This is a genomic window from Pseudoalteromonas sp. DY56-GL79, from assembly GCF_041414765.1.
Lineage (GTDB): Bacteria > Pseudomonadota > Gammaproteobacteria > Enterobacterales > Alteromonadaceae > Pseudoalteromonas > Pseudoalteromonas piscicida.
The window spans coordinates 1-57,671 of sequence record NZ_JANHZS010000007.1 but is presented as its reverse complement, the minus strand read 5'-3'; the positions used below and the strand labels follow the sequence as shown (position 1 = coordinate 57,671).

Here is a 57,671-nt window from a genome sequence, read left to right as displayed (position 1 = left end):
TCATGCCACGCTTGCCGCGGCGTATGTGCTTTTTAATCACAAGGGAAAGTCAGGAGAGATAAAATTTCAAACCCAAGAAGTTGGGACACTCACTGTTAAGCAAGTGGTTGATGGTCGCATTGTGATGGAATTTCCGAACTTAGCCCCTGAGTTAACTGAAGCCCCCGATGCACTGCTGGAAGGGCTTAACGTAATACCGACGCGGGTACTTAAAAATCGCCAAGCGTACTTTGTGATTGTTGAGACCGAGCAGCAAGTACGCAGCTGTGAGTACGACAGCGATAAACTGAAAACCCTTGCGCCTTTTGATGTTGTGGTAACAGCAAAAGGCGATGACGTTGATTTTGTGTCGCGTTACTTTTGGCCTGCAAATGGGGGGGATGAAGATCCGGTTACCGGTTCAATTCATGCCGGGTTAGCGCCATACTGGGCAAAGGCGCTCAACAAACAGAAACTTCATGCACATCAGGCTTCAAAGCGTGGCGGTGAGCTATTTTGCGAAGTGAATGATACAAATGTCATCGTATCTGGGTTTGGTGTACTTTACGCAAAAGGGATGTTCGAAATTGAGGACGAATAAGATTCGCTTCATACAGGCAAAAGAAAGTGACTTTGATTACCTATTGGCACTGCGTAAAGCGACCATGGTGCCACACTTAGAAAATGCGGGACTGTTTTTGACTGAGGCTGAGCATAAAGCCCGAGTATTATACGAATACCCAAGCTCACATTTGGTTTATATAAATGAAAAGTGTGTTGGCTTGGCTAAGTTTAAGCAACGCGAATATGACTATTACCTCTTTCAGCTGCAAATAGAGCCCCTGCAACAAGGAAAGGGGCTCGGTGCACAAGTCATTAAAAGCTTGATAGAAACCAACTCAACGTTGCCTTGGGTATTGACGGTGCTTAAAGCGAACCCCGCGAAGCGCTTATACGAAAAGTTGGGATTTGTGCAGTTTGCTGACGATGAACACGAGTTTCATTTTAGGCGTGAACCTAATCCCTAAATTTAGTATTCTCTAGCCAATTTAAATTTAAAAGAGTTGTTATGGCAAAACAAATATGGGTAGATGCCGATGCCTGTCCCGTGGTGATAAAAGAAATGCTGTTTCGCGCTGCAGCGCGTACTTCTACCACGGTTACATTGGTTGCAAATCAATATCTAAAAACGCCTCCGTCTCCTTTTATTCAAAAGCTTCAAGTCCCAAAGGGATTTGATATTGCGGATAACGAAATCGTGAAGCGCGTTAATGAGGGTGATTTGGTTATTACCGGCGATATTCCACTGGCAGACGAAGTCATTGAGAAAAAGTGCACTGCACTTAATACGCGCGGTGAATTACTGACGAAAGAAAACATAAAATCTCGCTTAAATATTCGTGACTTTATGGACACGATGCGTGCCAGCGGCGTACAAACTCAAGGGCCACCACCTTTGTCTCAAGCTGATAAACAAAATTTCGCCAATCAATTGGATACTTGGATCACCAGAAACACAAAGGGGTAAGTATGGCTTACAAGGCGAGTTGTTTGTGTAAAGCGGTTCGAGTTGAGATCCGTGGACCAATCGGCGATATCATTCACTGCCATTGCTCTTTGTGTCGCAAGTCTACAGGCACGGCTTATGCGACCAATGGCTTTGTGCTGTGGAGTGATTTTGTGATTCTAAGTGGCGAAGAGGCACTGAACATCTTCGAGTTTAAACCTGGAAGAAAGCGTCATTTTTGCAAACATTGTGCAAGTCCAATTTTTAGTTCGAATGAAAGCGATCCAAAGCGGGTGAGGTTAAGACTTGGCATTTTGGACTCGGATATCAAAGAGCGGCCAATATCACATAATTTTGTCTCTTCAAAAGCCAATTGGGACGACTTAGATGCGCCGCTTCCTCGTTACGATGCATTTGAGCCTAGCCGCGACTTATCAACTACATCGGGAGGTAATTTGTGACGGGTATTAGCGATTTATCGCAGTTATTAAAAGACATTTCGCCGACGCTTGATGTAACACCTTATGTATTTTGTACAGTGCAAAAAAGCCTTGCTGAGTGCGTAATTTTCAATCCAATTGCGACCTTTATGGAGCGCGAAGGGTTAACGCTGGTAGTCACCAAGCAAATAGCAGACGAACATGGATTGGATTACAGCTGTGTGATGAATAAAATTACCTTGCAAGTGCATTCGAGCTTAGAAGCCGTGGGGTTAACTGCTGCATTTTCTAATGCACTGAAAAATGTTGATATTAGCGCGAATGTAATTGCAGGCTTCTATCATGATCATATTTTCGTACCCGTAAATGATGCTAAGCGGGCGGTACACGCGATACAAACGTTGGCAAAATGACATTGATAAATCTCGAAGATTGTTAGGAAGCATGAAAGTTTACTTTAAAAGAATGGCCTCCAAAGGTGTGTGTCCTCCGAGAAAACCGCTTAAGAAAATCCTTTGGTCATGGGTTGGTGCAATGGTGGGGATCTTGTTGATTACGGTGATTTCTAACCTCGCTTTACCATATGGTGTTGGCAGCGCATTGCTCATTGGCTCTTTTGGTGCAACTGCCGTTTTACTCTATGGCGCTCCTATGGCAGAGTTCTCTCAACCGAGGAATTTACTGGGCGGGCATTTCTTTTCAGCTTTACTCGGCGTCAGCATTTTTATTTTGCTTGGAGAAGAGAGTCTGTTTGCAGCACCGCTTGCGGTATCGCTCTCAATTGTTTTGATGCACTTTACTCGAACCTTGCATCCACCCGGTGGAGCGACCGCGTTAATCGCCATTATTGGTGGTGAGTCTGTTCATAACTTGGGATATATGTATGCATTTTATCCCGTGTTGGTGGGGGCTCTGCTGATGCTATTGGTCGCGCTGTCTGTGAACAATATGTCGCGCAACCCCAAACGGCATTACCCAGTTTATTGGTTCTAACTATTTTATATAAAAATTTAAAAGGACAGGCATGTCAAAAATTGAATTCGTCCCTTACCAATTAGTCCCAGCTAGCTTTAATCCATGGCGTGAAATATTTGTTGAAGTGGCAGAAGAAGTGATGGTGGCATTAGCACACCCTGAACTTGAATTTCTACACTTTGGTTCAAGCTCTTTTAAGGTTGCTGGCAAAGGGATTATAGATATCTCTGTGTTATACAAACCCGGGAAATTAACACAAGCCGTTGAACATCTTAAAAATTTAGGCTTTAAAGATCAGCACAGCGATAATCCATTTCCTGATACTCGTCCGAGAAAAGACATCGCGGTGATGTATCAAGGTGAGCTTTTTCAAGTGCATGCTCATGCCATTGAAAAAGGGAGTGAAGAACATATAAAGCAAGAAAAGTTTAAAGCTTATATGCTCAGTAATCCTGACGCGCGTGCGGAGTATGAAACTCAGAAGCAATTAGTAATAGCGCAAGGTATAGCTTCTCAAGATGAGTATGGAAAAGCTAAAGCACCATTTGTAAAACGCACTTTGAAGGACATCCACTTTAGTTAACTTATGTTCGCATAAATCAGATCTTTATAGCTGTTAGTGTGAGGACAATGGATATGACCTAACACTAACAGCTCTACTTTATTTGGCTTTTCAGACTTCCAATTAATTGTTTCTACAAATTGATTATTTTAACCAGCCTAATCGGTTCACCATCAACGTCAAACTCACCCGTGATCTCAAGTAATCCATTTTTCAATCCTTGTAACTTATCTACTTCAATTACTTGTGTTTGATAAGGTAAGAAAGTAACAGGCTGCTGCCAAAGTGAACCTTCATTTTGAAATGATTGAAATGGAGTAAAATCGACGCGTAATATACCACTCGATGCACCTGAATAGGGACCGGTTAGCGTGATGGTAATATTGTCACGAACAGTGACTTCCATTTTTACCCCATCAAAAGGTTTCTCTGACGTTAGAAGAGGCTTTTGTTGTGTTAGTCCGTTCCAACTAATCACCAAGTTCTGAAAAGTATGTTTTGGCAATAGAACACGGTGTTCACCTGAAGCTAGAATTTTTTTGTAGTTACCGTAACTTAGCGCAACAGCATGCTTACCGGGGTTGTTGACGTAAAGATAGTGCATTCCATCAGAAAAATAGCTTTGGGTGTTGATACCACTTAGCGTAAAGAGCGCATTGTCGCCAAGTGTTGATTGCCAACTTTGCATCAAGTGATTGAGGATTTTATTCTCAGTTTCAGTGACTGTCCTTGATTTCTGTTTGCTAAATATTTCGCGAAGTGAGGTCATACAGTCACTTAACTGAGCACTATATTCCACACAGGTGTTAAAGGCTCTGCGAAGTAATGATGCACCTTTAAAGTGCCAGGGATTAGTGGTTTGTTCATTCGTGATCAAGTAATCATGCGCGGCAAAGTAGGGCGCTATTCTGTGATTATTATTTCGGCCAAGAAGACTGATTTTTTGCAAGCTAAGCGCTGAAATGTCGATTTGGTTCAATTGTAATCTAGCCAGTTGCTCATGCTGTTGTGTTTTCATTTTAATAACTAGCACATCGTCCTGCTTTGAAAGCGTGAGCGCAAGTTGATGATACTGCTTGATATCCATGCGTAATTGCGGCAGCAGTGCGATAGACTTTGCGGGGAACAAAGCTTGATTGCTTGAGACCGTTAACTTTACTCCTTCTTGAAGGGTAAATTGCAGCAAGTTGTCTTTACTAAAGTCAACTTCTTCAACTTTAGCGCGTCCAAGACGCGCATCTAAGCTTTGACTTGTTAAATCAGCGATTAACGCAAAGCCAATTTCCCCACGTTTAATCTGCTCCGGCTCGAAGTCGATTAGTGCTGCAACACTATTCTCATCAAGTGAGTTGATTAGAGGTGTTTTATCTGATGCGGGAAAATCCATCACGGCATGTGTAGAAGAAAAGTTTGGATGAATGTCGAGACGCTTAAGTGCTTTGCTTTCGGTATTTCTGAGCCAATATGTGGCACCGTTTTGCTCCCAAGGCCCATAGACAATATAAAAACTTGGCGTGGCAGAGCGCACAAACGCTGCAAACTGCTGTTCAAGCTGAGGCCAATTGGGAAAGGTCTGTTTTAAGAGTGCATTGGCAGTTGGCAAGGTGTTTTCAGAGTGAGGGTTTGCGTCCATTAATTTGCCGATAAAGCGTTTAAAATATTGATATCGCTCAGGATCGCTCAATAAAAAATGCACGATAAAAAAGTTGAGTCCGCGTTTGAGTGATGGATCATCGTTGATTGCTTCGAAAGATGGCTTTCCATTTTGGTGATACTGCTGTAAACCCAAGTGCAGATAGTTCATTGGAGCACGGTCGAAAACCATCACAGTTAACTGCTTTTTATTTGGATCATATACGTGGCTTGCAATGGCATCTGCCATCCCCTCAGTGATCCAATTAGGTGCCCAAGTTGAGTGACCGTTCAGAGCCATATGAAACGCATGCATGGTTTCATGGATCACGATGTAGCGCTGGTGATGCTGGCGATGACTCGGAAAGTTGTACCCTGCACGGTTATAAAACATGGTTTCGCCGCCAGCCGTTTTATGTACGCCTCGCAAAAAGCCATCGTCCAGCATGGCTTCTTTTGTGCGTTGGCGTGAACTGCCATAAACGACAGCAATTCTCTTTTTATCAATCGCAGCGGGCGCCATACCAAACAATTCAACATAGTGAGGATAAGACATTTCTAGTAATTCTAAATAGAGTTTTACTTTGTCCTCAGGCAAGTCACTTTTTAACGCGAAATGTTTACTCACCCACCAGTCATATCCCCTCGAGTTAGCTATTTTTCCATCGCTATAAGTGAGCGGAATTTGTTTACCAATATGTTGGATATCGATGTGTTTCAACGTGCTGACTCGGCCATTAACGCTTACTTCCGAGCGCATATCAGCGGGGCTTGGTATAGCGATAATATCGCTTCGCGTAGTTTTACATCCGCTGAGTAACGCAAGTATTGCAATTAGAGGAGCAAATACTAGCCGGGGCTTTTGGATAGAGGGTATTCGCCAATAAAAGGTATGGAATAGATAAAATAATGACATGATACTTTTCTCTCGTTGTTATTTGTGTATATTGTATGCAATATAAAATAACAAAGATAACAGGTATTGTCATTATGCAAAATCAGCAGCAGTGGGGTGAACCAGATCTCAATGAGGCAAATTGGTCAAAGTCGTCTTCTGGGTTTGGTCGAACTTTTTACATTGCGAATATCATGGAAATATTTGAGCGGCTCGCTTGGTATGGCTTCTTCGCAGTATCATCAATTTATATGACAACACCGAAGTCGCAAGGCGGTATTGGCTTTACTGATATAGAGCGTGGCGCGGTACAGGGGATTATTCCCTTCTTTTTATATCTTTTGCCTGTTGTAACTGGTGCGCTAGGAGATCGCGTTGGGTATAAAAAGATGTTCTTTTTTGCATTTTTGATCATGACGCCAAGCTATTATTTATTGGGACAGGCACAGAGTTTTTGGCCGTTTTTTGCTGCGCTGAGCTTTGTTGCCCTGGGTGCCGCTTGCTTTAAACCTGTGGTCGTTGGCACCGTAAGCCACAGTACAAACGATGGTAATCGTGGCCTTGGATTTGGGATCTTTTATACCATGGTGAATATTGGTGGGTTTTTAGGCCCATTGGTTGCGGGATATATGCGCGCCATAAGCTGGGATGCGGTATTTATGATGTCGGCGATTTGGATTGCCATAAACTTTATTCCCTTGATGTTATTTTACAAAGATCCGCAAACATTACCTAAAACCAAGCAATCTTTTACTCAAGTATTAAAAACCGCGCAGTCGGTGCTGGGTAATACACGTTTAGCACTTACGCTGTTTGTCGCACTGGCGCTATTGATGTCAGCAGGAGTCGGGTTTGCTAACTACAGTCAAGCGTTTACTTGGATTGCAATATGGCTAGTGGCTAACTGGGTGTGGGACAGAGTGCTTACAAATCGAGCGCCGACTAAAGCATGGTGGCAACAACCGATGAAGGTGAGCAACCTGCCATTTGCGTTATATTTGCTGATCCTTGCAGGCTTTTGGACTGTTTATAATCAGCTTTTTTATACTTTACCTGTGTATATCCGTGATTACGCAGATACCCGAGATATATTGGCGTGGTTTGGCGATTCTGGCGTCGCGTTTTTAGCGCATGTTGATATTGATAAGTTAACCGCTGCCATTTTTGCGCTGTTCAACGAGCTTAAGGAAAGCGGCGCGGTACCAATTGAAACCATTAGGCTTGAATGGGTTCACCTCAAAGTGAATGTCCCACATGAGCAAATACAGTTGATAATGCAAACGCTAAATGCGCTTCACGATAATGGACAGGCACTTTCACAGCAGCAAGCTCAAGCCCTTGCTGAACAACTCGTACAATATCGTCAAATTAATCCTGAGTATCTTATTAATTTAGACTTTGCAGCGATTGTGATCGCACAAATTTTGGTGAGCTTTCTCTGTCAGCGATTTAGACCATTTTATGTGTTAGTCACAGGCTTACTAGTAATGGCGGTTGCGTATATCGCATTACTTAGCGATAGCGACTGGTTAAGCGGTCAGCTCATTGTCACTGTCATATTGCTTATCGCGCTTGGTGAAATGCTTGCCTCTCCTAAAAGCCAAGAGTATGTTGCGAGTATCGCGCCTCAGTCTCAAGCTGCGTTGTATATGGGATACTACTTTGTTTCTATGGCGCTGGGCTTCTTGTTTGCTGGATTTTTATCTGGTTGGAGCTATAAAGTGTTGGTGCAAGAAATGGCGGCACCAGAGTTAATGTGGGGGCTATTTGCCGCTATCGCACTTATAACCGCCATTGCATTATTCTGGTTTAACAAAGTGATAATAGACAGAAAAACATAGTTTTTTTGAAATAGGAACAGTTATTGGTCGCGATCGGTTTGTTTGCAAGCCATATTCTTTCTAGACTCAAGCAAAAAATGAGGAAGTAACATGAATAAAAAAATATGGATGAGTACGGCACTCTTTGTTTCAAGTAGTGTGTACGCGCAAACGTATGTTTTAAACGCTGACTCTGCGATTGATGTGGTGTCAGGCAAGCTTATCTCACCTGCAACTGTGGTCGTTGAAGATAATAAAATTATCTCAGTCGGAAAATCAAATCGTAAAGCCTATCCAAAAGGTGCAGAGGTGATAGACCTAAGTGGCCACACATTATTACCCGGTCTATTTGATATGCATGTTCACCTAACTTCAGACGCACATGTTCATGGCTACAAAAGGTTGCAACGCACTGCACCTCGTGCGGCAATTACTGGTGTTAGAAACGCTAAGCGCACACTAGATGCGGGCTTTACGTCTGTTCGTAACCTCGGTGCTGCTGGCTATGCTGACATCGCACTGCGCGATGCCATTATTGATGGTGACGTATCAGGCCCACGTGTAAACGCAGCAGGCCCTTCACTTGGGATCACTGGCGGCCATTGTGACAACAACCTCCTAACCCATGAGCATAAAGTATTTTCAGAAGGGGTGGCTGATGGACCTTGGGCAGTAAGGCAAAAGGTACGTGAAAATATTAAATATGGCGCTAACTTAATCAAGTTCTGTGCAACGGGTGGCGTACTGTCTAAAGGCACTAAAGTGGGTGCTCAACAATATTCTCAAGAGGAAATGACGGCGATTGTGACCGAAGCGCACTTACGCGGTTTAACGGTTGCTGCCCACGCGCACGGTACTGATGGTATCAAGTCTGCAATTAAAGCAGGTGTGAATTCAGTAGAGCATGTAAGTTTTGTTGATGATGAAGCCATTCAGCTAGCCAAAGACAAAGGCACGTACTTCTCTATGGACATCTACAATACTGAATATATTCTTGGTGAGGGCGAAAAGGCAGGTATTTTGCCTGAAAGCTTGGATAAAGAACGTAAGGTCGGTGCAACTCAGCGTGCTAGTTTTACAAAAGCGGTAAAAGCAGGCGTGAATATGGTGTTTGGCTCTGATGCTGGCGTTTATCCTCACGGTGACAATGGTAAGCAGTTTAGTCGCATGGTGAAATTTGGCATGACTGAGCTACAAGCCTTACAAGCTGCCACTATTAACTCGGCGACGTTACTCAAGCAAAATACACAATTAGGCTCGCTTGAGGTGGGGAAACTTGCTGATATTATTGCGGTTAAAGGCAACCCACTAAAAGACATTAGTGTGATGGAAAACGTCATCTTTGTGATGAAAGATGGCAAAGTAGAAAAGCAATAGCCAAACGTTCTGCGCAGTTCTTCTGCAAAGAACTGCGCAGCTTTGCAATATATCGTTGTAATCATAATAAAAATAAGTGGACAGGCAACGCTTTGAGACAGACTACACATTTTATCGTGTTAACTGTGGTTGCTTGGTAAATATTGTTCCCAATTCGACACGGAAAATGGATACTCACCCGTTACATCTACTCGACTGCGCCAAAACTGCGTCGCGCCAGTATTAATCCCTTGATAGACAAAAATAACATCTGCAGCAACTCTATCTCCACTGTTGCTAACGTTGACGTCAACATTGATCAGCTGATAACCATTAGGATTAGGACCATCTTGGTTGCTTTGGTAGTAAAGGTGAAATGTCTGTTGGTATATAGTTGGGTTGTTATATAGCACATAGTTTAACGCGCGTGCTGCGTCACTATTACCTCTAGATATATTGAGCGAAGTTATTTCAGTAACAAGGTTTTGAAACTGATCGTTATTTGCCTTGACGCCATGTAACACCTCACCAAATGGCAGTACCATCACTGGAATAATGGCACTAACTAGTACTGTATTTGGCGAGTGCATTTCGCCGATAATTACCACTTGTCCGGTTTCACCATTTATTGTTCGATCCAGTGCGGTAATACATTGAGCCAACAGTTCATCCGTTGGAATGAGTAAAGTATAAAGTTGCTCAATGTAGCGATTGTCCAAGACCCATTTCATGCTGCGCGCTATGTAACGATTTTTACCTAAACTCAAGCCTTTAAACAGCTCCTGATTAAGTTGTTTATTCCTGTTGAGCCTTTGTAGCGCAATGTCGTCATTGACGTTCTCCAACATGGGAAGCTGTGTTTCTTGGTTGCCCATTAAGCTATTTTGATATAGCTCTTTTTCTAGATTAAGGGTCGGGAATTGGGCATTTATCACACCCACGGCATAGACAAAATTTGTGAATACGACTGAAGGTTCAGAGTTTGTTTCATCGTTGGCCAACCTCTGACTAAGTGGCAAATTTTGTTGAGTGGATAATGATTGGTTCATGAAGCCTCCCTAAATACTTTTCGCAAATGGCGCTAGTCTGGATGAAACAAAAGGATAGTGGTTGGTTACGTCGATATTACAGGCATAGCGGCTACGATCTGAACTACACAGAATAAACTCAACAACGTGGCGCATTGGTTCAGAGTGTATCTGTTGCAATTGAATAGCTTGAATATCATCAATCAATAAGTGTTGGCTGCTATCAACGACGATTTGATAGAAGTGACTCAAAAAATAGTTACTGGCTCTGTCTTTTTTAGTTAACCCAATAGTAGGCTTAAGTGCGGGCAGCTCAAGCTGTTGGTTGGCTGGTTTACCATCTTTGAGTATTGGGACTTTGATATCGGTAACGGCAACTAGATGCTTTACCGTGGCGGTTGGCAAAGCAATGTCATCGTAGTGCTGTGCGGCATGTTCGCCTGTTAGCTCGCCAATAACCACATAAGTATTTTGTTGTTCTGTTGTATTGATCAGTGCATTCAGTTGTGTCGGTGTATCTGGCTCAAGGATATAAGTGTCTACCAGGTTTATGGTAAGAACCCATGTTGCTTGTTGCGCTAAATATAAAAATGGCCTGTAACTCAACTGAGGTTGACTGTCCATGGTTACACGATAGTTGAACACTTTATAAAACTCTTCGGGATTGGCCTTTATAGACAACGCAGCAGCTTCATATTGCTTTTCGAGGTTTAAGGTCGGAAAGCTTGGTTGAATAACACCAATTGCATAAATAGATGTATCATGATTGTCATGAGGCGCAAACTGTATTGGCACTGTTTTATCATTGTGTATTGAGGTCTTCATTTATATCCTTCCTTTGCATTAATCCAGTGGTATCGTATTCAGCAGCGGGAGGAATTGTTGTATTTCTGTATTGATAAAAGGATACAAGCCACTCACGTCGATACGACAAAAGTAATAATGATGTTTAGCAGAAGCGTTTTCTTTATAGGTTAGCGTAATATCAACAATCTTATGTTCAGACACTGCGTCAAATTGGGAAAACGTGATGTCGGTTAGAGAAGCACTTGGCACGGTTGCAGACCCAAGACGCATTTTATGGGTTTGTAAGTAGATATCTGGATAGCGAAATGCAACAAAATTCTTAGCTCTATCAAAGTCATCGCGGCCAGCATTTGGTTCGACTTCTAGTGCTTTTATCACATCTTGAATGGCATTGGTTTCCGCACTGGAAATTTTTTGAATTGTATTATGCAGCTCTGACAATGTTTGATGATATACCTGATGACAAACTATCTCAGCTAAATTGGAGTCGTGGTTATTAGAAGAATGGCCAATGACGCAGGTATACACTAGCTCCAGTGTATCTTTAGGTGGCTGTAGCGCTTCAATTAGCGCTTCTAACTCGACTTTTGTCGCGGGAGTTAAGTGGTAACTCAGCTGTTTTTGAATGACTAAAATCCAAGAAACTTGCTCGGCAAGATAAAGATATTTGTCTCTGTTAGGATCGCCAATCGGCAATGATTTATTAGTGAAAACTTCGTAATAGGCTCTTTCATCGACTGCGAGCTCCATTGCGGCTTGTAAAAATTGCTTTTTTATTCCCTCATTAGGAAAGACTATTTCTACTTGCCCCACTGCATAAATGTAGTCAAAAGCAGCGCATTGCACGGAAGTAGGATGCTGAATTTCCTGCGCTTGCATTTGCTCGGATGAGTCAAGGTCTTGCTGGGCGCTCGGTAGCCTAGCATCGTTTGCCTCTACCGGCGCTATGCCAAGAGTGTCTGAGTCACAAGTTTTGCTATCTTGTGTTTCTGTTTCTTTAGAACTGCAAATTGCGGGATCTGCTGAGGTGACCTCAGGGTGTAATTCGCTCATATTATTCTCTTTTTTGATGAAGAAGTGCTGATGGAGCACAGCACTTCACTTTGGTGTTAACTACTTGCAAGGATCTTCTTCGTTGCAATACCTGTAGTTGCTGTGTCTATCGAATAGAGAGTTGTAACACCCATAGTGGTGGCAGCTTGAGCTGTAACAGCCATTTGCTGCTGAGCTGTGGTTGCATTATGAGCTGCGTTTGCAAGCGCTTGTGAAGTTGCTTGGAACAAGTTACCCATTGACATTGCTGGAGCATCACCTAGTACTTTTACGTTTGCTTGGGTGACTGAGTCAGTGATTTGATCGTTTACAGAAGTTGGAAATGCCATGATTTTTTCCTTAATGGTTAGTTGCTTTTTAGCGTTAATAACTAAAGAATAATGTAGCCCTCTCTGTCACAGATGTTTTGGTTTAACTAACTGTTTTTGTGGTAGATTAGACGACTTTCAAGCGCGTAATATTTAACAGTGTTTGGTTGTTTTTACGCATTGCGGCTGTACGATTGAGCTAAGGCTGGTATTGCCGGTGTAAAAATAACCCCACCATGAGAGCTCCATACTTTTCTCGCAATGGGGTTAGTCATTAGCTATGCCTGTCCATCAAACAGGTTTAAATTACAACTCGTTTATCAGCTAAGGAATACTTTATTCGTTGTCAGCTTTTTATTCACAGCGAACTTGCCTCTTAGCTAAGTCACCTGCTGACTAAACCGTATTGATAAAGTGGGCATAAATTGACATTTCCAACTGAGTTGGCATTTTTAACTATATCGCGGGCCGCTTTTACCAACTTGGTAGAAGTTATGATGTTTTCAAATTGTGAGTTCAACCAGTCTAGAAAAAGTAAAAGGTGTGAGTGTGATGAGATCACCACCTAAGTGGAGTTTGGTGGTTAGAAAGTCGACTTATGCCCTCACGTATATCCGTAATGGTTATTTCTGTGCGCGCTTCGCTGAGTAATCTTAATGATACAAATCGTAATACATTGATAATATCAGCTCCACTTAGTGGATATTGCTCTGCAAGTCTGTTTAAGCATACGCTGCTTGACAGGCTAGATTGGTGGCAAAGTCCGCTTTGCCAAATTTCTAGTCGTTGTGCAGCCTTTGGCGCTTGAAACTGGACAATCGATTCAAATCGGCGAAAAAACGCGTCGTCGATATTATCTTTATAGTTTGAAGCTAAGATCACCACACCGCTAAAGCTTTCAATACGCTGCAGCAGATAGGCGACATTTTGATTAGCAAACTGATCGTTAGAAGAACTGGTTTTTAAGCGCTTAGTGAAAAGCGCGTCCGCTTCATCAAAGAAAAGGATCCAGTCACGATGCTCTGCAAGGCTAAACAGCTGTTCAAGGTTTTTCTCTGTTTCTCCAATATACTTTGAGGTGATAAGCGATAAATCGACTTTATAGACTGATTTATCTAGTATTTTTCCAAGTACGCTCGCCGTTAGGGTTTTTCCTGTTCCAGGAGGGCCGTAAAACAGTGCACGGTAACCGGGGCGGAGCTGTTTACCAATTTTCCATTGCGTTTGTAATGTCTTGCCATATTGAACCCAAGTAATAATTTCGTTTAGCTGATGACGAGTGGTATCTGGTAGCTTTACGTCATCCCATTCAAGTGTTGTGTTTACTTGAGTTGCAGGAAATTGATGACTTGTTTCTGGCCGATATGGCTCTGCAGTCGTGAACATTTGTATAAACTCGGGTTTAAGAACCAACGGAACGTTTAATCGTGATATACCCTCAGATTCTCGATGACTATCCACCAGAAGGTTAAGCAATTGGCTGGAGTGGAGCGTTTGAAGGACATCAAACTCCGTGTTGAGATTATTTCCGTTAAGAATGAATGCCGCCGTGATCCCCGTTGTGAATATCTGCCCTTGAGATTCTTGTATACCAAACTCACTGAAAGGGCGGTTTGTTTGTTCGTTGATTGACAGGAAAATGTCGAGTACAGGGGCTTTGATAACCGGGACAAATGCTAAAATAATTAATAATCTTTCAATCAGGTTTGGCTTGCTGCGGGTAATAAAGTCCGCAAATTGAGAGTCTGAGTTATCTAGCGTAGGTGGCAGTGGAAATTCTTGCTCAGTATTGTCAAGTGACTGTCCAAAGTAATGTGACACACGATATTGAATAGTATGCTGCAGCCAGTCGCACTCTTGTTCTACGTCTTTGGCATTTAAAGCCGCTTTGGAAGGAGTTTGAGCTAAAGGCTCAAAGTTAGATTGCCACATTTTACTTCCTTATTTTTTAAATAAGCGTTCCACAGTGTAGTTTGTGCGGCTGCGAATCTGATTGGCAACTTTAGGGATTATGTTGGTATAACAGACTAATTGCTGCAGGTTCTTTTATTTAAGAGGTGGTTGGTTACGTAAAAGAGCAGGCGAATCGGTTATCCTGCTCAGTCTTTACATAAAGATCATTGAAGTGCCCAGTAAATTGGGTAAGTACCTGAGTTTTCGCCAATCATAATTGTGCGTATTGTGGTTCCACTATTTGATTCTTCAAATGGAGTATAAGTTGATTCAAGTACACGGCCGTTAGTTTGCTGCTGTAGCTGCACCTCATCGCCTAAAATACCTATTGAATAACCTGATTGAAATATATAGTGTTCAATTTCTTGTATTTGGTCAGATTTAGCACCATTGTCATTGTCTTTTAGCTGTAGCCAGACTGTCGTACCGATAGGAATAGAGGCGCTATTTAACAGGTCAAGAACGTTGTTAGCTATATCAAGAGGATTGTTATTGGTGTTATTGATAGAAGACACGTTCAGGATAAACATCGGCATCAATGCCAGCGCGTATCCGTGCTTGTCACTGGTGCCCGTAATTCTGTCGGTTTCTTGAGCCGTTAGCGCAACATCCCACTCATTGTCTTGTGTGTTAAGGTTGCGCATACAAAAGCTATAACCTTCGCCTTTATATTTGTCTGCGACACTTGGCTTCATGGTACCGTTATAAATAAAGCCTTTTGCACCTGGGTGGGCAACACTGGAGTAGGCCAGATTGGGATCTGGCATATTCGTTACTCTGACATAACTTGGATCGTCTTTTGAACCTAAAGGTTTTTTGGCGTTCATAATCTAGTCTCACTTAATGCGTTTAATTAATTCAGGGTGAAAGCAACCAAATAGATAAATTGGTTGAATTAACTATAAGAGAGGCTGGTTTTACCAACTTGGTAAAAGTTATTTTTCAGTTGGTATATTTTACTTTATCGCTTTTATTGGGGTGAATGTAGGAAGATAGGCCGACAAAGGCGGCCAAAGAATAGAAGCAATATTCAGTTTTTAAGTGCATTTTTGATGGTTTTAATCCAATCGCCATTTGCGTCACTTGAAAACTGCCAGTTCATAATACCACCCAGTTCAGTGGTGTTTTGAATGGGGTCAATAATCGCTTGAATAATAGTCCCTGCCGGCATGTATCCAGAGCCAGCATCGTGTGCTGTCACTGGGAATCCTGCAATAATTTTCTTCGCAGACATATTCGGTAGCTTGATATAGTCCATATAGGAACTAACGATTTGATCTGGGCATGCGCTCCAAGGTGGATTGTTGTAAAACTGAACGTTTAACCAGTCAATATCCTCTCCAACTTGTTCGACTATTTTAAGATAACCTGCCATGTAACCACCATGCTCTAGGTAAGGAGGTTGCGGGGCGTGGGAAATACAGTAGCGGGGTGAGGGCAGTTGTTTTCTGAGAGCCTGTGTTAATGATACGAGAAACTGTACGCCGTCATAACTTGCATTCGCGATAAATGCAGCACTATCTTCATAATCGATATCAATGCCGTCCAGATGGTTATTTTTAACAAAGTCCGCCAAGGAATCAGCCAGCCTGTCTGGATCTTGAGATAACGAGTAATATACGTTGTGATCCATATCGCCACCACCAAATGAGATCAATACTCTTTGCCCATTTTGCTGCATGGTTTGTATCGATTCTACCGTATGGGCTGTGAAGCTGGTCTCTGTAGCAGCAATTGCACCGCTTAAAATTAGCTTAAACGGATTGTTTGAAGCTGAAGATAAAAACGCCAAGTTTACTACATCGTAAGGAAGCTCACCGGCATTGGCCAAAGGAATAGCACCTGAATTATAGTAGGTAATGGTTTTAGACATCATTGTTCCTTATATATGAGAGTACTAAAATAAGAGAGAAATATTACTGGCAGACTATTATCTTAGTCCAGCTACAGTAATGGATCATATTTGGATGATAAGCCGTTAGACATAGCGTTTTAGAAAACGGTAGGCGAATCGATCTGAGCGTCGAAAAGGTTAACTAGTGTTCGCCAACCTTTTCGACTGTCTGTGATGTTGAAAATGACCTTTTTACTCAATCATTTATTGGACTAAGATCTGATAGGCTCCAAGCCGTTCCGTGGAAGTTTGCAACTTGTACCGGACCGGTGTTATGTGCATGAGTGGCTATAGGCACTGGGAACATTTGACCTATCCATGCAGATACTCGATTTCCTGGTAATTGATAATAGTTAATTGTTACCTTAGCAACATTTGTTACTTGAGAGCGCCTTTCAGCGCCAATGTTTGGCCTATTGGAGGTCACGCCAACTTCGTAGTTACCAGTGATTGGATTCGAGTAGGTAATGAAGAACATTGAGCTGCTAAGACCTGGTATCACAGCACGAAACGGAGGAGGGGTATCATTCCAAACTACATTAAGACCAACTGCATTTGCTGCAGTATTGAATTGTTCTCTAGCTTCATTTCTTACATGAGCTTCCCAGCTAGAGGATGCAAAGCGACTGCTATGTTGCTGTCTTCTAATATTTCCTACGGCACCTGTGAGAGTGTTCATCATTGCACTCATACCTCTGGGGCCTCCGGGATTTGCGTAATGTCTATTTCTGATATTTTGTAGCGAGTTTTGAGCACCATGCACAGAAGTAGAGTGATAAGCTTGATTATTTCGTTCAAAGTTTTCGTTCTTGTTTTGAGCTATCCAATTCAGCGGATTATAACTTGAGCGACGGAGATATAGCCCATCTTTCTCATCTTCAGTTAGATTACCAGTGAGATAATCATAGAGCCCCACTTTTTGGATCACTGCAGCTGCTTTAGCATCTAAATTCTCCTTACTCTTTTTTAACGAACTATTTTCTGTGGCGGTATAATTGCAATCTAATATACCGTTATGCCCTTTTGATTTTTTCAATTGTGCATACATGAGCCTAATTTCTCCGATTCTCATTTGTGATTGTGAGAGGTAATTTTCAATCCAGATAAAAGCTGATTTTCTGAAAATGAGTTTTGCCGAATTACCTATTTTCAGTATGGAATTTAAAATAAACCCACTAATTTAATAAATAGGTTTAGGTCAGTTTTAATCCCTTACTTTAAATTGGGAGTGAAAGGGAGCTGACTTTTATGTTTACCGGAAAATCGTCCCTACATTTTTTCATCTGCTCACCTAAATATAATGCCAATTTTCCCCAGTCCGTTGCTTGCTGCTCCAGAGTTGGGTCGTCATTTACAGCTATGCCATTTACCTCTGTGGTGGGCTTTACTATCCCCAGCGCTTGTTGAACAACATGACCAAGCTCGTGGGGAAGGTGTTTCTCTTGACCTGGGGCCAAGTAAATATCCTTACCCTGAGCATATGCATGAGCTTGTACTTGCGAAGGCTTTGACGAGTTGTAGTGCACTCGCACATTAGCCAAATTAACACCAGATAGTTTTTCCATGCCACGTCTGAGGCGTATTGGTAAAGCGCAGCTCTGAAGAGGAACGTTTTTTGCTCTTCGCTGACGTGCGGGGTTCTGCTTTACCGTTCCGGTAATGTGGCGCTGTTTGGTCGTGAGTTGATAAAATGTCATCGTGTTGTTTCGTGCTTGCTGGATACTTTTACTATAGGCATGGTATAGCGGTAACGATTGGTAAAAAGTCTGGAGTCGTTGGTATTTATTCGTAAGGTTACTGCAAACTGAAAGGAGGTATTCATGAAAAATACCCGACTGAGCCGGGTATTTGTGACATTTATTCGGTAGCTTCAACTGCTCGGGTTGCTTGTTGCTCTGCTTCATCTGGGGTTGAGGTGGCAGGTGCATCAAACGCTTGCTGATAGACACTCTGATCTGCTGCGACGACGGCGTTGTTAGCGACATTTTCAGCCTCAGAAGGCGTTGCCGTAGCATGGCCTGTGGACTGAGCTGCCGTGGCGACCTCAGCTTGTGATACTGCTTGCATTGCTTGTTGTTCTGCACTGAGAACCGATTGTTCATTTTGAGTGGTCATGATGGAATATCCTTACTAATGGTTAAATTATGCACTGTGTAGTGCTTCGAATGGGCCTTCAACCCAAACATCGTTATGAGTAAACAAATTGATGAGCTCTAGCGGCCGCGAGTCAGCTAGTTCAGATAAAGAAGTTTCCCAAATATTGCGTTGGGAGCGCACTTTGATGAGCTTATGCTTGTCCTGTTTCCAGTTTACTGGCAGAAATACACATCTTTCTTTGGCCTTTTGACCGTAGAGTCTATCGTTGGCGGAAAGGAAAACTAAGTTTCGTTTGTGGTTATCCGCAAGGTTAGACTCTTCCACGCAATAGCGTAATGACGCTCGAAACCAGTTTGGAAATGGCAAACTGGATGGCTGGTTTTGAGGAGTCGTGGTATTGTCTGCGGTTGCTTGAGGACTCTGTTGATTATACCAAGTGTGTAGTGCATCTATAGCCAAACTTCGGTATTGCAAAAGCGGGAGTGAGTCAATAAAGGCTGGCAAATCGTCATTTTTACTTAACTTAAAGCGTTCATAAGCAAAATGTAATTGGCCAATTGCGTTCAGACGTGAAATAACCAGCTCTGGGCGGTTTAAACCAAGTATTTCAATCGTAGTTTGACCTTTGGTTAATTGTATTGCGCTATCCTTGTCTAAGGACTGAAGCCATCTCGTAAACGCAGGCGATTCCATCAAGTCGTGTGACTCTTGAAGTAATTCGGGCTGTGACCAAACAAGCTGCTCGGCTTCATTTTGACTGATAGATTTGCTGTCCATCAAAAAAGTAGACAAAACATCAAAGGCATAGGCTCGACCTGATTGAGGGTCAAAGCGGACAAATTGTCTTGGGTCTTCTAGGTAAGGGCAGACTAGTAAGGGCTGCTCTTGGTCGATATTAATCAGTGGCGCACGTTCGCCAACAAGTGGAAATTGACCACCTTTATATTGCTCGTGACAAGCATTACAGACAAAAAGTAGGTTGTTTTGATCATATGCCAATGAAAAGTACGGCGAGCAGGTCGCCACTACGTCTAAATGTGTTGAAACCGGTCTTTCCAGTAACTCAACAGGCCTGAAGTGGCCAACTTCGCCGGAGTTTGTCGCTAATAAATAGCTTTCGCAATAGGCACAGCAGCCATTACTGAGTTGTTGCAAGTGAGCTTTCAAATGATCGGATGCAAATAGCGCTGTATCAAAAGCGGCATAGTTAAACCCCACATTAACCAAGTCTTCTGTTAAGCCTGTCAGCCTGAGCGTGATAAATACTAGGTTATCTACTAAGTCAGGAGCGTAGCCCTCGCTTACTAGCTGCTTTCTATCTTCAATTGTCAGCGTATGATATTTAGGTGCGTCTACCAGGCGCGCCATGAGTGCTTGCATCTGTTTATTTGCTGCTGCAATTTTTACGTCTTCGTCTGGTAACCAGGCTATAGGTTTACAATCTATCTGGATCATTGTGGTCAGGCTCCCTGCAACTTGTTTTATTCGCCTTGCGTGTCAGCACTGCGCTGCATTACATCATGTTGAAAGACTTGATTTTGATGCATTAGCTGCTTTTCCATGTTTTTTAGCGTTTCTTCCATCGCTTGTTGTGCGGCCTCAGCACTTTGGCGAGCTGCGACTTCCTGCTCCGTATATACTTGCTCTATCTGTGCTTGCTGGTCCTCTAATTGTGTTACTTGCGCTTGCAGTAATGTATCTTGGTAGGGCGTTTCGTGAGCGTCAGATTGGTTTATCTGGGTCTCATTCTCGAGCGCATTATGAATGCTGGCGAGGTGTTGACGAGACTGTTCAATTAGCTGTGAAGATTGCTGTAATGACATATCTATTGTGTGTTGTGCGCGGTTAAGCATGGTATCAATGTCGGCTAAAATGCTATTCATTTGTTTCGGCATAACGGCTTGAGAGAGTTCACCAAGCGCTGTAACCTTTTGATTTTTGGTATTCATTGTTCAGTCCTCTTATTATGCAACCAGCGGCCAGTGAGTTTGCACACTCAGGCAGCCTTGGCTATCAACATCAAGCAACGCTTCACTGTGATATAGGTCATATAAATAGTGCCGGCACTGGCCGGCCTGACAGATATAGCTGTCTTTCGCTAATGAGTTGATTAGCGTATGTTGAAGCGTTTCAAGATAGTCATTTGCAGCTTGCACTAAATCGCCCTTACCTAGGTCTATGTTAAGCACGATATTAAGCAAGCCTGCGCTGAAACTGCTAAAGCCCAGATATTTTCCACTTTCATGCCATTGCTTAATCGCATTGTGTAGATCAATAGCTTGAAGTTCGTAGGTGACCACAGGAGAATCTAGGTTGGCATTAACCACCGGAGAGAGGGTAGTAATTGCGTCATTTAGCGCACTAATAGGACTTGGTGAGCGCTTTTTCCACTCAAGGTAAATACATAAATATCGAGCAAATTCACTTAGATTTTGTGCCTGCTGAGTTGCCCATTGGCACGCTGGGATAACGGTTTGATTTGATAGTTCATAGCAACGCTCACAATAACAAATAACATGGTATAAGTTGAGTTGATCCTTAAATGAGGCGCTCCAACCCAGAGCATGGTAACTCAAGTTATAACGTCGATAAAACAGTGCAATTTTGTTCAGAATCGTACTATCTAACAGACGGTATTTGGTTAACAGATCAGCTAAAATTGCTTTGTCTTTTTCAGAGTCTCGATTGCTCAAGGTCGCGAGGTCTCTGAGATCATTAGTAGTCAACTCGAGTAGTTTTTTCACATCGATTGAAATGGGAATATGATGTAAGTAGATCAACGTTGAATTCATCAATCCCAAGTAAAGCTGCTCGATAAATTGCGCTTCTGACGAAAAGCGCATTATCTCGCTCTGTTGTATGAGGGCGTTGACACTCTCTTTTCCCTGATTTAAAAATTGGATCAAGGTTTGCGTTTTGTCGGAAAATTGCGCCAACTGTTCAATTTCTGTGTTATTCACTACGATCGTCATGTTTGCCTCCCGTGCCAGCGTCAGTGACGTGAGCCCCCATTAGCTTCCACCACTTGGAAAATTATTGAGTAGATCACTGGCAGAACTACCGACATCGCCAAAGTTTTTCGTACCGTTTTCAACCATCTTGTTAGCCGCTTCGATGATACTGTTGTATTCTTCGACCTTACCAGTCGCCAGCATTTGTGAAATCGCAACCCCCATTGCGGTAGTCGCCATGGTATTGATATTTCTTAGGTTGTCGGTTGCATCTTGAATTGCAATTGCCGTTGATTGAGAAACTGACTGATAAGCCTTACCGGCACCAGAGAGTTTATTTAGCTCGCCGCTTAAGCTGGCATTTTTGATGATATCAAGCGTCGCTTGTGTTGATGGCCCGACATTTGTTAACTCATTCATATGCTTTGCCTCAGTTAATTTAAGTTATGTTGGGTTTACCTCTAGGTGCTTTTTTTGCTATCAGGGTCGAGGTATTGATGCAGGAGTTTTTGTACTACCTCTTCAATTTTGCTTAGATCCAGTTGTTCTTCAGGCGCTTTGGGCTTTTCTGGTTTAGGCGGTGACTGCTGTAGCATTTTTGCACAGCTCGCTGCCGCAGCAGCAGAGGCCGAAGTTTGCGCGTTTTGCTGTGCTGTGACGGCGTTATACATCGACATCCCCATAGTTTCGGTTGCTGCAATATTGAGCATGCCCATAGATTGCATTGGAGCAGAGCCCGTCAATAGGGTATTAACTTGATTCACTGAATCAGAGATTTGGTCGTTTACTGTACTCATTTTGCTAATTCCTTTCTTATCCTAGTTTAACGGAAGCTACGCCAGAGCTGATAATGAGTGCACAGCACTGTGCTACACTTGCACTGGATATCATCTGACCTCGAGCTTCGTTCTGCACGGCGTTCTCCATCAATAAAGAGATAGAGTTTCCCATCGTGATGGCGGCTACACCGAGTGAAAAAGTGTGTGCTTCGACAAGGGGTAACATGGTATTTCTCCAATTGAGCAGCACTTAAGTCTTTGTGAGTAAAGTCGTACTGATGTTGGATCCATCAGTACGACTTAGCACTTAACGGTAGACTTTAGTGATGCCTTCCGCCGTAGTTGCCGTATTGATACTCATTAGGGTATCTACGCCTTGCACCAATGCGGCTTGAGCTGTCACATTGTTATTTTGCTGTCCAGTTGTTGCATTGTGTGCAGCGTTTGAGAGTGCTTGGCTTGTAGCAATCATAAAGTTACCAGTTGCTACAGCAGGTGCGTCACCGAGTACTTTCGTATTCACTTGTGAGACTGAGTCAGTGATCTGACTGTTTACAGCTGTTGGAAATGCCATAACTATCTTCCTTTTAAAGTATTAAATATCTAGGCGTTAAAGCCCGTTAGTTTGTGACTGAACCGAGTACGTTATGCAAAAATCTTACTTGTCGCGATGCCAGTCGTTGCAGTGTCAATGGAGTAAAGTAAATTTACGCCCATTGTTGTTACTGCTTGCGCAGTAATATTTGCCTGTTGTTGTGCGGCCGTTGCGTTGTGAGCCGCGTTCGCCAATGCCTGAGAAGTTGCCTGAAAGAGGTTTCCCATAGCGATAGAAGGCGCATCGCCTAGCACCTGTACATTGGCTTGTGTAACAGAGTCTGTAATTTGACTATTTACAGCGGTTGGAAAAGCCATAGTGTTATCCTTATTGTCGTTAACAAGTTCAGCCTAAATATCGTTAGCTGTGTTTGTAGGTATCTCACATTCCCAGATAAGCGTCTTCGTTGAGTCGCTGCTGTGCGCGATGTTGAACAAGTATCGGGGAGCCGAGAATTAACCTAATCCAGCAACCGGCTGTTTTTGTGGTTGAAGAATACTTTTTGTTGCAATACCTGTGGTTGCGGTGTCAATAGAATATAAAGTAGTCACCCCCATCGTTGTTGCCGCTTGCGCTGTCATTGCAGCTTGTTGTTGAGCTGATGTCGCATTGTGTGCCGCGTTAGCTAATGCCTGAGAGGTAGCTTGAAATAAGTTACCCATAGACATCGCTGGAGCGTCGCCTAATACCTTTACGTTTGCCTGAGTGACCGAGTCGGTAATTTGATCGTTTACTGCTGTTGGAAATGCCATAATTCCACCTTTTTAGCTTTAAGTTTGACGAATAAAAAAATATGAGTGGTGCTTAGGTCTAACAAGCTAGATGGAGCTCCTAAACACTGAGGTTAGTATAGAAAACGCAGTAGGGTTAGAATTGGCAGTACTTCGCATTATTATTGGTATAACTCAGGAACTACTTGGTAGATTTATCTAAATCACCCGAGCTGAAAGACCAAAAATTAAATCTGTTCGCTAAGAAATATTCTAACCGCTGCTACAGCTAATTAAGTGCTGAACGAGAGAGGTGCATTCAGCACACGGTTGTACCGTTATTCAGTGTTTTGTACGGTGATCTCGGTAGGCACCAGGACTGACGCCAACGACAGACTTAAACTTTCTAACAAAAAAGCTCAGATCGGAGAAGCCGACATCGTCACATACCTCAGTCACTTGACTATAAGGGTCTTCACGCAAAAGCGTCATTGCTGTCTTGATCCTTATCCGTAGCAAAGTTTGTTTAAATGACTGTCCAACATAACGTTTGAATAAGAACGAGAGATGAGAAGGGCTGACGCACGCATAATTGGCAACCTCGCTTAGGCTCAGTGGCTTCTTAAAATTGTCATCAATATATTGCAGCGCTCTTGCTAAAGCAGGATGAGGTTTGTTGACAGGCCTAAGCAGTGATAACGGAGTAAAGTCGACCCCCTCACGACTATCTGAAGGGGTGTAACTGTGCTCATCATCGCAGGATATCAGTGTTTGCATGGCTTGGGTAAAATCGCATTCAGCTTGTTTTAGTGGGATAAGATTACCCTTAGTTGGTGAAGGTTTATTTTCCATAGCGGGGAATAGAGTCAACAGAGTCTGTTTAGTGATTTCTGGTTGCTCACATAAGAACGTCAGTTTGTCTAAACAACGTTTGAGCTGTTTTACGTTATGTGGCCAATCATAACTGGTTAAGACTTCTAGCGCAGGTCCTTGAAATTGCAGTTTGGCGAGATGTTTACAAGTATGTTTGTAGTGGTTTATTAAGGCAATAATGTCTTCTTTACGGTTGTAAAGAGGAGGTATGGGTAGTTCAAGACAATGATAATGTAACCAACTCAGAAAAGAATCGGACTGCATATGTGTGTCTCCAGAGGTTTGCTTTTCCGCGCTAGTTGAGGTGATTAATCGTGGCGCGGGAGACTGCGGGGAAAGGGTGAGCCAGTAGTCTTTGATTGACTCGGCCTGCACTTGGGTCAGTGCGTCGATATTTTTGAGGTAAATGGTACCGCTTTGTGCTCGGTTGACAAGCTCTTCTAATAGGGTTGCTGCGCATTGACCTTGCCAATGGTTTACACACGATACAATCATATTTTCAGAATGCGACTTACTCAGCTCATGAATATGGCAAGCAGCCAAATGCTTCCCTGAACCGGGTTGACCAACAATATGTATGGGTAAATCACATTGTGCTAAATGTTGAATTTGCTGTTTCAGTTTGAAAAGTACATCACTACTGCCAATCCAAGGTTGTGCTGAAGGTGTTAATTTTACGAGTATGGACATGGTGTTTCCTTATTTCTCATATTGCAGAAAACATGCCATTCAAGGTTCATTTGAATGGCATGTTATGGGGTCAAGGAAACGATATGGATATTTTGACTCAGATATTGGCTCAGATACGGGTCACTTGGTTTTGTGTATTAGATTGATGGTGTTTATACCAATCCAGTTCTAAGTCGTTTGCGTGACTTCTCAGAGATTCCCATACGAGAGGGTGCACAAAACTGTAGTGTTCAGCGTCTTGGGTTATCAATCCACTGCTCAACATTTTGTGTAACACACACAAGGGAGCACGGATTTTTTTATGTTCATTAAATTGGTGAAGTTGTTTCGTATCGAAGTGTTGTCCAATTCGCGCTGCAAACTTAAGGGTATTTACAACTTCACATGGCATCGAGTTGAGGTAGTGTTGAGTGAGTTGCTGTAGGGTTTCAGGAAGTTCTGATTGGGGATGGGTGACACAAAGTAGTTGAATTAAAAATAATGGGTTACCACATGCCCGCTTTAAGGCAATAGCGGTTCTATGTTGATGTTTGCACGGAAGCATATCTCGGCTCAATAATGTGTGATGTGCTAATTGCTGCATCGAACTGATATCTAGTGGCTTTAGATAGATAATATGTGCAGAGGAGAGCCATTTGGGAGGATGAGTAAAAGCATTTTTTTTCTGGGCAGACAGGATAAACAAAATACCAAAATGACATTGGACTTGTGTAAGTATGCTCAAAAAATATCTGCTTTGCTCGCTAAGAGTGTGTGCATCGTCTATCAAGATCGCTTGCACTTTTTTGTGATTGAGATATTTCAGTAAATCACTGACTACGGTTCTATCAAGCAACCTTAAGCGCTCGTCTGAAAATTGACGAAGCGCCTGCTTGTGAGCAGAATTTAAAGGCAAGTCCGCCCATTGACGCATACGAATTGCGCTCAGCGGTGTGCTAGAAACGAGTTCTATTTGATGGCCTAACTCTACTTCACTATGTGCCTTAACAAGCAATAATGAGCGAACAAAATTGGCAACAAAAAAGTGAGGGTTGTTGTGATTTAAGCAGGAGTTTGTACTAAATAGGAGGTAGTTTTTCTCCGCTCTCTTTAAGTGGCAAATAAAGGAATTGAGTAGCGCGCTTTTACCTATTCCTGTCATACCCAGTAGTAAGATGGTTTGAGCGCAAGGTAACGCCACCGCTCTACTAAAAATGATATGTAATTGATTAAGCTCCCATTCTCTTCCATATAATGGAGTGGGCTCGTCTTTTAACAAATAGCTATATAGCCATAAAGGAGACTCTGCTTGATCGATTAATGTATCAATACTGACCTGGAAGTACTTTGCTAAATTTTGAATAGTTCTGCAGAGTACTCGATTACCAGATTCCGCTCGTTTTATTGTGGAAACCGATACTGGGAAGCGTTGGTTTGTACAGTTTTCAGCAAGCTTTTCTCTACTTAGGGCTTTTTTTTCTCAGCATTAGTAACGTTGTTTTATTCACCGCAATTCTACCTAGGTTGGGTGTAGTCATTATTCAGATCCTTGTCGTTATGTTATTGATACATCATTATTGTTGCCAGTTGTGTTTGTTGTTAATAATCTATTTATATTATTGCTTCATTTCTATTACAAGGTATTACAGCGTTTAATTTATTGTTTGGTAAATTTTGAGGAGGGGAGTTTTGGGTTTGGTATGTTATGGAAAAAGTGAGGGTTGAGAGTCAACGCTATATAACGAGTAGCACTATGTAGTGACTAAGTCTTACTGACAAACAGACTAAAAAAGCGCATAATTGAAGGCGTTGCCAGACAAGGTATTTCATGATGGATTTGAAATACCTAAGTGCTTTTCTAAGACCCTAGAGTACTTAAGTATTATACTTTTAAGGGCAACATGATGAATACGCAACTTCCTAAAATCGTGATAGTCGGTGGTGGTGCTGGTGGCTTAGAGTTGGCAACACAATTAGGGCATAAACTCGGAAAAAAACGCCAAGCAGAAATCTTATTAATTGATAAAAATCGCAGTCATATTTGGAAACCGCTGCTTCATGAAGTCGCGACAGGGTCTATTGACGCTGACTTAGATGGAGTGGTTTATTCTGCTCATGCAGCAAAGCATTATTATCAGTTTCAGCTCGGCAGTTTTAGCCACGTAGACTCAATCAATAACACCATCACGCTGAGCGAGCTAAAAGACGAACTCGGCCATCGTATTCTCCCAGAGCGACAAGTCAGCTATGACTATTTAGTGCTCGCTATTGGTAGTATTAGCAATGATTTTAATACGCCGGGGGTCAAGGAGCATTGCTTCTTTCTCGATTCAAATCAGCAAGCTGAGCGATTTCAGCATGCACTCCTCGATAACTTTACACGCTTACACCAAGACGATGACCCGAAGCACTCGTTAACCATTGGCATTGTTGGTGGTGGCGCTACTGGCGTTGAGCTTTCTGCTGAGCTGTATCATGTATCAGACATGTTGAAAATGTACGGGCTGAGTAAAATGACAGCCAAACGCCTTCGTATTGATTTAATAGAAGCAGGTCCTCGAATATTACCTGCATTACCAGAGCGTATTGCTAATTCAGCTAAACGGGAGCTTGTGAAGCTAGGTGTCACGGTGCGAGAAGGCACCCAGGTAAAGCAGGCAACTGAAGACAGCTTTATTACTAAAGAAGATGAACAGCTAAAGGCAGACATCAAGGTGTGGGCTGCGGGGGTAAAAGCACCTGACTTTATTAAAGAGATTGGGCTGTTCGAGCTTACTCGCAATAATCAAATTAAGGTAAATCAATACTTACAAAGCAGTGTAGATGAGCATATTTATGTCATCGGTGATTGCTGCGCGTTTACCCAAGCGGATGGCACTCAAGTGCCGCCGCGTGCTCAGTCGGCCCATCAAATGGCGCAATGTGTAGAGAAAAATCTAATCGCGACACTAAAAAATCAACCTTTACACGAGTTTACCTATAGTGACCACGGCTCTTTAGTGAATTTATCTCGTTATAGCACTGTTGGTAGTTTAATGGGGAACCTAACCAGCAATAGCTTTTTTATTGAAGGTAAGATAGCGCGATTCATGTACATCTCATTGTATAGAATGCATCAGCGCGCAATCCATGGTATCGCAAAAACCTTTGCACTATGGATAAGTGAAAAGGTGCTAAGAGTGGTACGGCCAAAAATGAAACTGCACTAAGTTAATCTGAACTTAAGATAATTAATGCCTTTCTAGCAGCTAGTTTTAGCGCTAACCGTAACCTTGCCTACAAAGGGTCTTTGTGGGAGTGGGACGCGAGAGCGTTGCTATCCGTAAAGCCTTTTCTCTAGACAAGGGGGAACATTAATGTAATTTTAAAACAATGTGTTAGCTCACTCTTTTTCCAACCCCGATTGAGTAGCATTTGGTGTATCTAAAACCAAAGACAATTGATTTTTTGCTTTGCTGTTCATATTCCAATTTTCAAAAACTTTTACGTGGCTGTCCACGATATCTATCAATAGTTAAAGTGCCTGTCCATGATAACGGTCTTTCTATTTCGTATGTCACATCAGCGTGATTTTGAAATTTTTATAAAGGCTACCTTACTCGATTTCACAAAAAGACTTCCCACCATTACTCAGCTATACAAAGCTTCTAGAGGTCATGTCTCGTGTGGTTACTTTGCTTTCAAGTTGTTTTAAAACCCTAAAACCTACCGATCGCGACAGTTGCTTCATCGACTTAACGAGCAGCAATGTTTGCCATAATTAGAGGGTACTAAGGACCAAAATGTAATTGTCCCCCTTTGGTTATCCTTATCATATGATTCAAAAAAGTAAAATTGTCTTCAGTATGAATGAATTAACTAACTAACCTGAACTCTTTGTGGATAATAAACTTTTGAAGTTTTCATGAGACTCAATTTTTGAAGATAATATCTTGTCTAATTTAACTCCTAACGAAGCAGTGCTATCATTTTGTTTTAATAGCTTGTATAAAGAGTTAAATGAATAACCACCTGCAGAGTGCGTGAAAAGCTCTTTGAGAAGTTTATATTTATCATCTTTGTCGAACTTAACGCTGAGGACGTCAAAAATCACATGACCACAAGCGTAAGCAGCAAAGACTGAAGGGGTGTTATCAATACTTCCTAAAGCTTCTGTCTCAAGCACGCTAGAACACTTTTCTATGTCACTTTTATAAAAATAATCATGATAATCTTTAGATATCATGCCTAAGGACAGTAACAGTTGGTAGGATAAATATTCAGCACTACCTTCATATAGCCATGTGGGTGAATCTCCCTTATTTGGAAAAAGATAACCATTCCAAAGATGAACAGCTTCGTGCGCGATTATTAGTAAAATTTCACGTTCATATCTCAAAGGGTTTAAAATAAGATCATCTCCACTTAGAGTTAACACAATTTGACCTGGTAAAGCACCACCTTCAAAGCCTAGATAGTCTCTACTTTTATCATAATAAATTAAAACTTCAATGCTGCCAGGGTGGTTGTGATCTAAAGCCTTTCCTAATAGGTTTATAACTTTTATTGTATTCTCAATAACTGAATTAGTTAGTCTAATATCTATCTCTGAGCTGGTTTTGAAATTTACACCCTTAAATTCTTGTGTTTCAATAGGTGCTAAAAAGTAATAACTTTTAAAATCACCACCTCTAATTTTAAGGTGATTTCCACTGGTTGTCTGATTGTTGTCTTTCTCTTTACTTATAATTTCGAATTCTATTTCTTCATTTTTTTCCTTGCCCATCTTTGTGTAATTTATTTCATTAGGTAAGAAATAGTCTAGAAAAATACCAGTCCCACTTTTGAAAAATAGATATGGAGAATAAGCTCGAATTTCAGATGTGTCGAACCCCTTATCTATTGTTATAGATAAACTTTTTTTGGGGGTGGAAAACTCTATTTTTCCATTGGGTGATATAGTGGGTGGGTGGTTATCTTTAAACCTCCAATAATTCATTATGAAGTTTTCAGGTGCGTTTTTTATCGTTATTGATCTTACGCTTTCTCTAAAAACATACTCTATCTCAAAGTTTTTCTTACTTGTTTCTTTTGTTATTTTTATTTCCACATTGCTTGCAGTGCTTAAAAAAGTGGAAAAAAGAATGCTTAAAAAAAATATTGCCTTGTAAATTTTTATTTCTTTCATTGTAAATTTACCGAGTTAATTACTTCCTGACTTTGTATGATAAGAGAGTCACCTAAAAAATCTAAGTTTCTTTCAATTTCAACCACACTAAAGCCACTTGCTATTAAATAGTTCACGATATGAGCGAATAGAGCTCTAAAAGAGTCACATAAAATCGATTTATTCTTAAATTGATGAAGTTTGCTGTGTCGCGTTATGCCTGCACCTAACCCTACGCCTCCTTTGCATAACCCTTTCCATACACACGGGGCACATTCATAAGGCAAAGTCTCAAGTTGTTTTTCAATCTTTACAAACGCCTCTGAACTTATGTATTGGGACAAAGAATGATTTTTTATATTTTGATTATTAGATATTCCATTTAACCCTCTAAGCTCGTCAAAAATAATTTCACCATCAGACGATATCCCTATCATTAAAGAATTATCTAACTTTGAACTCACTTGCTCAAGATGTTTTAGATCTTTAGTTAGAGTGTTAATTATTTCCGAGAAAATACGTATGGTGATATTATTGTTTTCAAACTCCTCTACCCAGGAATCAAATAGGTTTATTAGGTAGTTAGATAGTTTATCTACATCTTTTTTATTATAAGTGTCATGAGTGTCCATAGGCAATAGAAAACTAACGCTATTAGCGGACAACTCTCGAGTAAAAAATTTAAGAATATCACTTGGGCTTTCGTAGGGATCAATCACACATAATAACCCGAAGCTTCTAATTCTTTTCTGCGATTCGGCATCTTTTAACTTTTCAATACCTTTAATTACTTTATCAAAACTTCCTTTTTCATTATGGTCTACTCTATGTTTATCGTTTATTTCTTGAGGTCCATCTAAGCTTACTCCCAGGGCGATGTCGTATTTTTCAAATATAGAGACCCAGCTTTCATCAATAAGAGTTGCATTTGTTTGTAGAGCTAGATTTACTTGAATAGAATTAAAGGATTTTAATTTCTCACAAATTTCGATAAAGTGATTTCTGGGCATTAGTAGAGGTTCGCCACCATGCAAAATGACATCTAAGACTTCAATTCCATAGTCAGAAATAGCTTGCGAAGTGAATGTGACTAAGCTTTCAATTGTATCTAAATTTATTCTAGCACTTCTTTCTTTATAGCTAGAATCATGAAGGTTGAAAACATAGCAATAATCACAGTTGATGTTGCATCTTTCTGTTGTTTTTAAAATTATTTCAAGGTGCTTTATTGATTTCATTTTGTTTTTTAAGATTAATTTTATGATTTCTTAAAAAGAGCACCTAGAAAGGTGCTCTGAAAATTTTTGACTCTATGGTTTTAGAGTTTTTGGAACTTCATCTGGTTTTACGTATTTTGTGTGGTTTTTGTAGAATGCACCACCGCCAGCTGAGCTAGATACTAGCTCTAACAACTCTTTCTTTAACAAGTTGATTTTTTTATTTTTAGAAGGCGAGCTAAATTTTTTGAGCTCAGATTGTAGTTTAGACATTGAAATTTCCTTAATTTTAATTTAAAAGCATGAAATTAAAATTCATGCTTTTAAAACTTAACATATTTTAAGTTTTTGTTCTACTTTTGTTGGTGAATATAATTTAAGGGTTATGGTGAGCATCTTCTGAGGGAGCGGGTTTTACATTATATAATTACGTGTCTAGCTATAGAGGGTTGTACACCAATGGCTTTTTCTTATGCTGACTATGCTATATTATCCATTCAAACAGGTTACTGTCATGATTTGCTGAGCTGCAATTGATATTTCTCGTTCTGTGCCGTTAATTATAGCGAATTTCCCTATTAATAGTTAAGTTAGGTATTTTGTAGTGCGCCAAATGGGCTTTCAACCCAGACATCGCTATAAGGGCAAAGTAAAGTGCCTGTCCACAAAAAGGCCAGATAACCAATGAAAGTTTGATGTAGATTAGTGATTAATCATTTCCTCTTTTTTGATTAACGAAAGCTGTCGTGAAGCTTGCACATTTGTCCTAGTATATTAATCAAGTGATTAATGGAGTTGAAACATGACAAATAAGCTAACGGAAGCCGCTATTACCCCGAGAGAAAAGCTCATCACCGCTGGTAAATGTTTGTTTATTAACCGCGGATATAATCGAGTCACGACCAGAGCAATTGCGGACCTTGCTGAGGTAAACATTGCTTTGATTAAGTACTACTTCGGCGATAAAGCGGGGCTGTTTGAAGCGGTATTTCGCGAAGTTGCAGCACCTCTACTGAGCTTGCTTGAAGGGATTAAAAAATCACAGTTACGCGAACTCTCACCGCTCATTTTAACTCAGTTTATAGAGCGCTACTTTCAGGTGATGAGCCAATACCCAACGCTACCTAAGATCATTTTTATGGCACTACATGATACGCACTCTAAAGAGCATGAAATCATAAAAAAGATTTTCTTTGAGCATGTAGAGAACGGTGTCAGTACTTTAAATTCGACCTTTCAAACGCTTTCGCCTGCAGAGCCCATTCGAGCTGAATGGTTACTTTTAACCTGTCTTGGCTTGTCGGCATTTCCTTTTTTGGTGCCACCTGTGATGCAGCCGCTACTTGGTATCGAAAACTCGGATACTGAGCAGTGGCGCTCCCTTGGCAAACATCAGCAAGCTATTTTTAACGTGTTTCTATCCCAGCATATTGAACGGAAAACATTATGAAAACACCGTTTTACATCATTAGTTTTGTGTTATTGACGCTTTTGGTTGGTTGCTCTAAACCCGAGCGTAAAATCTTCGGCATTATCGAACGACCGCAGGTGCAGATCAGCAGCCCAACCGGAGAGTTATTAGTTGAGTTGCTGGTCGAGCGCGGCGATAAAGTAGTAAAAGGACAGCCACTGGCGAAAATCGATGACGTAGTGCAGCAACAACAGGTTAATGCTATTGAACAGCAAATCTCGCGCTTGCAAGCGCAATATAGATTGTTGCTCTCAGGCGCTCGGGTCGAGCAAGTCAAACAAGCTAAAGCAAGGGTGCATGCAGCACAAGCCGCTTGGGAAGAAGCTCAGCGGCAACTTGTTCGACAGAAGCAGTTAATCAAAGACAAGTTGACCTCTCAAGATAGGGTGGATACCGCCTCTGCCAATGTTGAGTCGACACTTGGTATTTTGCAAGAGGCCCAAGAACGTCTGAATGAGCTTGAAAATGGTACGAGAGAGGAGACAATTGAGCAAGCAAAAATCGCAATTGCAGAAGCACAAACACAGCTAATTATTGCCAACAAACAGCTCGCTGAGCTTACCCTTAAAGCACCCACTTCCGGCATTGTCGAAGATTTACCTTGGCTTGTTGGTGAGCGTCCGGTTAAAGGTGCACCGATTATTTTGCTGGCTGCTGATGACAAAACATTCGCTCGGCTTTATCTACCGCAAACCCAGCTTGCTAAAGTCTCTTTGGGAAGTGTGCTAAACGTGCATTTCGATGGCAGTGATAAAAGTCTACAAGGCACCGTCAGCTACATTAGCCAAAGCGCGAGCTTCACGCCTTATTTTGCACTTTCACAAGAGGAAAGAGCACGTTTGATGTATGTGGTGGAAGTGGTGCTCACTGATAAAGTGACTGTCCCTTCAGGCACGCCGGTATGGGTGGATCTGCAAAATGACTAAGGAAATCGTGATCCAAAGTGAAGGTTTGGGTAAGCAGTTTAACAACTATTGGGCAGTTTCTGACCTAGATCTTACCGTAAAACAGGGGGAAATCTACGGTTTTCTGGGGCCAAATGGCTGCGGAAAATCAACCACAATCCGGATGTTGACTGGACTGTTAACACCAACCACAGGTCATGTCAGTATTATGGGAAAGGATGTCCAGGCACATGGTGAAAGCTTGCGTAATCGATTAGGCTACATGACGCAAAAATTCTCCCTATACGAGTCGCTAAGTGTGCTGGAAAATCTCGAGTTTGTGGCGAAAATTTATGGCTTATCACGCAATGATGTTAAGCATAGAGTGGCTGAGCTGCTACAGGAATACCAATTAGAAGATAAAAAATCGGTGCAGTCCGGTGCGTTGAGTGGTGGACAAAAACAGCGCCTTGCACTTGCTGCCGCAGTTATTCATAAACCAGAGTTGCTCTTTTTAGATGAACCGACGTCAGCGGTTGACCCCGAAAATAGACGCGCATTTTGGGAGCAGTTATTTAGTTTAAGTGCGCAGGGCACGACCATTTTAGTGTCTACCCATTATATGGACGAGGCAGAGCGTTGTCACCGGCTTGCTATCTTAGAGCAAGGTGTAAAGCGTGCGGATGATAGTCCCATCGCGCTGATGGAACAGTTAAAGGTTTCGGTGTGCGAAGTTGTGGGTGACGACGTCGCGGCATTAAAAACACGTTTAGCTTCATTACCGAGTGTGATTTCCGTCTCCCAAATAGGTGCTCGCCTTAGGGTGTTGATAAACAAAAAAGAATCACAACCTCTGGCATTATTGCGAGCTGAATCTGGAGGTGGTTACGAAGTGGATTTCACTCGCGCTAACCTCGAGGATGTGTTTGTAACGAGCACAGGGAGGGGCTATGCTGAGCTTGCGTAGGTTAAATGCCATCGTCAGTAAAGAGTTTATGCAGCTGGCACGCGACCGTATTACCTTTGCGATGATTGTGATGTTGCCATTGGCGCAGCTGTTGCTATTTGGTTATGCAATTAATACTGATGTGAGACATGTTTCCGCAGGTATTGTTGATTTTAGTCAGACTTATCAATCCAGACAGTTGATCCAAACCGCAGCCAATACTCAAGTTGTTGACTTTATCGGGTATTACGATTCAATTGCGGCGGCTGAGCAGGCCATTACCAGAGGAAAGGTGAATACCGTGTTGGTTATTCCTGCTGATTTTGTGCGTCGGCAGCTCAATCGTGATTATCAACTAAGTGGCTATAAAGTGGGTAATAGTACAGCGCAACATAGCGTTGCGCAGTGGTTGATTGATGGTTCCGATCCGTTATTAAGTGGTGCCGTGGCAGGGCTCAGTAAGTTGCCTATTAGCATCAAAAGGTTACCTATGCCTGCACTGCCAGATCCAGCTTTTGCGCTGCAAAATTACTTTAACCCAGAGAAACGTTCGTCGGTTAACATTATTCCCGGTTTGATTGCTATTATATTAACGATGACGATGATCCTATTTACCTCTTCAGCGCTGGTTAGAGAGCGTGAGCAGGGTAATATGGAATTTCTTATCACCACACCGGTTCGGCCAACCGAACTAATGTTAGGTAAAATTCTACCTTACATTCTTGTTGGCTTTATTCAAATGGCGATAATACTATTTTTAGGACATTGGCTATTTGATGTACCGCTCAATTTTGATATGCCAAGTCTACTTATCGTGACGTTGTTGTTTATCACCGCGAGCCTTACCTTGGGACTGCTGATCTCCACTAAAGCCAAAAACCAATTGCAAGCAATGCAAATGACGGTCTTTGTGTTACTGCCTGCAATATTGCTATCTGGGTTTATGTTCCCATTTGCCGCGATGCCAAGAGCGGCGCAATACCTTGCAGAGATCTTACCTGCCACACATTATGTAAGGTCGATCCGAGCTGTAGTTCTTCGAGGCGCGCACTTTAGCGATTTGTATTTTGATTTACTCTGTTTGGTCGCCTTTAGTGTGATTGGCTTTATGATTGCGACGATGCGCTTTAAAAAGCGATTAGATTAGGGCCTGTTGATCTTTCAAGTTTGTTTTTGCAGCAGTTTGATTGGTATTTATACAAGGCAGGGCCTGCGTAGCATAGTTATTCTATGTAAGTTAGGCGATAACACAGTAGAAATGCCAATCAAGCGCTGCCCTTTGGGTTCCCCTGAGTGCGCTTTGTTCATTGTTGCTCAACTTTTGCTTAGATTACTAGGCGGCAAGTCGAGCGTCGCGATCAAAACACACTCAGGAGAACAAAAATCAAACAGCAAAGGTCAACAGGCCCTAGTTGTGTAAATATTGAATCGCAAAGGATGGGTATTAGTCTTTATTATGTTTACGCTTTTTAGTGGGTAAGCAAATGATACCTTCGGCGCGTTGGGCAATTTAATTCTGGTGTTATGGCTTGCGATACTCAACATTTCGGTGCATTTGGTGTGGATTAAAGCTGGTGATTTGTTGGCGCGAGTGTCGAATGACCCAAATTATAATAAATGGTTGAATCGGTTTTACGGCGGCTGTTTGTATCTGGTCGCGGCTTGGTTAATTTTCGATAATGAAATTTGGCGCGAAGGTTTGATCTGAGCAAAAATAAAGGCAGGCTTCTAGATAGAAGCCTGCCTTTATTTGTATACAAGTAATAGGGTGATTACATCACTCGCATGCCAGGCTGTGAGCCCTCGTCTGGATTTAAGATGTAAATTTCTTTACCACCTGGGCCTGCAGCCAACACCATGCCTTCTGACATACCAAAACGCATCTTGCGAGGTTTTAGGTTTGCAACCATTACTGTTAACTTGCCGATAAGATCTTCAGGTGCATAAGCTGACTTAATGCCTGCAAACACTTGGCGCGTTTCACCACCTAAATCAAGCGTAAGTTTAAGCAGTTTGTCTGCACCTTCAACATGCTCTGCGTTGGCAATTTTTGCGACACGCAGATCAACTTTGGCAAAATCATCGAATTCGATTTCCGCAGCGATTGGCTCTTTGGCAAGCGGGCTATTCGGATCTGCTGCTACAGATTGACCACCCACTTTCTTTTCAAGACTTTCTTTCGAAGACTCGATCATCGCATTCACTTTATCAAGTTCAACACGCTGCATTAGTGCCTTAAACTTATTGATTTCATGATTAACAAGGGCGTTGTCAACGCTTTCCCAAGTAAGCTCGGTATTTAAGAAAGCTTCAACATTTTTCGCCATACCTGGAAGGATTGGCTTTAAATAAGTCAGTAATACGCGGAATAGGTTAAGACCCATAGAGCACACTTGATGTGCACGCTCAAGCGTCTCTTCATTCTTTGCAAGCACCCAAGGCGCTTCGGCATCAATAAACTGGTTTGCTTTGTCAGCAAGGGTCATGATCTCACGCACTGCGCGGCTGTATTCGCGGTTTTCAAAATGTGTCGCGATTGAATCCTTTGCAGCAACAAAGCTAGTTAGTAGCGCTTCGTCCATGACGGAGCCGCTTAGCTTGCCGTCAAATTTCTTAGTAATAAAGCCTGCGCAGCGACTCGCGATGTTTACCACTTTACCTACTAAATCTGAGTTTACGCGTGCTGCAAAATCTTCTAGGTTGAGGTCTAAATCCGTAACGCCGCTGTTTAGTTTAGCTGCGTAGTAATAACGTAGATACTCAGGATCTAAATGCTCAAGATAGGTACGAGCCTTTACAAAAGTGCCTTTTGACTTAGACATCTTAGCGCCATTCACGGTGACAAAGCCGTGAGCGAATACGTTATTTGGTTTGCGGAAGTTAGCGCCATCTAGCATTGCAGGCCAAAACAGGCTGTGGAAGTAGATGATGTCTTTACCGATAAAGTGGTAAAGCTCGGTGTCGGAGCCTTCACCCCAAAACTCGTCAAAGTTTAGGCCTTGTTTCTCGCAAAGGTTTTTGAAGCTTGCCATGTAACCGATTGGTGCATCCAACCAAACATAGAAATACTTGCCAGGCGCGCCTGGGATTTCAAAACCAAAATAGGGGGCGTCGCGGCTGATATCCCACTGCTGTAAGCCGTCTGCAAACCATTCGTCTAACTTGTTCGCCATTTCAGATTGCAGACTACCTGAGCGTAGCCATGTTTTTAGCATGTCTTCGAATGCCGGTAAGTCAAAGAAGTAATGCTCTGAATCTTTCAAGATGGGTGTCGCACCAGACATCACTGATTTTGGCTCAATCAATTCTGTTGGGCTGTAGGTTGCACCGCAAGCATCACAGCTGTCGCCATTTTGATCTTCAGACTTACAAGTCGGGCAAGTGCCAGTAACAAAACGATCTGGTAGGAAAATGCCTTTCTCTGGATCAAATAACTGTGAAATCGTGCGCTTTTTGATATGGCCTTTTTCGTCTAAACGAGTGTAGATTAGCTCGCTTAGTTCACGGTTTTCGTCACTGTGTGTGCTGTGATAGTTATCAAACTCGATATTGAAGTCTGCAAAGTCACGCTGACGCTCAATACCCACCTGCTTAACCATTTCTTCAGGCGTGATACCTTGCTTTTGTGCATTTAGCATGATTGGCGTGCCGTGCGCATCGTCTGCACATACATAATAGGCTTCATGGCCTTGTAACTTTTGGAAGCGAGCCCAAATATCGGTTTGAATATATTCCAGCAAGTGGCCTAAGTGTGTGGGGCCATTTGCGTATGGTAATGCACTGGTAATGAGAATTTTTCTCTTCGTCATAACGATTCCATGAATTTAGCGCGATCTTTCTAAGTGATGGTGTTGAATTGGTTGATTATTCACCGAGTTAACACTTGAATGGACAAGTGTGCTTAGTGACTCACCTTCGTTCAGACCATGAACCGCGAATTGACTGGTTTTAATGAGTTGAATGTTACATAATTCCGTGGCTATTTTCATCACCCAGAGGAGTTTAATTTGTATGTTTGGACTGGAAAAATGGTTTGCCAAGGGAAAAAACACCAAACAGGCAATCATTGAGCTTTTAAATGGCTATCGTAGTGCTGCATTACCAGTGGGCATTGATGCAAATTGGGTGATCAAAACACAAGAATCAAAGGCGCAAATTCAAGTACAAATTAATTTTCCATTTGCCATCCAATGCGACCAAGATGTTGCTAATTATCTACAGCAACACTTAGGCAAGGCCGTTGAGGTGACATCGAAAGTCGTCGTTGTCGGCAGACCAAAATTTAAAGCCATTAAACATATTATTCTTGTTGCCTCAGGTAAGGGCGGGGTGGGTAAGTCTACCACTGCGATTAACTTGGCGTATGCGCTACGTGCTCAAGGTGCGAAAGTTGGTGTGCTAGATGCTGATATTTATGGCCCTTCACTACCGAGTTTATTGGCTCTTGAGGATGAAAAGCCTCAGGCGAAAGATGATAAAACCTTACTACCAATTGAAAAGTCGGGCATTAAAGCCATGTCTATTGGCTTTTTGGTCCCAGCAGAGGGCGCCACTGTTTGGCGAGGACCAATGGCTTCTCAAGCGCTTACTCAATTGTTAAATGAAACGGATTGGGGTGAGCTGGATTATCTGATTGTTGATATGCCACCAGGCACAGGAGATATCCAACTTACCATGACGCAAAAAGTGCCTGCCAGTGGTGCGGTGATTGTCACCACACCGCAGACCTTGGCGCTTGCAGATGCACAGAAGGGCATCGCGATGTTTGAAAAAGTGCAGCTCCCCATTTTAGGTTTGGTCGAAAATATGAGTTACTTCAATTGTGAGCAATGCGGTAGCCGCAACCATATTTTTGGTCACTCTGGTGGCACCACGTTGGGGAGTCGCTATGGTGTGCCTTTGCTTGCGGAAGTACCGCTCAACGAACAGATCAGAACAGCAACGGAGCAGGGCGAAGATATCATTGCCACAGTCCGTGAGCCTAATTCAGAAAGTAAGACTGACAATCATGGTATAGCAGATCACTATGTTGATTGTGCCCAACTGGTTGCCAGTATGTTATATTACCAATCAGACTCAACATCGGGTGTTGAGATTGTGATGACGGAAGATTAAGAATGAGATTATCGGATACCCATATTCGAGAAGCGATTGAACAACAACGCATAATCATCGAACCTACACCTAAGCCAGATATGATTTCGGGCGTTACCGTGGATTTAAGACTGGGTAACAAGTTTAGAGTGTTTCAGGACCATGCCGCGCCTTACGTTGATCTCAGTGGTCCTAAAGATCAGATCAATGCCGCGATGGAATCCATCATGAGTGACGAAATCGTGCTAGAAGATGGGCAAGCATTTTTCTTGCACCCTGGTGAGCTTGCGTTGGCAATGACGTATGAAAAGGTAACGCTACCTGCCGATCTTGTTGGGTGGTTAGATGGCCGCTCGTCGCTGGCAAGGCTAGGTTTAATGGTTCACGTTACCGCGCATCGTATTGACCCCGGTTGGTCTGGAAACATCGTATTAGAGTTTTATAACTCAGGGAAGTTGCCTTTGGCACTTAGGCCAAACATGAAAATAGGTGCAATGAGTTTTGAAACGATGACAAGTGCTGCGCAATTCCCTTATAACGAGCGTAAAGACGCCAAATATAAGGATCAAAATAGTGCGGTTGCTTCGCGTATTAGTGACGACAGTTAATTGAATAGATAGGCGAGAGGATTTGTGTAGCAAATCTGACGCTGACCTTGGGAATAACAACGACTAGAAAACAAGTTGTTATTCCGAGTTTAGACTAGTCCCTCAGCTTATCTAAACGGCATGCCATCTTTACATTTTTGATTTCCCATCAAATAGCCATAACGATTTAAATTCAATAATATTTTTGCATTTGCTTTGATCCAAACCATACTTATCGTAATGCGTTTTTTATGTTGTCGGCGAAAGCGTCATGCAAATGACTGCAGTAGACAAAGTGAAATAGGTATTATACCAATTGAATTAAGTCTCTAATCAATTTGAAAGGTGAAATAGCATATTAGCTTCGTTAAAAATTTCTCATTTAGAACAACTAAATAGCAAAATTTTTGCCTTGCTACTAAAACTATTTTCCCGCTTCAAAGTAGATCATTTACTTAATACAACAGGTATTAGTGCGCGAATGACGTTGCTTCCTGATTTGCAAAGAGAAGCTCATAGCCAATGTATTCGAGTTGGTGTTTTTCTTGAACGTTAACGCTTGGCTTTTTGCATAACGAATAGGCTGATAAATCACCGTCAAAGTGACTCAAGGAGAATGGGTATGTGGCTTAGCGCTGCTAGGTATGCCACACTGATGTTTACAATAATTGTGTGTTGCATCTTTGCGATGTTGGCTACTGCTGAAACGCAGCTGGCCGCAGAAACTATAGAGGCAAGACCTTTAATTTCAGTAGGCTATGGTGACTTTTCCGAGGCCCAGTTTAGTGTATCGCAAGAAACGGTAATTATTCCAAAGGGCGTTGCGGTTTGGCTTCGAATCACAAACCTTGTACGCGATGAGGCGTCAGACCAAGTGCTAACAGTTGCACGTCCATCCATGGGTAGTGTTGAGTTTTTTACCACGGACCCTATTGGAAAACTAACTCAAATCCCTGAAAGTAACAATCATACATCGTTATCCCATTTTTCGCCCCATTTGGTGATTGATGCTAATAGCTATATTGAGCCGATCATTGTAAAGGTTCAATCACCCTATGTTTCCTTGTCTAGAGTAAGTATTGAACCTTATGAAGTTTATATAGAAGATACTAATGCTCATCTATTTTTAACCGGGTTGTTTCTAGGGGTAATGTTTTTATTGAGCATTTTTATGCTCAGTACCGGTATTATTTCGAAACGCGCAAGTCTGCTTTCGGTTGGTGGCTATTTGCTGTCATTAGCCTGCCTTTACGTCACCCATAAAGGACTCGCTGATATCTTTTTCAGCTACCAAAATAGCATTCATTTTTTACATTACAGTGGCAGCTTTGTGTGTTTTGCACTCGGCTTCAGCCTTTTGTTTTTTCATCATTTCCTTACTAAAAATAGGCTTGATAGAAAGATTAAGCTAACCATCAAGACGACTGCTTATATCTATTTACTCAGCGGTGTCGTTGTGGCATTTGCGAAAGTGAATTTACCGTTTGCACTTCAGTCCATAATGGTTATTGGTGCAATTGTATTAAGTACGATGATTTTGGTCAGCCAAGATAAAGACAGTCGTAAAGAAGTTTATTTTTGCTGCGCAATTTGGTCTCCCATGGTGGCGGTATTAATTGGTTTTGCTGGAAGTCAATTAATCCAACCAAGTGAGCAAATATCAATCGTAAACCATGTGTTGATCGGTCTACATTTAATGTTCTTACTACTATTTGTGGTTTGGCATGATGCGGAAAAGCGGCGTATGTATATTCATTATGCTGAGTTTGATAAAGAGACGGCGCTGCCCAATAAATTTGCCCTGTTTGGTTCGCTCGCTAAGCTTGAGGAGCAAAATAAAGCGCATACATTGCTGCTCTTTAAACCACTGATCCTGCCATCAATAAGACTGAGTTTTGGCTTAACCTTTGCAAATCAGCACATCAATAAGTTATTCAAAGAGGTCTCTGAGCAGATCAATACTTACGGTAGCGCTGCCGTTGCAAATAAAGGAAACACACCTATTTATCGCCTAGAAGAGCAAGTGTTTGCCATCGTACTTGATGGTAAAATTGAGGTCAGTCAAGTTGAGCAATATGTATGTATTTTATCTGCTGTATTCGAAGAAGGGGTTGGGTACAAAGATACGCAGATTGTAGATAGTTTAGAGGTTGGGGTAGCGAATTATCCAATGCATGCAAAATCCACTGAAAAGCTTATCCAGCGTGCGCTGCAGGCTCTTAATACTAAGTCATACAATGGTCAACGTTGGCATCTATTTGATGTTGAAAGCTCTATTTCGACTGAGCGACAATTAAAGCTCACCTCGTTTCTTAAAAGTGCGATAGAACATGAACAGTTCAGTTTATTCTTTCAGCCGCAGGTAGATCTCAGGACTGGCAGGGTATTCGGCTCTGAAGTGCTACTGCGCTGGCTTCACCCTGAGCTTGGTTACATACCACCTGACGAATTTATTCCGATTGCGGAGTCTTCAGGGCAAATTTACGAGATCACCGAGTGGGTGATTGAGCATGCGCTTCATTATCAAGCCGAGATAACTAAGTTATTGCCTGAGCACGTTATTTCAATCAACGTATCTGGTCGTGACTTGAGTAGAAGAGAGTTGTCGGTACAGCTTATTACGCTTATCAATGAATTATCACTCGCACCTTCTCAAATAATGATAGAGATCACGGAATCTGTAACAATAGGAAAAGAAGCTGAACTTAAAGGGGTGTTAGATGATTATCGTTCAATCGGCGTAAAAGTGGCGATAGACGATTTTGGTACTGGATATTCGTCACTTGCATATTTGAGTAAACTTGGATTTGATGAACTTAAAATTGATAAAAGTTTTGTGATGGATATTGAGACATCTAAGAGCAATCAAACAATATGTAAAGCGACGTGTGATATGGCGCACAGTTTAGGCTCAAGGGTGGTGGCAGAAGGGGTTGAGGATATCAATAGCTACATTCGTTTGCAGGCCTATGGCTGCGACTTTGCACAGGGCTATTTTATTTCACGTCCGTTGCCGTTTACTGAATTTAAGAGTTGGCTTGGTAAAGTCACCTATGCTGGTGATATAAAATCTTTCCTAGTTCGCTGAAGTAGTGAAAAATGGGCTCAGCGCATCGTTTTCTATGTTCATGTTCTGGGTAAATCCCCAGTTTTTCTTGTTCTGAACCCTTAATTCCCGCGGCCAAAAATGAATTTGATATATCGCTGTGGTAGGCAATAATGGCCTCGAACATCCGAGCTGTTAGTTCCTCGGGTAGTGCGTAATAAATCTGTTTGTTCGCGCTATCAGCAATCTTAGCGGTATGAAAATACCGATTTGGTTTTTGATGTTGTTCATCTAAAAAGATAAGCGCAAAAAACGTTGCTAAAGCATTGTTCAGTGGGTGTAATACTGTTTCGGTAGAAAGTAACCAAGCTGATGATGCAAAAGGCTTTTTTGGCTGTGTTATTAAATGCTGGCAAATATAGTGATCAAATGCATGCCACCATTCGTGGGCAAGTGCGCCACCACCGGCATTTTTTGCTAGGGCGAGTGTTCTCGTATTTGCTGCGTAATGTGCTTGAACACCTTGTTGACCGCCTGTACCAAAAGCAAAATTAAGTGTTCCCCGAAGGCCAATGACCTGTGGCGGTACTTGTAATATTTGGGCAAGATCTGCGAGGGCATCATAAATTAAATTGGCGGATAAACGGGCTTCTTCGGGCGTAACCCAATGACCAATGGTCATGGTTTTAAAGCCAAAGGTCTGTTTGATTTCACTGAAATCAACTTGATCGCCGAATCGATAATCGGGTCCTCGGCGAGTGTATCCGCGCTGTAGTCTCGAGCTTGGCATTTTCTTCCTTTAATACCGAGCTTTAACATCTTCAGGCATTCGCGTCATCTGTTCTTTCACCATGCCTGCTTGAAGTTTGTAGAGATCCGAAGTTTCGCATTGATCTACAATCTCGAGAAATTGAGCTGCCGCTTCAAGTGTTGATAAACTGTATTCATGTTTAGATTTACGAATAGTATATTCACTTTCATTTATCGAATCGAACTGAAAACTGGGCAACTGGCTTAGCCACGGATTGAGGTTATAAAGCTTAGTGGCTTTCTTCCAAGTCCCGTCCAATAAGATGATGGCATCAAGCTTTTGAGCGTGATTGTGTTCTGTAGTTAAGGTCTTAGCGTGGCTGTTTGGGTAGAGCAATGCAACATGGTTTACGTTGCAGAAGTTAATCAACTCTTCAAAGTCACTGGTATTTTCTCCAACATACAGCGCAAAACTGCCTAACTGCAAGGCGAGGAGCTTTGCGGTGTTTTTGGCGACTTTTACTTCACTCGGGTGCTGCATGATAATAACTTGAGTTGCATTTGGTATCACGTTACCAATATAGGAGCAAACGCAAGTTTTTGTGGGAAACTGACAGACTGGACAGGTATTACGTTTCATGTTTGATGAGGTGTTTCTTAATATAAGTCATATTTTATCATATCTTGCCCGCATTTACTTTGCACAAGAAACCAGATTTGGCTAGCATAAGTAATAGAATATTAAATTTAAGGAAAATTATGAGCATCGTAATAGATGAAGGTGCCCTAGAAAACATGCAAATGTTGCTGGGCGAGCAATTCGAAGATACGGTTCATTTTTGTTGTTCTGAATTCGAGCGGTTAGAATCGGAGTTGATGCTGAATTTGAATCAGGATCAAGAAGCTGCCATTCGTCATGCTCACAGTTTGAAATCTAACGCTGCTCAGTTTGGGGCCGCTAGTTTGAGCGATTTAGCAAAGACGATAGAACATGCCCTTATTCAAGAGGAGAAGGATATTGTTGATGACTCTATTGAGAAGCTTGCGGCACAAGTTGCAGGTTCAAAAGCGAAACTGCAGCAGTGGGTGAGAGCACAGTCTTAAATCCAGCACAAGCCAAAGAGCGGAAATAAGGTCGTTTATACGGCCTTTTTTATTGATATTGCTCTTATTCATCCCACTCCAACCACTTCACTTTGTAAGTTGCTTTTTTGAAGCATAAAAAGTTATCACAAGCATAGAATTTAGACGGCATTGTGATATATGCTTGAGCAAAATGAGGGGGTTATAGATGCTACAAATAACAAAAAGTAATAAGCTCAATGGTGTGAGTTACGATATTCGTGGTCCAGTATTGGATCAAGCAAGAAAAATGGAAGACGAGGGCATGAAAGTCCTCAAATTAAATATTGGTAATCCGGCGGCATTTGGCTTTGATATGCCAGAAGATATGCACCGAGACATCATAAAAAATTTATATTCTGCACAGGGGTATTGTGACTCAAAAGGATTGTATTCTGCCCGAGTCGCCGTGTATCAATATTATCAGCAAAAAAGCTTTCCCAATATTAGTGTCGATAACATCTTCATTGGCAATGGCGTTAGTGAATTGATCCAAATGACCGCGCAAGCCTTACTCAATGATGGTGACGAAGTGTTGATCCCCGCACCGGATTATCCGTTATGGACTGCCGCAGTTAAATTATCAGGCGGTAATCCAGTGCATTACCTTTGTGATGAAGAGCAAGACTGGTTTCCAGATATCGAAGATATCAAGCGTAAAATCACGAGTCGTACAAAGGCATTGGTGCTGATCAACCCAAATAATCCGACCGGTGCTGTATATGACAAAGCATTGCTTGAGGCATTAATCGACGTTGCCAGAGAACACAAGCTGTTAATACTGAGTGATGAGATCTACGAAAAGATTTTATATGATGATGCAGAGCATTTTTCAATTGCGAGTCTTTGTGATGATATCCCAGTTATCACGTTTAACGGCTTAGCAAAAACCTATCGTGCAGCCGGGATCCGCATGGGCTGGATGGTGATCAGTGGTAAGCATTCAGTGATGCGGGATTTGATCACAGGCTTGGAAATGCTTGCGTCTATGCGATTATGCGCTAATGTTCCTGCACAGTTTGCCATTCAACAAGCGCTCGGAGGCATACAATCCATCGACCAACTCATTGAACCGGGTGGGCGTTTGTATGAGCAGCGTGATATTGCGTTTAAAGGTTTAAACGATATCGAAGGGATAAGCTGTGTAAAGCCAAAGGGCGCGCTTTATGCGTTTCCAAAAGTGGATGTAAAGCGGTTTAATATTAAGAATGATGAGCGCATGGTGCTGGACTTGCTCAAAGAAGAAAAAATTCTACTTGTCCACGGACGCGCTTTTAACTGGCCCAGTGCGGATCATTTTAGATTAGTGTTTTTACCACATAAAGATGATTTACAGCCTGCAATGGATAGAGTAAAGCGCTTTTTTGCGCATTACAGTCAGTAATATCTTGTAAAAAAACAAAAAAAGCTCGGAAGTTTCCGAGCTTTTTTGTGGGCTAGTAATTTGTTACTTAGTGAGTATTAGAATCTAGCTCCGGTGTCGATTGTTGGCTATCAGCCGAGTCTTTCCCTTTAAACCATTTGCGACCAACGCGTTTAACATCTTCAAGTGCCACATATTGACAAGGGATAAGTACAAGGGTGATCACCGTGGCAAACAACACACCAAATGCAAGCGATACTGCCATTGGAATAACAATTTTAGCTTGCAGGCTCGTTTCCATAATGATTGGTACAAGTCCGATAAAGGTGGTCAACGAAGTGAGCAAGATTGCTCTAAAGCGTTTACATCCCGCCTCGACGGCTGCGGCTTTTAAATCTATGCCTTCTTCGCGTGCTTTATTGACAAAATCAACCATAACCAAAGAGTCGTTCACCACAACCCCAGCCACGGCAATAATACCGAAGAAAGACAAACTACTCATTGTCATTCCTAATATCATATGACCGAATACCGCGCCAACCACACCAAATGGGATCACAGACATAATGATGACAGGCTGAGAATAAGAACGTAGTGGAATTGCCAGTAGTGCGAAGATAATCATTAATGACAGGGCAAAGTCACGAATTTGCTCCGCAACACTGTCCATTTCTTCTTGTACGCGACCCGCTACTGCACTTTGAACGCCAGGATAGTTCTTTAATAGACTAGGAAGATATTCGTCACGAACCTGTTTTGCTATCTCAAATGGTTGCGCGATTTCTGTATCAACTGATGCCCAAACATTAATAGTGCGTTTGGCATTTTCGCGGCGAATTCGGTTAACACCGTCTACCAATTTTACATCAGCCACTTCTACCAACGGCACTTCTGCGCCTTGAGGCGTTAAGATACGCACATCCTGAATGTCACTAATGGCATCACGGTGTTCTTTAGGGTAACGGATCATTACTTTGATCTCTTCACCATCACGTAAAATACGCTGTGCTTCAAGGCCGTAATAACTGAAGTTTACTTGGGATGCAACATCTGCCAACGTCAGTCCAAGGCTGTACGCTAATGGTTTAAGCTCAAGCTGCACTTCATCGGTTGCGGATTGCATAGAGTCGTTGATATCACCAACACCTTCAATAGTTGCTAGCTTGTCTTTTAGTTTCTGTGCGACTTCGCGGAGCTCTTCTTTGTGTTTACCTTCTAATCTAAAGCTAATATCTCCGTCATCACGACCACCATTCATGATGCTATCTTGAATGTTTAGCGATTTAACACCTGGCAGTGCAGGCATTGCATCACGCCAGCGAGCGCTGAGTGCAAAGGTATCGATTGGGCGTGCATCTGGTTCAACCAAGATCACCATAATATTTGCGCTTGTGCGGCCGTTCATATTCACCATGTAATCACGGATCATTTTCTTGCCATACTCAGCCTCAATTTCTTTGTCGACATTCAGTACCATTTGCTCGACTTTTTGAATTGACTCAAGCGTCGCGTTTTCTGACGAGGATAAGTTCATATCAATCGAGATACGTGGAAAATCATGTGGGATTTTTGGGTTAGCAACAAACTTCACTAAGCCACCAGCAAACATCCCTGCGCTGACAATTAAAATGGTTAAAAAGCCAACTATAACGGTATAGCGGTAGTGAATACAGCGCACAATAAATGGGCGGTACGTGTTTTCAATGAAAGATTGAAGGCCGCTATCCATTTTTTCCCTGAGGCGGTGGAACGGGTTTTTAGGGTTGCTCGGTTTGTCTTTCATCGCTGCTAAATGTGCAGGTAAAACCAGCTTAGATTCAACCAAAGAGAATAGTAAGCAAAGAATTATTACGCCACCAATTGCTTTAGAAAAAGCTGCCGTTGGGCCGGTTGCTAATGTTTGCGGCAAGAAAGCAGCAACAGTAGTAAGCACACCAAAAGTGGCAGGGATAGCGACACGCTTTACGCCACGAACGACATTATCAAGGCTATGACCATGTTTTTCTATTTCTGCATGGGCGGATTCACCGACGACTATCGCGTCATCAACGACAATCCCCAACACCAAAATAAAGGCAAACAGTGAGGCTAAGTTAATCGTTACGTCTAAATAGCCCATTGGCATCATTAAAAATGCACCTAAGAAGCTAACTGGCAACCCCATCATTACCCAAAATGCTAAACGCACACGTAAAAATAAAGCAAGCATTAGCATAACTAATACGCCACCTAACGCCATATTTTCTAGCATCATATTAAGGCGGCCATTGAGGTAATAGGTCAAGTCAATAAAAGGTTCAAGTTCTACGCCTTGTGGTAGTGAGCCTTTCTTGGCCTCAAGATAGTTCTTAATGATATCTGCAACTTTGGTGATGTCTTGGTCTTTTGACGCGCTAACTTCATACACCAGTGAGTTCTTACCATTGTATTTAGAGTATTGCAGTCCTTCTTCAAAGCCATCGTTAATGGTGGCGACATCGCCTAAGCTAACCTGTGCGCCGTCTGGTAGTGTTAGTAAGGGGAGTTTTCTAAACTCGTCACCGCGATAGGCTTGGTTTTCAACTCGCATTGAAATATAGCCATTTTCGGAGCGAATTTGGCCAGCAGACATGTTCGCTGAGAAGCTCTTTACCGCATCCGAAATTGCTCTAAAACTTAGGCCGTACTCGCGCATTTTATCAGGGCTTATCTCAATAGAGATTTCGTAGTTCAGACCACCATCAAAGCGTACAAGGTTAACGCCGGGTAACGACAGCATTTCTTCATGAATGCGATTACCAAGCTCTTTAAGATCATGGGGACTCAAGTCGCCATTGAGTGACAACCACATTACTTCTTGGTTTTCTTTTTCGTGACGTACAATAGGACGCTCCATCCCTGATGGGAAAGTTGAGACGGAGTCTACTTGCATTTTTATTTCGTCGAGTACCTCTTTGGTGTTGTACTGCTCGTCTACTTCTATCCAAGTTTGCGAATAACCGCGATTAGAGTAGGTGATCAAGCGTTTGATCCCTTCGAGACCTTCCATGGATTCCTCGATCTTAATCGTGATCCCTTCCTCGACTTCTTGAGGTGCCGCGCCCGGATACACTGCTTGAACACTTATCCAGTTACTTATATATTGCGGAAACATTTGCTTGCGGATCGAAAACGCGGTAAGCAAGCCGCCCACAATAATAAATATCATCAATAAGTTTGCTGCAACTGGGTTACGTGCAAACCAAGCAATTAAGCCTTTTTCTGTGCTTTGACTCTGCATAAACCTTACTCCTCTTTGAGCGCTAACTGGGTGTTAGCGCTTTGCGAAGGAGTGTCATCTGTACGTAGTTGCATCCCTTCAGAAGGATAGTCCAGTGCTGAAGTAATGATCTGTTGGCCTGACTCAACGCCGTTATCAACGACGACCATGCCATTGTACTCTCTAATAATATTGACCTTTTTGTAGCTCAGCTTGGCATCGTCATCCAATGTCGCAACGCGACCTTCTTTCACTAAGTGATGAGGAATCATAGTGGCATTTTGCACTAACAAACCTTGAATATCAGCATTGATATAAGCGCCAAAACGTAGTGGTTTCATGTCGTTGTGATAAGGCTGCTCGACTTGAGCAACGAGGTAGGTCATACGACTTTTGTTATCGATAACGCCTTCACTGCGCACTATTTCGCCTTTCCAACTCATCGGTTGACCAGCGACTTCTGCTGTGATCACGACATCGGTGCCAACACCTTGTTGCGGTAAATATTTCAATTCATTATCGGCAACAGGGAGGCGTACTTCCGCAACAGATGTCGCATTGAGTTTACCAAAGCCATTACCGGGATTGACTACACTACCAAGGCTTACGGTGCGAGATTCTATAATCGCATCGTAAGGCGCTTTGATATAAGTACGCTCTAAATTTCGGTTCGCTCTTTTCACTGCAGCCTGCGCAGCTTTAAAGCTTGCTAACTTTTCAGCGAGCTGAGGTTTTCTCAAATAGAGTTCAGAAGGTATTTTTTCGTTAGCATTTGCTTTAATTCTTTGCCATTCTGCTTTTGCTACTTGCACCTGAGCTTGTTCTATTTCTAGCGCTGAGCTGGCTTGTGCTAAAGCCGCTTCGGCTTCAATCAGCGACGCTTCATAGTCATTCGGGTCGATGCGAGCAAGTACGTCACCTTCTTTGACAAAGCCACCTTTGACAAACTTGTCAGACAATGAAATGACTTGACCACTGACCTGAGCAACAAGATCAGTACTGTATTTTGGCATCACGATACCGTATGACGATACGTTAAGCCTAACTTGGTCAATATGAATAGGTTGAACCTGTACGAGAGGATGTACTATTTCTTCTTTCTTCTCTTCTGGAGGTTGTTTCATTGCAGACATGGCAACAGCCGCTGCAATTCCCACCGCAAGAACGGCAATTGGTAGAATTATTTGTTTTTTACTAGCCACGTTAAAATCCTTCCTGTTGAATGATTTTTAATGACCCAGATTAACGGCTCTAGATCATCGATAAGCTTAAGAATACGCGAATAGTTATGTCGAGGTGTTTAAATCCAGACTGAATATGTAACAAAGCTTTGCGTACCTAAATTTATCGTTACATTCTTAAAAGCGATTGATGCTTTTACGTGTAGTCGATTTTTCGATAAAATGCACCACTTATTGTCAAAATTGCGAGAAACAGAATGGATTGTAGGCTTGGTTGTGGCGCTTGTTGTATAGCACCGAGTATTTCAACACCCATTCCCGGTATGCCAAATGGTAAACCTGCGGGGGAGCGGTGTATTCAACTAGATGAAAATAATCTGTGTAAACTGTTTAACCAGCCAGAGCGCCCACAGGTGTGTTTGCAATTTAAGGCCATGGAAGATGTGTGCGGTGACAGTAATGAAGCAGCGATGCAGATCATCACAGAACTCGAAATGTTGACCTAACTAGCCTCTGGTTAACTGATAAAAAAACGCCCAGAAACTTACCTGCTAAGTTCTGGGCCTAGGGAAAGGCTCAAGATTGAGCCGTGCGCTAACTAAAAACACCTTCTAAGACTGTAGGGAGAAGTAGAAAGTACTGTTAAGTTTAGTTAACCTTTCATTCTTTTTACAAATAAATGAATGATTTATTAAGTTTATATAAAACAAAGAGTTGTTCTTTATATTCATAATTGGTCTTAAAAATATCAAAAGGGTATATTCAGGTTATACCCAAGTTATCAACAGGCCGTCTTTAATTAAATCCCGAGGCAAACTGTTTTTAACTTTATTCTTTTGCCATTTTCCTAACCCGATGGCACTGCCACATAGCGTGAGGATCACCTCTCCCGTTAGTTTGGTAACTTCATCTAGGCGTATATCTTTGCCATTAAAGTAATCTTTTGCTTGCTCTTTTGTTAGTGCTAAAGTGTTTTTAGACGCTAAGTGACCGAAAGTAGTGGCAAACTCATGCTCTAATCTTACCCCGTTTTTATGGGTAGTACCGATTAAAATCCCTATGCGAGAATATTTGATCTTATCTTGGATTGCTTCAAAGTTGTCAGGAAATAACCACACCTCTTTATCGCGCTGCATCAACTTACCGTCAAGTTGGGTAATACCAAACTGTTTTTTTAGTACGGATAACAATAGTTGAGTGGTTTTCTTGTCTAGTTCCTCAAAAGGGAAAGCGCCTTTTTTCTGCTTTGGATTTTTAACGGCAACAGAGTGTAACTTCTTAAATCGAGCAATGAAAAACCCTTCGCTATCATATAGCTGAGGCCACACATGCAAGTATCCTTCGGACGTTGTTGCTTTTTCAGCACCCTCAAATAAGGTCGACAGGTTTTCGACTGCTACTGCTTGAGGATAATTATCAATGAGGTGTTGGCATACTTGCTGATTTTCCAATGGTGTTAATGTGCAAGTTGAATACACTAAGGTACCACCTGGCTTTAAGGCTTGAAATGCGCTGTCTATCAGTTGCTTCTGCACTTGTGCAATTTCAACATTAGACTCTATTGACCAGTTTTTAAGGGCATTTGGGTCCTTTCTAACTGTGCCTTCTCCAGAACATGGTGCATCAAGCAAGATGTTATCAAAACATTCATGCATATAATCGCCAAAGATACAGCCGTCAAAATGAGATAATGCAACATTTCGTATGCCCATACGTTTCATATTTGCTGCAAGCGCTTTGAGTCGAGATGAAGATAGCTCATTAGCGATTAGTACGCCACGTCCATCCATATAAGCTGCGAGTTGCGAAGTTTTCGACCCTGGTGCTGACGCCATATCCAAATTAATATCACCGCTGCTGATAGTCGATTTCAATGCTGTTGGCGGCAACATGGAACTTGCTTCTTGGACATAGATGCAGCCACTTAAATGGATATCTGTGTTGCCGATACCAAGATTAGCTTCTTCTTGTTCACTTCTTGCTATCCAAAACCCTTCTTCACACCAAGGGATCGGTTCTGCCTGCCAATCACTTTTTTCGCAGTAGGCTAAGAATTCCGTGATAGACATTTTTAGGGTATTGACTCTGACTGCTCGGCGTAAAGGAGACTGGCACTTATCTATAAAGTCTTCGATGCTAAGGTGGTCTGGTAAGTAGGTTTTTATGTCGTCTAGAAACGCGCTGGGAATATAAGTTGATTTGTCCACGCAGTTACTCAAGTTATAAGCTTTCTCTCATTTTACACTTTCATGAGTGAAAAATGCATGTTTGTTGTGACTATGGTGATTATTAAGTAAAACTCATGGCTGACAGTAAAAGGCTATGGTTATATAATCTTCGCGAAATATCGCGAGGATTGCTATGTCTATTATCAAACACTTTTTGGCGGACCCTAAATTATTATTGAATGCGGTTGGAGAGGGGATCTATGGTTTTGATCTTTCTGGTAACGCTGTTTTTGTAAACCCGGCCGCAGAGCGTATGACTGGGTGGCAAAGTGATGAGCTTTTGGGGAAAAAAATACATCAGTACCATCATCATAGTCATGCAGATGGGAGTGAGTATCCTGCTGATGAATGTAACATCTACAAAACAATGTTTGATGGTAAAACACGACAGGTAACCAATGAGGTGTTCTGGCGGAAAGATGGGAGCTGTTTTCCTGTGGAATATACCTCTACGCCAATTTTCAAAGATCAGCAAATTATCGGTGCAGTCGCGATATTTCGCGATGTGTCGCAACAGCACAAAACTGAAAATGCCCTAAGAGAGGCGCTGAATAAAGTTCAAGTACTTACTGAGCAACTTAAAGATGAAAATGCCTACCTGCTAGAAACATTAAATGAAAATTGGCAAGACTCGGGTTTGGTGGGCAGTAGCGCAATATTTCAGGCCATGTTAGCGCAGCTAGAGCTGGTTAGCCAGACCGACAGTACGGTATTGGTTTTAGGGGAAAATGGCACGGGTAAAGAGCTTGTTGCCAGAAATCTGCACCGCCTTAGTGAGCGTTCATCGCAACCTTTCGTTAAAGTAAATTGCGCTGCTTTTTCATCAACTTTGATCGAATCTGAATTGTTTGGACATGAGAAAGGTGCATTTACTGGAGCGAATGAAAGACGTAAAGGACGTTTTGAGTTGGCGGATAAAGGAACCATATTTTTAGATGAAATTGGTGAGTTACCGCTAGAAGCGCAAAGCAAGTTATTACGTGTATTACAAGAGCGAGAGTTTGAGCGTGTAGGGGGAAGCAAGTCGATCCAAGTAGATATACGGATAGTCGCGGCGACCAACAGAGATTTATGGAAAATGGTCGAGGAGGGAGGGTTTAGAATGGATTTATATTATCGTTTAAACGTTTTTCCTATTCGAGTGCCTGCACTACGAGAGCGTATAGAGGATATACCCGTATTGGCCAACAACCTCATCGTGCAGCTCAACAAAAAGCTGGGTAAGCAACTACGCGGGATCTCAAAAAAGGCTATCCATGCGCTACAGCGTTATGATTGGCCTGGCAATATTCGAGAACTCCAAAACGTGTTGGAGCGCGAAGCGATATTATCTAAAGGTCGTTTACTTGATATATCTCAAGCATTTAACGCTACTGAGCAGCATAAATCTGAAAACGGTGAACTGACTTTAGCGCAAGCGGAAGCTGAGCACATATTAAGAGTGCTAGAAATAAGTAACTGGAAGATCGCTGGCAGCAATGGGGCAGCTGATAAGTTAGGATTACCCGAAAGTACGCTGAGGTCGAAAATGAAAAAACTAAAAATTGCCAAACTTTCGTGATATTTCGCGCCTGTTCGTGATATTTCGCGAGTTTGGGGGTGTAATGAAAATAAATATAATAAAAATCAAAACGTTATAAACTTTCAGATTGGTCTGAAAGTTGCAATGTCAAACCCGTGTATTATCAATGTAGCAAATAACATGAAGTTTGATATCAAAGAAGAAGACATGATCATTAAGCCCTACAAACAAGAAGGGCCTATTTACGTCAGAGAGCAAAAAGGTTTTTTCCAAAAAATAAGAAGAAACCTTGGCTGGTTTTTAATGTTAACTTTCGTTCTCATTCCTTGGATCCCGTACAACGGGCAGCAGGCCATCTTGCTTGATTTTGGTAAGCAGCAATTTAGGATATTTGGTGCCACCTTTCTCCCTCAAGACTTTATGATTCTCGCCTGGATTTTTATGGTGGGTGCCTTTGCTTTATTCTTTGTCACAACTTGGCTGGGTCGCGTGTGGTGTGGTTATACTTGCCCACAAACAATTTGGATGCTTATGTTCACTTGGGTTGAGCACCGAGTGGAGGGGACTCGCAACCAAAGAATAAAATTGGACAAATCAAACTGGGATAGCAAAAAAGTCGCTAAGAAAACGGCCAAACACGCTATTTGGTTGATAATTTCGGTGTTTACTGCCACTTCATTTATGGCCTATTTTATACCTGCAAAAGAGCTGTATCTAGACATGTTTACGCTTGAGTGGACTGGCCTTACTTCCTTCTGGGTATTTTTGTTCGCACTTTGTACCTATGGAAACGCGGGCTTTCTACGAGAAAAAATGTGTACCGTGGCATGTCCATATTCTCGTTTCCAATCGGTTATGTTTGACAAAGATACGTTAGTCGTCACCTATGATAGCGAACGAGGTGAAAATAGGGGTCGTCGTAAACGCAAAGAAGACCCAAAACAGCTTGGGCTCGGCGACTGTGTAGACTGTAATTTATGTGTTGAAGTTTGCCCTGCAGGTATTGATATTCGTAATGGCCTACAATACGAATGTATTAACTGTGGTTTATGTATCGATGCGTGCAACGAAACGATGAATAAATTCGGCTATCAGCCAGATTTGATTAAGTATCAAAGTGAACATCAACAAGCAGGCAAAAAGTCGAATCCATTTAGGTTAAAAATAGTAGGCTATGGTGCTATTACTGTATTGATCGTAGTCACAATGGTGATTTGGGCATTCAATCGTACACCAATAGAAGCCTCTGTCATTCGCGACCGTAATGCGCTTTATCGTGTTAACTATGAGGGGTTAGTCGAGAACCCATACACCTTAAGTGTGATAAACAAAACACAGCATGATTTAACTTACACCGTGAGCTTAAAGGGGCTACCAAATGCGAAATTAACAGCCCCAATCACAACGCATATCGCTGGCGGCGACATGGCATTAATTCCTGTTACGGTGACCGCTGATGGCTATGAGCTAAAAGGTAAACGGACTCCAATCCAATTCACGATAGAATCGCAGCAAGATGCCAAGATTAGCATCACCAAGGACAGCTACTTCTATAAAAATTAGTTTACACTCCCCCCGACTCAAGGCGCTTGTATCATGAAGCGCCTTTTTTGTGTGCATATATGCACAATCTGACGCTAAATTTATGACTTTCTCTCTGAACTTTTAGCATATAAGCTTACTCTTATTGAGAATGAGTTTTATTAGCTGAATATTATGTTTAAAAATACATCACAAAACTATGGGTTGTTAGCCATCATCTTTCACTGGCTCAGTGCGCTTGTGGTATTTGGTATGTTTGGCCTTGGATTGTACATGGTTGAACTCAGTTATTACGATCCTTTCTACCGTGATGGCTTACACATTCACAAAAGCATCGGAATACTGTTGGCAGCTTTGATAGTACTTAGGCTGATTTGGAAGTTCACTAACCCTAAAGTGAGACCCGAAAGCGAAGCAACTCCCATGAATAGATTGCAAAACATAATAGCGCATGTCGTTCACGTCGTTTTGTATCTTGGCTTGTTTGGGCTGTTTGTCACAGGTTACTTAATCTCTACCTCGGATGGCAGAGCAATCGAGGTATTTAACTGGTTTTCTGTTCCAGGTCTCGGGGAGCTGTTTGAAGAACAAAGCGATATTGCAGGCACTGTGCATTTATACATTGCATGGGGACTCATTGGATCAGTGGCGCTACACATTGTGGGGGCGCTAAAACACCACTTTATTAATAAAGATCGTACCTTAGTTCGAATGCTCAAGGTACCAAACGCTACAAAAGTTGAGGATTAAAACATGAAAAAAACAATCATTGCATTAAGCATGGCGGCTATGACCTTATCAGCCGGAGTAAATGCTGCGGATTATGTAATTGATACTAAGGGTGCACATGCCTTTGTAAACTTTAAAATTAAACATTTAGGATACAGCTGGTTGCATGGTCGATTTAATAGTTTTGAAGGCGACTTCAGCTATGATGCAAAAAATCCAAATGCATCAAAAATCAATGTAGTGATCGATACTGCTTCTATTGACTCGAATCATGCAGAACGCGATAAACATTTGCGCGGTAACGACTTCTTAAACGTAAAAGCAAACCCTAAGGCGACTTTTAAGAGTGACTCGATTACTTTTAGCGATGATACAAATGCGAAGGTGAAAGGCAGTTTCACACTCAATGGGGTAACAAAAAATATCGAGTTTGATGTTCAAAAAGTGGGTGAGGGTAAAGACCCATGGGGTGGATACCGAGTTGGCTTTGAAGGTGAAACCCAGTTAAAACTTGCTGATTATGACATCGACTATGATCTAGGCCCGGCATCAACGCATGTTACTATCGGTTTGCACTTGGAAGGTATTCGTAAGTAATTTCTACTAGCACCACGTGTTACTAAATAACCTGAGCTGCGGATAATCAATGCCTTTCTAGCAGCCAGTTTTAGCGCTAACTGCGTTGAATTCACTTCCAATAGCCAGCTATTGGTGCGTAAATT

At 42.1% G+C, this 57,671-nt stretch carries 55 protein-coding genes (1 of these 55 running past the window's edge); 24 read left to right on the top strand and 31 right to left on the bottom strand.

From position 1 onward, the window contains the following. The 7 genes in view from NO992_RS06655 to NO992_RS06625 are tightly spaced (at most 41 nt apart) and all read left to right on the top strand, a layout consistent with a single transcriptional unit that may run on beyond the window. Positions 1–580, top strand: the 3' portion of a protein-coding gene (locus NO992_RS06655; RefSeq protein WP_371375393.1) for a PhzF family phenazine biosynthesis protein. Its footprint begins 218 nt before the window's first position; the window shows 580 of its 798 coding nt (coding positions 219–798); its start codon lies beyond the left edge, outside the window; the stop codon is at positions 578–580. Further along, positions 567–1,007, top strand: a complete 441-nt coding sequence (locus NO992_RS06650) for a GNAT family N-acetyltransferase (protein ID WP_371375391.1) — start codon at positions 567–569, stop codon at positions 1,005–1,007. Before NO992_RS06655 ends, NO992_RS06650 begins: the two co-directional genes overlap by 14 nt. A 41-nt stretch (positions 1,008–1,048) precedes the next feature. Beyond that, positions 1,049–1,507: a YaiI/YqxD family protein gene (locus tag NO992_RS06645; protein WP_371375388.1), complete on the top strand. Its 459-nt coding sequence runs from the start codon at positions 1,049–1,051 to the stop codon at positions 1,505–1,507. A 2-nt stretch (positions 1,508–1,509) separates the two neighbouring features. After that, the gene (locus NO992_RS06640) at positions 1,510–1,947 is read left to right on the top strand and encodes a GFA family protein (protein ID WP_371375385.1); all 438 of its coding nucleotides are present in this window, start codon (positions 1,510–1,512) and stop codon (positions 1,945–1,947) included. Further along, complete coding sequence (locus NO992_RS06635; protein WP_371375382.1) at positions 1,944–2,339, top strand: ACT domain-containing protein; 396 nt, start codon at positions 1,944–1,946, stop codon at positions 2,337–2,339. Before NO992_RS06640 ends, NO992_RS06635 begins: the two co-directional genes overlap by 4 nt. Before the next feature lie 31 nt (positions 2,340–2,370). Further along, the gene (locus NO992_RS06630; RefSeq protein WP_371375379.1) at positions 2,371–2,919 is read left to right on the top strand and encodes an HPP family protein; all 549 of its coding nucleotides are present in this window, start codon (positions 2,371–2,373) and stop codon (positions 2,917–2,919) included. 31 nt (positions 2,920–2,950) lie between these two features. Then, positions 2,951–3,484 carry a GrpB family protein gene (locus NO992_RS06625; protein WP_010371739.1) on the top strand — a complete coding sequence of 178 codons (534 nt, stop codon included), beginning with the start codon at positions 2,951–2,953 and terminating at the stop codon, positions 3,482–3,484. 112 nt (positions 3,485–3,596) lie between these two features. Here NO992_RS06625 and NO992_RS06620 read toward each other — a convergent pair whose 3' ends face one another. Continuing rightward, a complete protein-coding gene (locus tag NO992_RS06620; protein ID WP_371375374.1) occupies positions 3,597–6,011 on the bottom strand; it encodes a hypothetical protein in 2,415 nt (804 codons plus the stop codon). A 74-nt stretch (positions 6,012–6,085) separates the two neighbouring features. On the opposite strand from NO992_RS06620, the gene NO992_RS06615 reads away from it, so the two are divergent. Both NO992_RS06615 and NO992_RS06610 read left to right on the top strand, forming a co-directional pair. Next, positions 6,086–7,831, top strand: coding sequence for an MFS transporter (locus tag NO992_RS06615; protein ID WP_371375371.1), 1,746 nt, complete (start codon positions 6,086–6,088; stop codon positions 7,829–7,831). Between the two features lie 90 nt (positions 7,832–7,921). Continuing rightward, complete coding sequence (locus tag NO992_RS06610; RefSeq protein ID WP_371375368.1) at positions 7,922–9,187, top strand: amidohydrolase family protein; 1,266 nt, start codon at positions 7,922–7,924, stop codon at positions 9,185–9,187. Between the two features lie 119 nt (positions 9,188–9,306). Here the strand turns inward: NO992_RS06610 and NO992_RS06605 are convergent, their stop codons facing one another. From NO992_RS06605 to NO992_RS06505, 21 genes are all read right to left on the bottom strand, one after another. Then, positions 9,307–10,215, bottom strand: coding sequence for a hypothetical protein (locus NO992_RS06605; RefSeq protein WP_371375365.1), 909 nt, complete (start codon positions 10,213–10,215; stop codon positions 9,307–9,309). 9 nt (positions 10,216–10,224) lie between these two features. Further along, a complete protein-coding gene (locus NO992_RS06600; RefSeq protein WP_010371723.1) occupies positions 10,225–11,019 on the bottom strand; it encodes a hypothetical protein in 795 nt (264 codons plus the stop codon). An 18-nt stretch (positions 11,020–11,037) separates the two neighbouring features. After that, positions 11,038–12,054, bottom strand: coding sequence for a hypothetical protein (locus NO992_RS06595; RefSeq protein ID WP_371375362.1), 1,017 nt, complete (start codon positions 12,052–12,054; stop codon positions 11,038–11,040). Between the two features lie 56 nt (positions 12,055–12,110). Next, on the bottom strand, positions 12,111–12,383 hold the full coding sequence (locus NO992_RS06590) for a RebB family R body protein (protein ID WP_010371716.1): 273 nt from the start codon (positions 12,381–12,383) through the stop codon (positions 12,111–12,113). Positions 12,384–12,920: 537 nt separating this feature from the next. Next, positions 12,921–14,294: an ATP-binding protein gene (locus NO992_RS06585; protein ID WP_371375359.1), complete on the bottom strand. Its 1,374-nt coding sequence runs from the start codon at positions 14,292–14,294 to the stop codon at positions 12,921–12,923. A 185-nt stretch (positions 14,295–14,479) separates the two neighbouring features. Next, entirely contained in the window at positions 14,480–15,142 is a 663-nt protein-coding gene (locus NO992_RS06580) for a hypothetical protein (protein ID WP_017218634.1), read from the bottom strand. A 203-nt stretch (positions 15,143–15,345) separates the two neighbouring features. After that, entirely contained in the window at positions 15,346–16,188 is an 843-nt protein-coding gene (locus tag NO992_RS06575) for a glycosyl hydrolase family 18 protein (protein WP_371375355.1), read from the bottom strand. Between the two features lie 217 nt (positions 16,189–16,405). Continuing rightward, complete coding sequence (locus NO992_RS06570; RefSeq protein WP_371375352.1) at positions 16,406–17,257, bottom strand: hypothetical protein; 852 nt, start codon at positions 17,255–17,257, stop codon at positions 16,406–16,408. 169 nt (positions 17,258–17,426) lie between these two features. Then, positions 17,427–17,906, bottom strand: coding sequence for a DUF4157 domain-containing protein (locus tag NO992_RS06565; RefSeq protein WP_254663579.1), 480 nt, complete (start codon positions 17,904–17,906; stop codon positions 17,427–17,429). 160 nt (positions 17,907–18,066) lie between these two features. Continuing rightward, positions 18,067–18,324, bottom strand: a complete 258-nt coding sequence (locus NO992_RS06560) for a hypothetical protein (RefSeq protein ID WP_371375349.1) — start codon at positions 18,322–18,324, stop codon at positions 18,067–18,069. A gap of 27 nt (positions 18,325–18,351) precedes the next feature. Then, positions 18,352–19,761 carry a hypothetical protein gene (locus NO992_RS06555; protein ID WP_253104679.1) on the bottom strand — a complete coding sequence of 470 codons (1,410 nt, stop codon included), beginning with the start codon at positions 19,759–19,761 and terminating at the stop codon, positions 18,352–18,354. 26 nt (positions 19,762–19,787) lie between these two features. After that, on the bottom strand, positions 19,788–20,255 hold the full coding sequence (locus NO992_RS06550; RefSeq protein ID WP_222243213.1) for a hypothetical protein: 468 nt from the start codon (positions 20,253–20,255) through the stop codon (positions 19,788–19,790). Between the two features lie 15 nt (positions 20,256–20,270). Beyond that, a complete protein-coding gene (locus NO992_RS06545; RefSeq protein ID WP_371375345.1) occupies positions 20,271–21,278 on the bottom strand; it encodes a hypothetical protein in 1,008 nt (335 codons plus the stop codon). A gap of 39 nt (positions 21,279–21,317) precedes the next feature. Continuing rightward, the gene (locus NO992_RS06540; protein ID WP_017218642.1) at positions 21,318–21,677 is read right to left on the bottom strand and encodes a hypothetical protein; all 360 of its coding nucleotides are present in this window, start codon (positions 21,675–21,677) and stop codon (positions 21,318–21,320) included. Positions 21,678–21,718: 41 nt separating this feature from the next. Then, entirely contained in the window at positions 21,719–22,054 is a 336-nt protein-coding gene (locus NO992_RS06535; RefSeq protein WP_010371690.1) for a RebB family R body protein, read from the bottom strand. 16 nt (positions 22,055–22,070) lie between these two features. Then, positions 22,071–22,262, bottom strand: a complete 192-nt coding sequence (locus tag NO992_RS06530; protein WP_371375341.1) for a RebB family R body protein — start codon at positions 22,260–22,262, stop codon at positions 22,071–22,073. A gap of 81 nt (positions 22,263–22,343) precedes the next feature. Continuing rightward, positions 22,344–22,610, bottom strand: coding sequence for a RebB family R body protein (locus NO992_RS06525; RefSeq protein WP_010371682.1), 267 nt, complete (start codon positions 22,608–22,610; stop codon positions 22,344–22,346). A gap of 71 nt (positions 22,611–22,681) precedes the next feature. Next, on the bottom strand, positions 22,682–22,948 hold the full coding sequence (locus tag NO992_RS06520) for a RebB family R body protein (RefSeq protein ID WP_010371679.1): 267 nt from the start codon (positions 22,946–22,948) through the stop codon (positions 22,682–22,684). 138 nt (positions 22,949–23,086) lie between these two features. Beyond that, a complete protein-coding gene (locus NO992_RS06515) occupies positions 23,087–23,383 on the bottom strand; it encodes a RebB family R body protein (protein WP_010371676.1) in 297 nt (98 codons plus the stop codon). Between the two features lie 300 nt (positions 23,384–23,683). Beyond that, on the bottom strand, positions 23,684–24,904 hold the full coding sequence (locus tag NO992_RS06510; protein WP_371375336.1) for a helix-turn-helix domain-containing protein: 1,221 nt from the start codon (positions 24,902–24,904) through the stop codon (positions 23,684–23,686). A gap of 109 nt (positions 24,905–25,013) precedes the next feature. Next, on the bottom strand, positions 25,014–26,162 hold the full coding sequence (locus NO992_RS06505; protein ID WP_371375332.1) for an AAA family ATPase: 1,149 nt from the start codon (positions 26,160–26,162) through the stop codon (positions 25,014–25,016). Between the two features lie 625 nt (positions 26,163–26,787). Between NO992_RS06505 and NO992_RS06500 the strand changes: the two genes are divergently transcribed. After that, the gene (locus tag NO992_RS06500; protein ID WP_371375579.1) at positions 26,788–28,092 is read left to right on the top strand and encodes an NAD(P)/FAD-dependent oxidoreductase; all 1,305 of its coding nucleotides are present in this window, start codon (positions 26,788–26,790) and stop codon (positions 28,090–28,092) included. 653 nt (positions 28,093–28,745) lie between these two features. Here NO992_RS06500 and NO992_RS06495 read toward each other — a convergent pair. From NO992_RS06495 to NO992_RS06485, 3 genes are all read right to left on the bottom strand, one after another. Then, positions 28,746–30,050: a hypothetical protein gene (locus tag NO992_RS06495; RefSeq protein WP_371375329.1), complete on the bottom strand. Its 1,305-nt coding sequence runs from the start codon at positions 30,048–30,050 to the stop codon at positions 28,746–28,748. Next, complete coding sequence (locus NO992_RS06490) at positions 30,047–31,267, bottom strand: radical SAM protein (protein ID WP_235367514.1); 1,221 nt, start codon at positions 31,265–31,267, stop codon at positions 30,047–30,049. Before NO992_RS06490 ends, NO992_RS06495 begins: the two co-directional genes overlap by 4 nt. A gap of 72 nt (positions 31,268–31,339) precedes the next feature. Further along, positions 31,340–31,519 carry a hypothetical protein gene (locus NO992_RS06485; RefSeq protein ID WP_371375325.1) on the bottom strand — a complete coding sequence of 60 codons (180 nt, stop codon included), beginning with the start codon at positions 31,517–31,519 and terminating at the stop codon, positions 31,340–31,342. A 529-nt stretch (positions 31,520–32,048) separates the two neighbouring features. Between NO992_RS06485 and NO992_RS06480 the strand changes: the two genes are divergently transcribed. From NO992_RS06480 to NO992_RS06465, 4 genes are read left to right on the top strand one after another with little or no spacing between them, the layout of a single operon-like run. After that, positions 32,049–32,696 (top strand): TetR/AcrR family transcriptional regulator, encoded by a 648-nt coding sequence (locus NO992_RS06480; protein ID WP_371375321.1) that lies wholly within the window; start codon positions 32,049–32,051, stop codon positions 32,694–32,696. After that, positions 32,693–33,643: an HlyD family secretion protein gene (locus tag NO992_RS06475; RefSeq protein ID WP_371375318.1), complete on the top strand. Its 951-nt coding sequence runs from the start codon at positions 32,693–32,695 to the stop codon at positions 33,641–33,643. The genes NO992_RS06480 and NO992_RS06475 overlap by 4 nt, the downstream gene beginning before the upstream one ends. Continuing rightward, the gene (locus tag NO992_RS06470; RefSeq protein ID WP_045962408.1) at positions 33,636–34,568 is read left to right on the top strand and encodes an ABC transporter ATP-binding protein; all 933 of its coding nucleotides are present in this window, start codon (positions 33,636–33,638) and stop codon (positions 34,566–34,568) included. Before NO992_RS06475 ends, NO992_RS06470 begins: the two co-directional genes overlap by 8 nt. After that, positions 34,552–35,694 (top strand): ABC transporter permease, encoded by a 1,143-nt coding sequence (locus NO992_RS06465; protein ID WP_010371660.1) that lies wholly within the window; start codon positions 34,552–34,554, stop codon positions 35,692–35,694. The genes NO992_RS06470 and NO992_RS06465 overlap by 17 nt, the downstream gene beginning before the upstream one ends. A 625-nt stretch (positions 35,695–36,319) precedes the next feature. Here NO992_RS06465 and metG read toward each other — a convergent pair. Further along, positions 36,320–38,356: a methionine--tRNA ligase gene (metG, locus tag NO992_RS06460; RefSeq protein WP_305776068.1), complete on the bottom strand. Its 2,037-nt coding sequence runs from the start codon at positions 38,354–38,356 to the stop codon at positions 36,320–36,322. Between the two features lie 202 nt (positions 38,357–38,558). Here metG and apbC point away from each other — a divergent pair, with 202 nt between their 5' ends. The 3 genes from apbC (at position 38,559) to NO992_RS06445 (ending at position 43,316) form a co-directional block, all read left to right on the top strand. Then, positions 38,559–39,662 (top strand): iron-sulfur cluster carrier protein ApbC, encoded by a 1,104-nt coding sequence (apbC, locus tag NO992_RS06455; RefSeq protein WP_371375314.1) that lies wholly within the window; start codon positions 38,559–38,561, stop codon positions 39,660–39,662. Between the two features lie 2 nt (positions 39,663–39,664). Further along, positions 39,665–40,249 carry a dCTP deaminase gene (dcd, locus tag NO992_RS06450; protein WP_010371648.1) on the top strand — a complete coding sequence of 195 codons (585 nt, stop codon included), beginning with the start codon at positions 39,665–39,667 and terminating at the stop codon, positions 40,247–40,249. A 601-nt stretch (positions 40,250–40,850) separates the two neighbouring features. After that, positions 40,851–43,316 (top strand): EAL domain-containing protein, encoded by a 2,466-nt coding sequence (locus NO992_RS06445; RefSeq protein ID WP_371375311.1) that lies wholly within the window; start codon positions 40,851–40,853, stop codon positions 43,314–43,316. Here NO992_RS06445 and NO992_RS06440 read toward each other — a convergent pair. Then, the gene (locus tag NO992_RS06440; protein ID WP_010371643.1) at positions 43,276–44,064 is read right to left on the bottom strand and encodes a CLCA_X family protein; all 789 of its coding nucleotides are present in this window, start codon (positions 44,062–44,064) and stop codon (positions 43,276–43,278) included. The two genes, NO992_RS06445 and NO992_RS06440, sit on opposite strands and share 41 nt — an antisense overlap. Before the next feature lie 9 nt (positions 44,065–44,073). Beyond that, positions 44,074–44,664, bottom strand: coding sequence for a tRNA-uridine aminocarboxypropyltransferase (locus NO992_RS06435; protein WP_371375307.1), 591 nt, complete (start codon positions 44,662–44,664; stop codon positions 44,074–44,076). Positions 44,665–44,783: 119 nt separating this feature from the next. Between NO992_RS06435 and NO992_RS06430 the strand changes: the two genes are divergently transcribed. Both NO992_RS06430 and NO992_RS06425 read left to right on the top strand, forming a co-directional pair. Next, positions 44,784–45,128, top strand: coding sequence for an Hpt domain-containing protein (locus NO992_RS06430; protein WP_371375304.1), 345 nt, complete (start codon positions 44,784–44,786; stop codon positions 45,126–45,128). A gap of 187 nt (positions 45,129–45,315) precedes the next feature. Then, complete coding sequence (locus NO992_RS06425; RefSeq protein ID WP_039495683.1) at positions 45,316–46,530, top strand: pyridoxal phosphate-dependent aminotransferase; 1,215 nt, start codon at positions 45,316–45,318, stop codon at positions 46,528–46,530. Positions 46,531–46,597: 67 nt separating this feature from the next. Here NO992_RS06425 and NO992_RS06420 read toward each other — a convergent pair whose 3' ends face one another. Then, positions 46,598–49,768 carry an efflux RND transporter permease subunit gene (locus NO992_RS06420; RefSeq protein ID WP_371375299.1) on the bottom strand — a complete coding sequence of 1,057 codons (3,171 nt, stop codon included), beginning with the start codon at positions 49,766–49,768 and terminating at the stop codon, positions 46,598–46,600. 5 nt (positions 49,769–49,773) lie between these two features. Further along, a complete protein-coding gene (locus NO992_RS06415) occupies positions 49,774–50,949 on the bottom strand; it encodes an efflux RND transporter periplasmic adaptor subunit (RefSeq protein ID WP_371375296.1) in 1,176 nt (391 codons plus the stop codon). A 236-nt stretch (positions 50,950–51,185) separates the two neighbouring features. On the opposite strand from NO992_RS06415, the gene NO992_RS06410 reads away from it, so the two are divergent. Beyond that, positions 51,186–51,434 (top strand): YkgJ family cysteine cluster protein, encoded by a 249-nt coding sequence (locus NO992_RS06410; RefSeq protein WP_010371625.1) that lies wholly within the window; start codon positions 51,186–51,188, stop codon positions 51,432–51,434. A gap of 261 nt (positions 51,435–51,695) precedes the next feature. On the opposite strand, the gene rsmF is transcribed toward NO992_RS06410, so the two are convergent. Then, positions 51,696–53,135, bottom strand: a complete 1,440-nt coding sequence (rsmF, locus tag NO992_RS06405) for a 16S rRNA (cytosine(1407)-C(5))-methyltransferase RsmF (protein ID WP_371375293.1) — start codon at positions 53,133–53,135, stop codon at positions 51,696–51,698. Between the two features lie 154 nt (positions 53,136–53,289). On the opposite strand from rsmF, the gene NO992_RS06400 reads away from it, so the two are divergent. The 4 genes from NO992_RS06400 to NO992_RS06385 all read left to right on the top strand — a co-directional run bounded on the left by NO992_RS06400 (position 53,290) and on the right by NO992_RS06385 (position 57,546). Then, positions 53,290–54,717, top strand: coding sequence for a sigma-54-dependent Fis family transcriptional regulator (locus NO992_RS06400; protein WP_253104722.1), 1,428 nt, complete (start codon positions 53,290–53,292; stop codon positions 54,715–54,717). A 141-nt stretch (positions 54,718–54,858) separates the two neighbouring features. Then, complete coding sequence (gene ccoG, locus NO992_RS06395) at positions 54,859–56,241, top strand: cytochrome c oxidase accessory protein CcoG (protein ID WP_253104724.1); 1,383 nt, start codon at positions 54,859–54,861, stop codon at positions 56,239–56,241. 153 nt (positions 56,242–56,394) lie between these two features. Then, positions 56,395–56,970 carry a cytochrome b gene (locus tag NO992_RS06390; RefSeq protein WP_371375288.1) on the top strand — a complete coding sequence of 192 codons (576 nt, stop codon included), beginning with the start codon at positions 56,395–56,397 and terminating at the stop codon, positions 56,968–56,970. Between the two features lie 3 nt (positions 56,971–56,973). Continuing rightward, complete coding sequence (locus NO992_RS06385; protein WP_371375285.1) at positions 56,974–57,546, top strand: YceI family protein; 573 nt, start codon at positions 56,974–56,976, stop codon at positions 57,544–57,546. Positions 57,547–57,671 lie beyond the last annotated feature (125 nt).

Bases quoted from the DNA above. Each gene is read 5' to 3' on its own strand.
- NO992_RS06645 (WP_371375388.1), top strand. From the start codon at position 1,049: ATGGCAAAACAAATATGGGTAGATGCCGATGCCTGTCCCGTGGTGATA.
- NO992_RS06640 (WP_371375385.1), top strand. From the start codon at position 1,510: ATGGCTTACAAGGCGAGTTGTTTGTGTAAAGCGGTTCGAGTTGAGATC.
- NO992_RS06630 (WP_371375379.1), top strand. From the start codon at position 2,371: ATGAAAGTTTACTTTAAAAGAATGGCCTCCAAAGGTGTGTGTCCTCCG.
- NO992_RS06625 (WP_010371739.1), top strand. From the start codon at position 2,951: ATGTCAAAAATTGAATTCGTCCCTTACCAATTAGTCCCAGCTAGCTTT.
- NO992_RS06620 (WP_371375374.1), bottom strand. From the start codon at position 6,011: ATGTCATTATTTTATCTATTCCATACCTTTTATTGGCGAATACCCTCT.
- NO992_RS06615 (WP_371375371.1), top strand. From the start codon at position 6,086: ATGCAAAATCAGCAGCAGTGGGGTGAACCAGATCTCAATGAGGCAAAT.
- NO992_RS06610 (WP_371375368.1), top strand. From the start codon at position 7,922: ATGAATAAAAAAATATGGATGAGTACGGCACTCTTTGTTTCAAGTAGT.
- NO992_RS06605 (WP_371375365.1), bottom strand. From the start codon at position 10,215: ATGAACCAATCATTATCCACTCAACAAAATTTGCCACTTAGTCAGAGG.
- NO992_RS06600 (WP_010371723.1), bottom strand. From the start codon at position 11,019: ATGAAGACCTCAATACACAATGATAAAACAGTGCCAATACAGTTTGCG.
- NO992_RS06595 (WP_371375362.1), bottom strand. From the start codon at position 12,054: ATGAGCGAATTACACCCTGAGGTCACCTCAGCAGATCCCGCAATTTGC.
- NO992_RS06590 (WP_010371716.1), bottom strand. From the start codon at position 12,383: ATGGCATTTCCAACTTCTGTAAACGATCAAATCACTGACTCAGTCACC.
- NO992_RS06585 (WP_371375359.1), bottom strand. From the start codon at position 14,294: ATGTGGCAATCTAACTTTGAGCCTTTAGCTCAAACTCCTTCCAAAGCG.
- NO992_RS06580 (WP_017218634.1), bottom strand. From the start codon at position 15,142: ATGAACGCCAAAAAACCTTTAGGTTCAAAAGACGATCCAAGTTATGTC.
- NO992_RS06575 (WP_371375355.1), bottom strand. From the start codon at position 16,188: ATGTCTAAAACCATTACCTACTATAATTCAGGTGCTATTCCTTTGGCC.
- NO992_RS06570 (WP_371375352.1), bottom strand. From the start codon at position 17,257: ATGTATGCACAATTGAAAAAATCAAAAGGGCATAACGGTATATTAGAT.
- NO992_RS06565 (WP_254663579.1), bottom strand. From the start codon at position 17,906: ATGACATTTTATCAACTCACGACCAAACAGCGCCACATTACCGGAACG.
- NO992_RS06560 (WP_371375349.1), bottom strand. From the start codon at position 18,324: ATGACCACTCAAAATGAACAATCGGTTCTCAGTGCAGAACAACAAGCA.
- NO992_RS06555 (WP_253104679.1), bottom strand. From the start codon at position 19,761: ATGATCCAGATAGATTGTAAACCTATAGCCTGGTTACCAGACGAAGAC.
- NO992_RS06550 (WP_222243213.1), bottom strand. From the start codon at position 20,255: ATGAATACCAAAAATCAAAAGGTTACAGCGCTTGGTGAACTCTCTCAA.
- NO992_RS06545 (WP_371375345.1), bottom strand. From the start codon at position 21,278: ATGACGATCGTAGTGAATAACACAGAAATTGAACAGTTGGCGCAATTT.
- NO992_RS06540 (WP_017218642.1), bottom strand. From the start codon at position 21,677: ATGAATGAGTTAACAAATGTCGGGCCATCAACACAAGCGACGCTTGAT.
- NO992_RS06535 (WP_010371690.1), bottom strand. From the start codon at position 22,054: ATGAGTACAGTAAACGACCAAATCTCTGATTCAGTGAATCAAGTTAAT.
- NO992_RS06530 (WP_371375341.1), bottom strand. From the start codon at position 22,262: ATGTTACCCCTTGTCGAAGCACACACTTTTTCACTCGGTGTAGCCGCC.
- NO992_RS06525 (WP_010371682.1), bottom strand. From the start codon at position 22,610: ATGGCATTTCCAACAGCTGTAAACAGTCAGATCACTGACTCAGTCTCA.
- NO992_RS06520 (WP_010371679.1), bottom strand. From the start codon at position 22,948: ATGGCTTTTCCAACCGCTGTAAATAGTCAAATTACAGACTCTGTTACA.
- NO992_RS06515 (WP_010371676.1), bottom strand. From the start codon at position 23,383: ATGGCATTTCCAACAGCAGTAAACGATCAAATTACCGACTCGGTCACT.
- NO992_RS06510 (WP_371375336.1), bottom strand. From the start codon at position 24,904: ATGTCCATACTCGTAAAATTAACACCTTCAGCACAACCTTGGATTGGC.
- NO992_RS06500 (WP_371375579.1), top strand. From the start codon at position 26,788: ATGAATACGCAACTTCCTAAAATCGTGATAGTCGGTGGTGGTGCTGGT.
- NO992_RS06495 (WP_371375329.1), bottom strand. From the start codon at position 30,050: ATGAAAGAAATAAAAATTTACAAGGCAATATTTTTTTTAAGCATTCTT.
- NO992_RS06490 (WP_235367514.1), bottom strand. From the start codon at position 31,267: ATGAAATCAATAAAGCACCTTGAAATAATTTTAAAAACAACAGAAAGA.
- NO992_RS06485 (WP_371375325.1), bottom strand. From the start codon at position 31,519: ATGTCTAAACTACAATCTGAGCTCAAAAAATTTAGCTCGCCTTCTAAA.
- NO992_RS06480 (WP_371375321.1), top strand. From the start codon at position 32,049: ATGACAAATAAGCTAACGGAAGCCGCTATTACCCCGAGAGAAAAGCTC.
- NO992_RS06475 (WP_371375318.1), top strand. From the start codon at position 32,693: ATGAAAACACCGTTTTACATCATTAGTTTTGTGTTATTGACGCTTTTG.
- NO992_RS06470 (WP_045962408.1), top strand. From the start codon at position 33,636: ATGACTAAGGAAATCGTGATCCAAAGTGAAGGTTTGGGTAAGCAGTTT.
- NO992_RS06465 (WP_010371660.1), top strand. From the start codon at position 34,552: ATGCTGAGCTTGCGTAGGTTAAATGCCATCGTCAGTAAAGAGTTTATG.
- metG (WP_305776068.1), bottom strand. From the start codon at position 38,356: ATGACGAAGAGAAAAATTCTCATTACCAGTGCATTACCATACGCAAAT.
- apbC (WP_371375314.1), top strand. From the start codon at position 38,559: ATGTTTGGACTGGAAAAATGGTTTGCCAAGGGAAAAAACACCAAACAG.
- dcd (WP_010371648.1), top strand. From the start codon at position 39,665: ATGAGATTATCGGATACCCATATTCGAGAAGCGATTGAACAACAACGC.
- NO992_RS06445 (WP_371375311.1), top strand. From the start codon at position 40,851: ATGTGGCTTAGCGCTGCTAGGTATGCCACACTGATGTTTACAATAATT.
- NO992_RS06440 (WP_010371643.1), bottom strand. From the start codon at position 44,064: ATGCCAAGCTCGAGACTACAGCGCGGATACACTCGCCGAGGACCCGAT.
- NO992_RS06435 (WP_371375307.1), bottom strand. From the start codon at position 44,664: ATGAAACGTAATACCTGTCCAGTCTGTCAGTTTCCCACAAAAACTTGC.
- NO992_RS06430 (WP_371375304.1), top strand. From the start codon at position 44,784: ATGAGCATCGTAATAGATGAAGGTGCCCTAGAAAACATGCAAATGTTG.
- NO992_RS06425 (WP_039495683.1), top strand. From the start codon at position 45,316: ATGCTACAAATAACAAAAAGTAATAAGCTCAATGGTGTGAGTTACGAT.
- NO992_RS06420 (WP_371375299.1), bottom strand. From the start codon at position 49,768: ATGCAGAGTCAAAGCACAGAAAAAGGCTTAATTGCTTGGTTTGCACGT.
- NO992_RS06410 (WP_010371625.1), top strand. From the start codon at position 51,186: ATGGATTGTAGGCTTGGTTGTGGCGCTTGTTGTATAGCACCGAGTATT.
- NO992_RS06400 (WP_253104722.1), top strand. From the start codon at position 53,290: ATGTCTATTATCAAACACTTTTTGGCGGACCCTAAATTATTATTGAAT.
- ccoG (WP_253104724.1), top strand. From the start codon at position 54,859: ATGAAGTTTGATATCAAAGAAGAAGACATGATCATTAAGCCCTACAAA.
- NO992_RS06390 (WP_371375288.1), top strand. From the start codon at position 56,395: ATGTTTAAAAATACATCACAAAACTATGGGTTGTTAGCCATCATCTTT.
- NO992_RS06385 (WP_371375285.1), top strand. From the start codon at position 56,974: ATGAAAAAAACAATCATTGCATTAAGCATGGCGGCTATGACCTTATCA.